Origin of the sequence: Bradyrhizobium hipponense (assembly GCF_008123965.1) — a bacterium.
Classification (GTDB): Bacteria; Pseudomonadota; Alphaproteobacteria; order Rhizobiales; family Xanthobacteraceae; genus Bradyrhizobium; species Bradyrhizobium hipponense.
Genome location: NZ_VSTH01000038.1, coordinates 57,672 through 112,498, shown reverse-complemented (window position 1 = coordinate 112,498; position 54,827 = coordinate 57,672). Strand labels below are relative to the sequence as shown.

Sequence of the window (54,827 nt, the reverse complement as noted above, 5' to 3'; positions counted from 1 at the left end):
ACCGGGCACGGTGCCCTGGAATATCCAAAGATTGTGCAGCGGGATCCTGGAAAATGTTTCTGCCGGGACGCCGAAGTTCTTGGCCAGGATCTCGGGCGGTGTATGCGCGAACCAGTCCGTGACGAGCAGGGTATTGAATTCATCGGCATGCCCGTCATCGAAGCAGATCACGAATTCGCATCCATCCGGGCCCAAGCCCTGCAGTGAATGCGGCGCTCCCGGCGGGAAATACCAGAGATCACCCTCCTTGACGTCCGCAACATAGGGTCGGCCCTGCGCATCGAGAACCGTCACACGGCACGTGCCATAGGTCATGATGGCCCACTCGGCAGCCTGGTGCCAGTGCAACTCGCGGATGCCGCCGGCCGTCAAGCGCATGTTGACGCCGGAGATCTCCTTGGAAATGGCAAAATCGGCAACTGTGACCTGCCGCGCCCATCCTCCATTCTGGATCCGCTTCGGTGCGTTGTTAAACGATGCCCAGGGTGTCGGCATGTCGCCGACGTCCGTCGCCGGGGGAGATTGCGCGGAAGGAAATTGATTGCCTAGAACCTCACTCTGCGGGCCCGGATCGCTGAGATTTCCTGGGCCCTTCGCGTTGATGGCGCCTTGGGGTGGCTCGTCCGGATTGCCGAAGGATCCGGCCTTTGCTGCAGACACCGTCATTGCCGCGCCCATTGCCGACGCCGCCAGTAAGTTTCGCCTCGAAATCATGATCGCATCTCCAGGAGGATTGCACTGCAGAGCCGTCGACCGCGGCCTCTCTTTCGATGGAGTTAGGAAAGCGCGGACATGTACCAATCCGGAGAAGGCATCAGCTTTTCCGGAATGCACTGTGACGTCTTCGTGATCCCACCTTCCGGTCCGTCGCGCTGGCACGAACCGGCATTCTCGAAAGAAAGTCAGCGGCCGGAATTGCAACTGTTCTGCATCGGTACCCGCAGAGGTTCTCGCGATGTCGGAACGGAAGGAAATTCACCCTTATCATCATCCGGCCGGTGGGTGGGGTGCGCTCAAGGCCCTCAGCGAGCACCTGATCGAGCAGCGGATTCCGATCAAGGGAGCGAAGACGCTCCGATGCATGAATCAGCCCGAAGGGTTCGACTGTCCCGGGTGCGCCTGGCCCGATCCGAAACACACCTCGTCATTCGAGTTCTGCGAGAACGGTGCCAAGGCCGTGGCGTGGGAAGCGACTGCCAGGCGTTGCACGCCGGAGTTCTTCGCCGAACACTCGGTGGCCGACCTTGCCACCTGGGGTGACTATGATCTCGAAATGGTGGGCCGTCTCACGCATCCGATGGCTTATGATGGAGCAACGGACAGCTACCTCCCGGTCAGCTGGAGCGAGGCATTCTCGATCATCGGTCGCCATCTGAAAGCGCTGCCCGACCCGAACATGGCGGAGTTCTATACCTCCGGCCGCACCTCGAACGAAGCCGCCTTTCTCTATCAGCTCTTCGTGCGGGAATACGGCACCAACAATTTCCCCGATTGCTCCAACATGTGTCACGAGGCAACGAGTGTCGGCTTGCCGCAGTCCATCGGCGTGGGCAAGGGGACGGTCCTGCTGGAGGATTTCGACAAGGCAGACTGCATCTTCATTTTTGGCCAGAACCCCGGTACCAACAGCCCGCGCATGATGACCAATTTGCGCGATGCCGCCCGTCGTGGTGCTTCGATCATCTCGTTCAATCCGTTCCGCGAGCGCGCGCTGGAACGGTTTCAGGCCCCGCAGAGCCCGGTCGAGATGGCGACATTGAGCTCGACGCAGATCAGCTCGCGCCTCCACCAGGTGCGAGTCGGCGGTGACGTCGCCGTGATCAAGGGCCTCATGAAGGTTCTGGTCGATGAAGACGCAGCGGCGCGGGCGAGAGGCGAGCAGGCCGTTCTGGACTGGGATTTCATCCGTGAGCACACCCAAGGCCTTGATGAACTGGAAACTGACCTGAGGGCCACGCAATGGACTGATATCGAGCGTTACTCGGGACTCAGCCGCGAAGAGATCGAATATGCCGCGCAAGTCTACATGAAAGCCCAGCGCGCGATCATCGTCTACGGCATGGGCATCACCCAGCATCGGCGTGGCGCACAAAACGTTCAGCAATTGGCCAATCTCGCCCTGCTGCGCGGCCACATCGGCCGTGAAGGCGCAGGCATCTGCCCGGTTCGCGGCCATTCGAACGTGCAGGGAGATCGTACGGTCGGCATCACCGAGACGCCGTCCGCAGATTTTCTCGATCGGCTGGAATCCCGCTTTGGTTTCAAGGCGCCTCGTGGGCACGGTCACAACGTCGTCACGGCGCTTGAAGCGATGATACGTGGTGACGCCAAGGTATTTATCGCGATGGGTGGCAACTTTGCCGCCGCTATTCCGGATTGGCAGCTGACGCAAGATGCGCTCAAGCGACTCGATCTCACGGTCCACATCTCGACCAAACTCAACCGCAGTCACCTCATCCACGGGCGCGATGCCCTGATCCTGCCGTGCCTCGGCCGTACAGAGATCGACGTCCAGGCGACCGGGCCGCAGTCCATCACCGTGGAGGACTCCATGTCGATGGTGCACGCGTCGACCGGTCGCAACCAGCCCGCGTCCGAGCACCTTTTGAGCGAGCCCGCGATCGTTGCCGGGATGGCCCGGGCGACTCTAGGGCAGTCCTCCGTCGTCGATTGGGACGGCTTCGTCGCCGACTACGATCGTATTCGCGAGGCTATCGAGGCCGTATTGCCGATATTCGAGGCCTACAACACACGAATTCGCGTGCCCGGCGGCTTCCATCTCGTCTCGACCGCGCGCGAGCGCGTCTGGGCGACGCCGAGCGGCAAGGCCAATTTTCTGGTCTTCGGGGGCCTCGGCGAGGATCCGAACGACGATGATCCGGAGACACTCTGGCTGAGCACAATTCGCAGCCATGATCAGTACAATACCACGCTCTATTCGCTGTCCGATCGCTACCGGGGCGTCTATGGCCAGCGCGACATCGTGTTCCTCAATCAGTTCGAGATGGAGAAGCGCGGTCTTGCGGACGGCGACCGCATTGACCTGGTGACCGCGTCGACGGACGGACTGGAACGGCGGGTGCGCAACTTCCGCGTGGTCGGATACTCGTTTCCGAACGGTTGCTGCGCGGCCTACTACCCGGAGACCAATCCGCTGGTGCCGCTCTATGCGCACGATCCCCTCAGCTTCACGCCGTCCTCCAAGGGCATCCCGGTCCGGATCGAGCGCACCGGCGCCAACGTCACGGACGAGTCCTCGCATCAGGACCAGTGCAATCAGAGGAGTTGAGACAGATGAAGCCGAGCACGAACGTCACCATCGGCATGGCTGCGGCCGTGTCGATTGTGGTCACCCCCGACATGACGGTCGGGCATTTCGTTCCGGGCATGCCGCAGGTCTATGCAACCCCGATGATGATCCTGCACATGGAAATGGCCGCTGGCCTCGCAGTCGCGGCCGCCCTGCCGCCTGGTTACGTCAGTGTCGGCATGTCGGTCGATATCCGGCATCTGGCGGCCACGCCCATCGGCGGTCGCGTACGCGCGCTCGCGCGTGTCAAAAGCGTCGAGTCAAAGAGCCTGCTTTTTGAGATCGAGGCGTGGAATGACCTCGGAAGAATCGGTGCCGGGACCCATCGCCGGGGGATCGTGAATGTCCCCGAGTTCGAGAAACGGTTCGGCGTTCACAAGGCCGTTGCCTGACGCCTCAGCGCATTGCTCGACGCGCCAAGCGGCCATCCCACAGCGCAAGCAGTCTTGATATCGACGGCCTCGCTTCCCGCAGAAGATCGGGCGTGCCGTCACAGAAGCTCTGCGGCGACGTGCTCGAGCTCGGACCGCGGGAGCATGTGATTGCCGACGCGCCAGTTCCGGGGCGTGCATCCCGTGAACTTCTTGAAGACGGTCGTAAAGTGCGCTTGGGTCTGGAAGCCGACCGACAGCGCGATCTCCATGATCGGCATCGTCGTGTCCCTGATTAACTCCGCCGCTCGCCGAATACGCCGCTGCAGCAGGAATTCGTGCGGACGCAGGCCTGTGGCCACGCGGAATTGAGAGGCGAAGTGCATGCGGCTAAGTCCTGCGACCGCAGCCAGATCGCGCGAGTTAATCTTCGACGACATGTCGGCATCGATGTAGTCGACGACGCGTTTGAGTCGCCATTTCTGCAACCCCTGGACATGGCGGCCGCGAACAGAGACTCGATCGGTTCTGGCCGATCCCTCCACGGCAGTCCGTAGACCAAACTGCCTGACCGCAATCGCGAGCCGAAGCGATTCCATGCATTGACGATCATTATTGTGCGTCGCGACCTTTAGGGCTTCAAACAGCGACTGAACGACTTCATCTCCGGACCCGATCTCAGCGGGGGTCGACGGCACGGCCGACAGGTGACCACTTGCAATGGAAGCTGAACGTCCTGGCTCGTGCCCGCTTGGGGCGGAATGCGCGAACAACTGCCGAAGGGGATCGTGGGTCTGGACGGACATCTTGAGTCGCTCCGGGATAAAGAATGCTGTCAGGTCTTCACGATGTGGCGAGATGCCGTCAATTCGGTGCGTGCGAGGCGATCTCGGTGCCGGTCGACGGCATCAAACTGGTGGCCGCCGGCAGCGCGTGACGCAGGGAGGAGATTTCCTCCTCCTGCTGGCTCACCATTCGCCTTGCGAGTTGCCGAAGTTCGTCGTTGCGGCCCCACTTGATCTCCGGACGCGCCATGTCGATCGCGCCCTGGTGGTGAGGGACCATCACATTGACGAAATCGCGGTCGATGTCGTCGGTCGACGTCATCAGCATGCTGCGATTCATGTTGCTCATCGCAAGATCGATATCGAGCAGAAATTGCTGCTCGTCCGCATCCGTCACCCTACGGGCTTCAGAACCGTGCTTTGGATCCTGTGCGAGGGCGAATGATGTCGCCATGACCGATAGGCTGGTTGCCAGCGAGATAGCGCGTCTGCGTACGAATCCACGGGAAAACAAGGGCACATCGAACTCCATGGCAAGCTAATGTGATCGGTGTCACGCGGACGAGTGCGTGTTGCTGGCTTGAAGATGCCAAGGGGGATCGATCAGCTCAATTAAAACTGGATTTAAGGTTCGGCGAGCGAGACGCGCGCCGGCGCCGGCTAAATCCAAATTCAGATTTCTTAAGCCCAATTTAGTGGCCGCCCCATCCGCGGTCTTCCTACAGTTGAGGTGCCGGACTCAACGTAGGAGCAGGAAATGCAGCCTCAAAAGGCCACCGCCAATGTCACCGGAGTGCCAGCTCTGCAATCAGCTGGCATTCTCGCCTATTCGGCAGCCATCAAGCGCTTCGATCTGCTTGAGCCTAGCCGAGAGCAGCAGCTCGCACGGCGTTGGCAGGAGCGGCGCGACCAAAGCGCGACTGACGAGCTGGTCACGAGCCATCTTCGCCTCGCCGCCAAGGTGGCAAGGGGCTACAAGGGATACGGCCTTCCGATCGCCGACCTGATCGCGGAAGCCAATCTGGGACTCGTGATTGCAGCCTCCCGTTTCGAACCCGGACACGGCGCGCGATTTTCGAGCTATGCTATGTGGTGGATCAAGGCGACCGTCCACGAATACATCTTGCGCTCATGGTCTCTGGTCAAGATCGGCACGGCGGCTGCGCAAAAGAAGCTCTTCTTCCGGCTGCGCGGCGAAATAAGGAAGCTCGCGGGCGAGACGACAGCCCTGACTCCTGAAATGGCGCAGGTCATTGCAGGAAAGCTTGAAGTGACGGTACGCGACGTGACTGAGATGGATAGCCGGCTCTGTGGTGATCTTTCCCTGCATACCCGGGTTGGTGACGGCGATGGATCGGCGGAATGGGAAGCGACGCTGGTCGATGAGTCTCCGGACGCAGAGGAGATCGTCGCGGAGCACGACGAGGTGACACGCAGGTCAAGAGCCCTGCGCACTGCGCTGGAGGTCTTGACCGAGCGTGAGCGGCGCGTGTTCGAAGCGAGACGGCTTGCAGAGCAACCGTTGACGCTCGAGCAGCTCAGCTGCGAGCTATCGATTTCGAGCGAACGGGTGCGGCAGATCGAGACAAGTGCGTTCGCCAAGGTCAAGCGCGCGACGATACTAGCGGCCAGGGCGGGCAGCGAAGCCATGGCTGCGTGAAGCGCGCGGACATCGCGTGCCGAGCTTTGGTGTGCGCATGCTCATCTCGAAGTGAATAGGAACCGGCAGCCGATCACGGCTGCTCGAAGCCTGACCAAAAAGTGAAGTCGCGCGATGGCTTCGTCATTTCATGTTGCGGCGCCCGAATCCCAACTTGGTTGAGCGGGCTGCCTGGCGACTTCATGTCTCGTCGCGTTTTCAGAACCGGCAGCGGCGCAGGGATCCAGAATGGGAATTGTTCGATTTGCACTGAGGTTCCCGCACACCTTCTACGTGGTGGCGGTACTGATCCTGTTTCTGGGCGGTGCGGCGCTGTGGTCGATGCCGACCGACATCTTCCCGGAAATACGAATCCCTGTGGTGACTGTCATCTGGCAGTACACTGGTCTATCCACGCCGGAGATGGAGCAGCGCGTCAGCACCTATAGCCAGTATTCGATCAGTGCCAACGTCAACGGCATCAAGAACATGGAGTCTCAGACCCTAAACGGTCTATCGGTGCAGAAGATCTATTTCCAACCCGACGTCAATCTCGACCTGGCTATCGCGCAGATCGTCTCCGCAGCGAACTCGATTCGTGCGTTGATGCCGCCGGGCATCCAGCCGCCGATCGTGGTGCAGTTCAATGCGTCGAGCGTTCCCGTGCTGCAGCTCAGCCTGAATTCGGACAATCTCAACGAGCAGCAACTCTATGACTTCGGCATCTATCGTGTCCGGCAGCAGCTTGCGCCCGTTCCTGGCGTCACCCTGCCCACGCCGGCCGGCGGAAAGTACCGCCAGATCATGGTGGACATCGATCCCGACAAGCTCCTGTCCCGAGGGCTGACGCCGCTCGACATCGTCAACGCGGTCAATACTCAGAATCTCACGCTTCCCTCCGGCACCGCGAAGATGGGAGATATACAGTACACGGTACGCACCAACGCGACGCCGGCGACCATCGACGATCTCAACAAGATTCCGGTCAAGTTCACGAACGGCGCGACCATCCTGCTGAAGGACGTTGCCCAGGTACGCGACGGTTCGATGGTGCAGCAGAACATCGTTCGCGAGGACGGTCGTCGCTCGGTCCTTCTCAGCATCATCAAGAACGGCAACGCCTCGACACTGGCAGTTGTCAACGGCGTGAAGAAGGCGCTGACCGCCGTTCGCGCTGCCGCGCCTCCCGGACTCAAGATCACGGAACTATTCGACCAGTCGGTCTTCGTGACGAATTCGGTGAATGGCGTGCTTCGGGAGGGGGCGATCGCGGCGGGGTTGACCGCCATGATGATTCTCCTGTTCCTGGGGTCGTGGCGCTCGACCCTGGTGGTGATGATTTCGATCCCGCTGGCGATCCTGTCGTCGCTTGTCGTGCTCTATTTTCTCGGGGAGACGCTGAACACGATGACGCTGGGCGGCCTCGCCCTGGCGGTCGGCATCCTGGTCGACGATTCGACCGTCACGATCGAGAACACCCATCGGCTGTGGACAGAGGAGGGGATGTCGCTCGCGGATGCGACCTTGCACGGAGCGGCCGAGATCGCGGTGCCCACACTGGTGTCTACCCTTGCCATCAGCTGCGTGTTCACGTCGGTGGTGTTCCTCGAGGGGCCAGCCAAATACCTGTTTACGCCGTTGGGGCTCGCCGTCGTATTTGCGATGCTTGCGTCCTACGGATTATCGCGGACGCTGACGCCGATCACGATTGGGCTGCTGCTGAAGGGCGAACGCCGGCATGTCCACGGCGAAGTCTCCGCCGGGCTATTCTCGGGCCTGTCCGCCGCCTTCGAGCGCAGCTTCGAGCGGCTGCGTGACGGCTATTCCCGGCTTCTCGGCTTGCTGCTTCGGCACCGCGCCGTTGTGCCGATTGTTGCGATCCTGATACTCGGTCTGGGTGTGGTGATGCTGAGCCTCGTGGGAAGGGATTTCTTCCCCTTGATCGACGGAGGCCAGATCCAGCTCCATGTCCGCGCGCCGGCTGGAACGCGTATCGAGAGTACCGAAGCCATATTCCAGAAGGTCGAAGACAAGATCCGCGAAGTCATTCCTGAGAAGGATCGCTCGCTCATCGTGGACAATATCGGGCTGCCCGCGCGGGCGTATAACCTAGCCTTTGCCGACGGCTCAACCATCGGCATCAACGACGGAGTCATCCTGGTCTCGCTCCGGGACGGCCACAGGCCGACTGCGGAGTATATCAAGAAGCTGCGTCAGGTCCTGCCGGCGTCGTTCCCCGAGGACACTTTCTATTTCCAGGCCGCCGACATCGTCACGCAGATCCTGAACTTCGGACTGCCGGCGCAGATCGACGTTCGAACCGTCGGCTATGGAACGGACAATCTGGCGGTTGCCAAGAAACTCCAGAAGCGGCTGGCCGCCATTCCGGGCATCGTGGATGCCCATCTCCAGCAGGAGATCGACGGTCCGGCGTTCTATGCGGATATCGACAGGACCCGTGCCGCCCAGCTCGGGCTGAACGCCAGCACGGTCGCGACCAACATCAATGTCAGCCTCAGCTCGTCGGTGCAGGTCTCGCCGAATTTCTGGACCGATCTGAGCTCCGGCATTCCCTACTATCTCGCCGTGCAGACGCCGGAATACAAGATCAATTCGCTGAATGCGCTGGCCAATACGCCCGTGTCCACGTCACTCGCTGCGAGTGGCGAGACGGTGCCGGGCATGCTCGGCAACATCGCGACCTTTAAGCGCGATACGGTGCCGACCAACGCCAATCAGAGCAATGTCCAGCCGGTTTACGAGGTCTATGCCAGCGTGCAGGGCCGCGATCTCGGCGGCGTCGCAGCCGATATCGGCAAGGTTACCGCCGATCTTCAAAAGCAACTCAAGCCCGGCAATTCCATCCAGGTCCTGGGCCAGATCCAGAGCATGAACGACTCGTTCCGGGATCTCGGCATCGGCCTCGTGTTCGCGGCAGTGTTCGTCTATCTGCTGATGGTCGTCAACTACCAGAGCTTTGGTGAGCCTTTCGTGGTTATCCTGGCCTTGCCCGCGACGCTGTGCGGCATCGTGACCATGCTGTTCATCACCGGGACCACGCTCAATGTCCCGTCGCTGATGGGCGCGATCATGTCCGTGGGCGTCGCATCGGCGAACTCCATCCTGCTGGTGACGTTTGCGCGCGAGCAGCAGTTGAAGGGCCATTCCGCCTTTGAGGCGGCATTGAGCGCCGGTCGCACCCGCATCCGGCCAGTGCTGATGACGGCTGCCGCGATGATCGTCGGCATGATCCCGATGGCGATCGGCGGTGCCGGCGAGGAGCAGAACGCGGCACTCGCGCGCGCCGTGATCGGCGGACTGCTGTTTGCAACGCCGACGACCCTGCTCATCGTCCCCTATCTGTTTGCCATGCTGCGCAAGGGCAATGACGGAAAGCCGCAGCATGGCGTGTTCGAGGAAATGCAGGCATGACTGAGATAGATGTGTGGCCCGATCGGCCGCTCCATAACCTCGATTTTCCGGACGATGCGGATAGGCCTCTGCTGCGGACCGAAGGCCGGCTCAAGCGGCGGTCCGGAGCAGCCGTGTTCGGGTCAGCGGCGCTGTTCTTGCTTGCCGGAGGGCTCGCTGTGGGTGGCTGGCGCCACTATGAGGCCGAGCGCGCGCTGGCGGCGACGTCCGAACAAGCGCGTATGCTTGTGCCGGAAGTCCGCGTCGCAACCGTCCGCGCCGGTGACAGCAAGATAAATGTCACCTTGCCGGCGACAACGGCAGCCTTCGAAGCTGCCAACATATTTGCCAGGACCAGCGGTTACATCGAAAAGCGCTATGTCGATATCGGCGATCGGGTGAAGGCAGGAGCGTTGCTGGCCGAGATCGCCGCGCCCGAGCTGGACCACCAGATCGCGCAGGCCCAAGCCACCCTGGCGCAGACCCAGGGGACTCTTCAGCAGACGCAGGCGAGCCGTGAACTCGCCGAGATCACCAACGCGCGCGATAGCGGTCTCGTCAAACAGGGATGGCTGACCGCCCAGCAGGGCGACAATGACCGTCTGACACTGCGCGCACAGCAGGCGGCCGAGGCCGTGGCGAAGTCGAACATCGCTGCTCAGCAAGCTCAGATCAAGGTTCTGGAGCAGGACAAGGCCTATCAGCGCGTAGTGGCTCCCTTCGACGGCGTGATCACCCAGCGCAGTATCGACAATGGCAGCCTCGTGCAGGCCGGTTCGACATTCATGTTCACGTTGATGCATGCAAATGTCATCCGCACGCAGGTGTTTGTTCCGCAGGACGAGGCGGTCGGAGTTCAGCCGGGTGTCGATGCGGTCATCCGGGTCCCGGAACTGCCTGACCAGGCGTTTCCGGGAAAGGTCACGCGGATTGCCACCGCGCTCCAGCCCGGGAGCCGTACATTGCTGACGGAGATCGACGTCTCCAATCCGAATGGAGCGCTTCAGCCGGGTATCTATTGTACCGTCGAGCTGTACATTCCGCGCAAGACGCCGTCGTTGATCGTACCGGCCGACGCCGTTGTCTTCGATGAGAACGGCCTGCATGTTGCGGTCGTGGAAAATGGCGTCGTTCACATGCAGAAGATCGCGATCGCACGCGATTTCGGCACGCAGGTCGAGGTGCACGACGGTGTCAAGCCGGGCGATCAGGTGATCCTCAATCCGATGCTGAGCCTGACGGAGGGTAGCCGGGTTTCTGCCCACAGGCCGCAGACGAGCTAACGCGCGGCCAAACCCGACGAGGCGCCGATCGAAAGCACGGATTGCTGGATCGTAGCCTCATATTCCAGTCCGCGAGCATGCTTCTCCGAACCGTCAATGGTGACCGCCAGATGATCCGGCGCGAGTGCCTCCGTATTCAATGTCCGCGAGGCACTGCGTGCCTTGGCTCCTCCTGGTTCGCGGGATTAAAGACTCGTAAGCGCCTCACAGCTCATTGAGCGCCTGTGAGCAAGTCTTGCATTCGCCTCCGCTGCATCGATCCGCACCTCGCTCATAGGGCAACACGTTCGTTGCATTTGAATGGAGAAGGTCGATGACGATGTTGAAGATCTTGTCGGCGGGACTGATCGCGACCGCGATGTTCACGACGGCCGCCAGTGCACGCGAGACTTACGCGAACCAACGGCACATCACGGAGCGCGCTCATCACGCGGGTGTCCTTCCGTTTGCAGAACCTTTCGGCGCCTACTCCGCAGCGCCCTCGGAGCAGCCGGACGGCATTTGCGATCACGGTGACAATCCGGAGATTTGCTGAGGCAGAAGGAGGCGCGGCGGCATAAGCCCACTGCGCAGTAGGATGCCGGCGCCTCCTGCCCACCTCCACATGTTCGGGTCGCCCCCGACTGTCGTCTTCGACCATGAGACATTACCCGCCACATCCTAGACTGACGGACTCACTCCGCGCGACCGGGCACGGCGCAGCGTCCCGGACCGCGCCAGCGAGCCCGACCATTGGGCTCAGTCGACCGAGTTGTCGATGATTGCAGGCGTTGCGCTTAGCAGCCAGCAGGCGGGGATGCGCCCGCCGTCGCAGCAGTGCCGTTGGTGAGGGGACTAGCCGGAGCCGGATTAGTGAGGTCCATCGAAATGCTTTCGGGACATGCGCTCGTGTTCGGGGTGGGCATCACGCTCGGCACGGGGCTGATGCTGGTGTCGGCGTTGATCGCCGGCGGCTGAATGGTGCCGGGGGCAGGGGTTGACGGAATATCAGGCGTTGACGCCGGCAGAGCCGCAGCATTGGTCAGGGTGCTTCCGGGTGCCGATGTGCACGAGTTTCCGGGAGTGGAGCTGCCGAGTGCGGGCGCCGGCGCCACAGTGCCTGTCGTGCTGCCAGTGACAGTGCCGACGATGGTCACGGGCATGGCCGCCGGCAAGGTCGGCGGCAGGCTTGTAACGGTCATCGGCGCAGCCAGCACCGACATGCCAGTGATGGTTCCCATTGCGCCCATCGGGCTCGTTGTACTCATCGCCACGGCGGGGCTCGCAGAAACGCCGCTGCTTGTGGCGGTGACGCTTGCTACGGAAGGCGAAAGCTCCACCTCGGTCGGCGCGCAATTCACGCTCGTTCCTGGAAGCGTGGGATCTTGTGTCAGCGGGGGCGAAGTCAGGGTTGTTGCTGGCGCGCCGGGAACAGTCGCGGCCGAGAAAAGGCTCGTGAACGGGCTTGGCCCTGCCAGCGGGGACGACACAATCGCTCCCGGTGTTGTCGGAATAGCCATGGCGGTCGTTCCCATGGTCGAGACCTGTGCCAGGCAGCCGCTACCGCTCAACAGGAGGGCAGCTGTCGCGCAGATGAGCGTACGCATTCAAAATCCCAGGCGTTCTATTGTCGAGATCAGACGTAAGCATTGGGGCCGGTAGATCCAATTCACGTTCGAGAGCGGAGATTGATGGCTCCAGGCAATCGGGTGCCGGCAGCGCCCGTGACGCGGGATACACGTTAAGCTCAGTAACTTCGCACGAACTCTCGATCAGAGAGTTTCAATTCGCCGTCATGATCCTTGCCGGAGCGCGTCTATCGCCTAGTCTTTATCCAGGACGATCCAATCGTCGGTGATGCGCTCCCGAAAGAGCCGCTGTTTGCGAAGGTGCTGCATGCAACGAATTCCTTTCATACTGATCTGTATGACAATCTCGGTGTGGTGGGCGCCGGCTTATGCGGTGCCGGTCGTCCCCCCTGATCCACCAATGAGCGCCGAGAGGATCGCTCAGCTTCCGTCCGAAATCAGGAGGATTGTTTTGTCCAGATGCGGCTCCGACGCTGAGGCTGGACACTACTTCGCGACATATGACGACAACTCAAACGTCGTTCGGCTCGACTACTCGCTCCTCCAATGTCCGAAGGCCCCTGAACATTGCGCAGGCTCCAGCTGTGTGCAGACGTTTGTTCGGCGCGGTGGCCAATATGTGCTGTCCAGGCCCAGCGGCACTCACTTTCGATGACCGCGTCCGGGACGTTGTCTGCGGTGGGGATCCCTTCGCAGATCTACCTGACAGGGCAGCCAGGATTGGCTGTTGTCGAAAGGTGGCTGTGAGGTGAATCTCAAGGCCGAGCTGGAAATCCGTCATTTGTACGGGAGCTCGATCACCGATGTCCGAGAAAAGTTGCGACGGCTGGCCGGGAGACAGCAAACCCAATCGAGTGGCTACGCAGGATCGCGAGTGCCCCAGGATCCTATGCGGGAACTTCCAATAGCAAACAGGGTGCGCCGCAGGTTGCGGCAGCACCCCGTATGACGCTTCGCGACGCCCTGCGCTCAGCGGTATCTCGGCCCGATATGGACGTTGCGGCCGGCGAACACGGGAGCCGCGCCGCCGGCGCGCTCGAGACCCATCCTGCCTGCCGGCGTCAGGGCGCCGCCGTTCAGGACGTCCCGGTTCGGATACATCGACGCATACGCCGCAGGCTCCTGGTCGGCGAAGGACCACGCCGCAAATGCGGATGGGATTGACGCCGTTGAGATCAACGCCGCAGCAATCAGTGTCTTGAACACAGTCATCATCATTCTCCATTGTCTCATTCGTGCGGAGAATTAGCGGCTCGCGATTACTGCTACTCTCCTTGTTGCGTTTCCCGAACCGAATCTTCTTGATGTGTCTGAAGTAGGCATTTCCGCGGGCGATCGTGCATCGTCGCAGGTCACTCTTCCGAGAAGGCGCAATACGCTTGGAGCTGTGAACAAGCCGATGTCGAATCTGTATTCTTTGTCATGATCGCTCTCGCCATCGTGCTCGGTGCCGGACGTGCCTGATGCCTACTTCGAGCTCAGGTCATCTCAACGCCGGGAGTATAAATCATGAGGCTGTTGTCCTTGCTTTGCTTCGCACTTTGTCTCGTCCTCTCCGCCACCGCAGCATTCGCCCGCGGCGGCATGGGATCGATGGGCTCGCACATGTCGATGGGTGGCGGCGCGCTCGGCACGAGTGCTGCGGCGCCGGGAACGAATTCCCTGGGCACCGCGCTGCCCTCATCCGGTACAGCAGGTCATGCCATGAAAGGCCCACCGCTCGGTACGAACGCTGCGATCGACAAGGAGGATGCGCGGGTTGAAAAGATGCTGGAGGGGTCGATCTGTCGCGGATGTTGAGCGCGGGCATGTCGCCAGGCCAAATGATGATACCCGCTCTTCTCGTGCTGCCTGCGTGTGAGCTCGCCGGCAACGCGCTGCACTAAATTGTTGGGACTTCTGTTCGTGCCGGCGGATTTGTCGGCCTGGTCGCGGAGATCAGCGTGTTGTGAGGCTCACACGCGGTTGCCCTTTCCAGGGCGCCGAAGGCCGCGACCACTCCTAATGAGCACTTGGAGAAAAGTTCGATGCGCTCTCTTGACTGCTGGCTTTCTGATTTCGCTGATCCCCTGTGCAAGCGCAGCTCCCAGACAACGCCAGCTCGTCCTGGTCGCAGGCCTGACGCTATTTCGTTCCCTTTGTGCTGGCCAGATAATCGACAATCGCGGGCACGTCGCCCTCGTCGATGGGCGCTCTGTAAGCCTTGATCATCTTGTGGACCTCGGAGTCCCAGGCGGACCTGGAGAGAGCAGGTTGGTTCAGCACCATGTCTGCGGAGTGACAGGCCAGACAGTTGTTGTTGATGGCGTCCGCGCTGGATCCGCCCGGAAATAGCGCATCGCCCGGTGGAAGCTCGACGTTCGTCGATTTGATCGCCGGAGCGGGCTGAACCTGGGCGGCGGCGGGCGTCAGGAGGGCTGCGAATGCGGTGCCCAGAGCAATGATGGAGTGTCGCATGAAATCGCTCCTAGATGGCGGTGATGTGAGCTGTCTCGACGGCATTGAGCATGAAACCGCTATTGTTCCAGTTGGGCATCGAGGGCTGAACCTCGCCACTCAGATTGGTGCAGCGGACCAGGAGTGAATTAACGCCCTTCATCAGCTGGGGAATGTTCACTTGCCAGCGGCGAAAGCTGTACTTTCCAAAGTCATCAGCCAGTGTCGCGAGTTGCCAGGTCCGGCCGGTATCCATCGAAAGCTCGACCTTGGCGACGCCCGTGTCGCCTCCGAAGGCGATCCCGCGGATTGCCGCGCTGCCACCAGCCGGAAGCGACGCACCTTCCGTAACATTGGTGAAGAAGGATCGCGGCACCATCCGGCTGATGGGAATCATTTTCACACCGGTCTGGCCAGGCGTGACGTTGGCGTGCGGCGTGTCCGGGATGGTGTATGCGGTCGCCATCCAGTAGTTGTCGTCCGAGCGATCGAGGACCTCGATGTCGCTGAGCATCTTGACCCAATAGGTCGAGTACCATCCCGGCACGATCAGGCGCAGCGGAAAGCCGTTCAGCAGCGGCATCTGCTCGCCGTTCATCGCGAAGGCGATCATGACTTCGCCATCGCGAGCATGATCGAGGTCGAGCGACTTGCGGAAATCAGGTGCTTCGGGCACTACGGGCTCGTCCAGTCCGCTGAAGCGGACCTGTATCGCGCCGGACTTGATGCCCGCGCGGTCCAGCACATCCTTGAGCCGCACTCCCGTCCATCGCGCATTGCCCATCGCGCCATGCGCCCACTGCGCGCCGGGGACACGAGGCGAGAAGAAGCCCCGGGAATTGCCCGAGCACTGGTTGACGGCAGCGAGCTCGACGCGAGGCATCTTGAGCAGATCGCCGATGGACAAGGACAGCACCTGGTTGACGTGGCCGCGCACGGCGAGCCGGAAGGCGTCCACATCGACCGACGTCGGGATCACAGCCCAGTGCCATCGAACATAGAACTGGTCGTTCGGCGTGAACACGCTGCGATCGAACACCTCCATCGGGGTTTCCAACAACGGCGGTCGGGTGCGTTGCAGGATCATGGGTCCCTTCTGCGGGAAGTCAGGCGTGATCGGCCGCTGCTGCGGGCCGCTGGCGAACAGAAGGCGCACCGACTGATCGGCCCAGGCCGGTGAGCCGGCGAGCGCCATGCCGGCGACGCCGAAGGTCTTGAGCACGGCGCGGCGGGTCAGAGCTCGAACGTGTCGATCGTTGCGATGTAGTGGCATCGAGATCCTCATGCTAAAATGGGTTCGCGTTCGATGCAGGGCCGGTCATCCGAGGTTGATGTCCGCGAGGGGATCTTCGACCTGCCGGCGGGGTGGCGCCTGGCGAATGCATGGAAGGTGTCCTGTCGTAAAACGAAGGTGCTCCTGCGAGTGAATGTTGCTCCTGTTGCCCGAAAAATGCATCGTGCTGCCGGCATGCGCGAGCGGCGAACCGAGTAGCGAAGCGGGGGTGGCCAGCAAGACGATGGCGAGATAAGCGCGGGGCGAAGCGATCATGGTGAATCTCCATTTCGATGTTTTGGCAAGCAGAGTGTTCGATGTGCCTGCCGCTTCTCAAGGAGGTAGACCGCAATACGGCAGCAATCCAACGGGATGATCAGATCGTTCCGATCGCCGGCCACGATCGAATGCCCAAAGACGCTACCTTGCGCTGACGACGCCCGCGACATTGCTGACGAGGCATCAGTTCAATTGTTGCATGGAATAAAGGTGCGGACCCGCGGGTGCACGTCGTGCCTACGCAGCAGGGCCCGCTGTGATGCTGGACATCAACGCAGCTTCAGCCTTGCTCACATGCCGCTCCTTGTGACGCAAGGCGTAGAACGAACGCTTCGCCATTTCGCCTTCCAACTGGACCAGCCGCTTTGCCGCGATCGCGTTTTCGACCACCAGATCGGAGATGGCGGCGGCGCAACGGCCCGTCTCAACGGCGGTTCGAATGGCCTCGTTCGAAGCGAGCTCGAGCTGCACCGTGAGGCCGGAAAGGTGTACTCCGCGCTTCTTCAGAGCCCGTTCGAACATGGCACGCGTTCCGGACCCCTTCTCGCGAAGGATCCACGGTGTCGTGGCAATCCAGTCTGGAGGCAGCTTTCTCTGGTTCGCCAGAGGGTGTTGTGGGCCTACGACGGCGACCAGCGCATCGCCGTCGACACGTCGGGCCGATAATGCGGCGTCGTCAATATCGCCTTCGATAAAGCCGAGATCCGCCATGCCCTCGCGAACGTCGGTCGCGACGTGCTCGGTGTTGGCGATCTTCACGTCAAGTTCGATGCCGGGATAGGTGGCCTGGAAAGCCAATAGCCGCGCGGGCAGCCAATAGCTGCCGACCGTCTGGCTTGCGGCGATCACAAGCTTTCCGGCCTTGAGCCCGGCGAAGTCCCGCAGAACCTGCTCGGCCGCATGGGCGCGCGCCAGCACGGCACGGGCTTCTCCGAGAAACGAGCGGCCCATATGCGTGAGCACGATGCCGCGACCGACCCGATCGAATAACTTGACACCATAACGGCCTTCGAGCGCGGCGATCGCTGCGCTCGTGGCTGATTGGGTCAGATTCAGTTCGCGGGCGGCCTGCGTCACGTGCTGCTTGTCGGCGACCGCGGCGAAGATCCGGAGCTGTTCGAGCGTCATGGTCACCCCATGAGTTTGATGAGAGCCAGGCTGAAGATTGCAATGAACAGGAAGGCAAGTGCGCCCAATATAGCCGGACGCAGGCCCTGCGCGTAGAGTTTCGAGATATCGGTCTCTAGGCCCATGGCGGCAAGAGCTATCGTGAGCAGGAAGGTGGACAGGGTGATCGTTGCGTCCCTCATTTCCGACGGAATGGTCACGACACTGTTGACGGCAGTCACCGCGACAAAGCCAATTGCGAACCAGGGCAGGGGTGCCCGTGCCAAGCTGCCGGGCGCGCCTCGGGCCGCAAGCCGTGACCCGACGCTCAGGGCCAGCACCACAGGCGCAAGCAGCATGACTCGCGCAAGCTTGGCGACCGTCGCGATTTCGCCGGCGCGCTGGCTGTTCTGAAAAGAAGCGGCGGCCACCTGCGCAATCTCATGGATGGATGCCCCGCTCCAGAGGCCGTAGGCCCCGCCGTCGAGATGCAGAAGATGCGGCAGCACAGGATAGACGAACATCGCGATCGAGCCGAAGATTGTGACGCAGGCGATCGCATAGGCGACGTCCTCGTCGGACGCCCCGGTGACGCTGTTGGTCGCGACAACGGCCGAAGCCCCGCAGATCGAGGTGCCCGCGGCGATCAGCTCGGTGAGCTTTCGGTCGACGCCCAGGGCGCGGCCGGTTGCGAGGGTAAAAGCGAAGGTGGCAACGAGCGTCCCGACGACGATCAAGAGTCCCTTTGCACCCACGGCTGCAAGTTGAGTCAGCGTGATCTGAAAGCCGAGGAGAACGATCGCGGCACGAAGCAGACGGCGCACGCTGAAAGAAATTCCCGGGGCGGCGAAGGATGGCGTTCCGACCAGATTGCGCACGAATATCCCGATCGAGATGGCGAGGATCATGGGGCTGAACGTGGCAATCCCTGGAACGCCGTGAAGCAATTTGGCGACGAGAGCGATAGCTCCTGCCAGCGCCACCCCGGGGATGACGGCGCGGGCTGATTTCACCCGCGATACGATGGTCTCGCGGATGACGGGTTTGACTGGAGAAGTGCGGAAGTCGATGGCAGAGGTCATTGGCGTTACTCCGGGTTACGCCAAAATTGGTCCGCGGTAATAAATTTATCAAACAGATTGATATTTAAGGTATGATCGAAAAAATCGATCAATTCTCACTAGAGCATATCCCTTAAGTGGACGCTAACGCGTCTGTGATCGGGCCGAAGATCGTGCCCTAGTCATTGTCGCCGTTGGTTTATTTTCAGCCGCGTGCCCGCGAGTGAAGAAACCTTTGCGGCCGTTTGGAATAGAACGCGCGCCGCTTCGTCAAACTCCCATGCGATCAACATGGGAGTTCAGGATGCATCAGCAGTCCCGCAGATTCATTGCGACCCTTGCAAGCAGGTGTCGTTTCCGAAGACCAGGGCTCGCCGCGATCCTGTTGGGCGGGCGGGTCCTGATCGCTTGCGCGATCCCGCCGCTCGCGTTCGCGCATGAAGCCCATCCGGCCGATCCCGCGGCAGGGCTGACCGCCGAGGAATCTGCGTTCCTGAAAGAAAACGACGCGGCGATGACCAAGATGATGAACGACATGGCGGCGAAGCCCAGCGGCGATATCGATCGCGACTTCGTTGCCATGATGAACCCGCATCATCAGGGCGCCATCGACATGGCCGTAATCGAGCTGCGCTACGGCAAGAACGAGCAGCTTCGGCGGATCGCGCAGGAAATCATCGTCGACCAGATGCAGGAGATCGCCGCGATGAAGCTCGCAATCGGCGAGCCGGCGACCGACACGACGCCCGCGCCGACGCAACCGCAGGCCCTCCCTGCCGCGCACGATCACCATCACTCGGGCATGCAGATGGATATGTCCGCCGGAATGAAGCACTAAGGAGCGAAACATGAAAACGTGGAAAACTATCTTGCTGGCGGCAACGATGCTCGCAACCGGGTCCGCTGCGTGGGCCGGGCAAGCGCCCGGTGCGCTGTCCTCGCCCGACATCCCGATCAGCCATCACGACCGGATTTATGCGGCCGAGCAGTTCTCGAACACGGTCTCGGTGACCGATCCCGTCGACAACAAGCTGCTCGGCGTGATCCGGCTGGGCGATCCGCAGCCGCTCAATTTCAGCCCGCTCTACAAGGGGCAGGTGCTCGTCCACGGTATGGGCTATTCGCCCGATCACCACACGCTCGCGGTGGTGTCGATCGGCTCGAATTCGGTCACCTTCATCGACACCGCGACCAACGCGGTCAAACATATGACCTATGTCGGTCGTTCGCCGCATGAGGCATTCTATACGCCGGACGGCAAGGAGGTTTGGGTGACCGTGCGCGGCGAGAACTACATCTCCGTGATCGATGCCAAGAGCTTTGAAGAGAAGACGCGCATCACGACTCCGAGCGGACCTGGCATGCAGATTTTCTCGCCCGACGGCAAGTACGGCTACATTTGCTCGTCGTTCAATCCGGAAACCGATGTCGTCACGGTTGCCGACCACAAGATCGTCGCCAAAGTAAAGCAGGATAGCCCGTTCTGCCCGAACATCGCCGCGACGCCCGACGGCAAGCAGGTCTGGTTCACGCTTAAGGACGTCGGCAAGACGCAGGTATTCGACGCACGTCCTCCGTTCAGCCTCATCAAGACGATCGACACCGGTCCGATCACGAACCATGTCAACTTCGCACACACTTCGAAGGGATCGTTCGCCTATGTCACGATCGGTGGCCTGAATGAAGTCAAGGTGTTCCGCACCGATGATTTCTCGCAGGTCGCGACCATCCCGGTCGGCAATTTGCCGCACGGCGTCTGGCCATCGGGCGATGGATCGCGCGTCTATGTTGGCCTCGAGAACGCCGACGCGCTGGCGGCGATCGATACCGCGACCAACAAGGTGATTGCGAACATTCCGATCGGTCAGGCCCCCCAGGCGATCGCCTATGTCCCCAATGCCGCGCCCAATCCCGACAACCGCGAGAACCTGCAGCCGCTCGGCGTTGCCGGCCAGGTTGCCCATCTCGCCCTTGCACCCAAGCAGCGGACGGGCGACAGCAAGGTGCCGACCAGCGTGTCGCTGTTCGACCAGGGTCTGATCCAGATCCTGCAAGCCTCGGTGACGGGTCTCCAGCCCAAGCAGAAATACGTGCTGGCGCTTTCCGAGCATGAGGACGGCAGCGGCCCGTTGCAGCCGCTCGCAGCGTTCATGACGAACCCGGCAGGATCGGCTATCGTCAACGCTGCTGGCCCGATCCGGCAGATCGTCGATCAGAGGGCAAACGCCGACAGGCGATACCTTGTGATTGCGTCCGGCGAACCGGCCATGCCTGGCGAGGCGATCCAGATTGAGACCCGTTGACGTTCGAGAAGGAACGCAGGCGGAGGGCGAGATGAAGGACATGTTGGTTCAGGTCGAGCCGCTGATCCCCGCCCTCCGCCGCTATGCGCGCGCCCTCTTGCGCAACCGCGCGAACGCGGACGATCTTGTGCAGGACTGCCTGGAGCGCGCTGTCAGCCGCTGGCATCAGAGGCGGGACGGGAGCGTGCGCGCCTGGCTGTTCACGATCCTGCACAACCTCGCGGCGGATCAATTCCGTCAGGCGTCATCGCGCGGCAGGCATGTGCCGATCGAGGAAGCGGGTGAGGGCGAGTTTCGCGGGGCTGCCGCGCAGGAGCATCGGCTCATGTATCAAGACGTACTAGACAAGCTTGCGAAACTGCCGGGGGAGCAGCGAACCGTACTGCTGCTGGTTGCGGTCGAGGATCTCTCTTATGCGGAGGCCGCGAAAGTATTGAATGTCCCGATTGGCACCGTAATGTCGCGCCTGTCGCGGGCACGCGAGAGGTTGCAGCAGGAGCTCGACGGCGTCGCCGATGCGCCAGGGAACGTGGTGACGATGCGGAGGCTGACATGAACAACCGGCCGATCACGGAAGACGACCTCCATGCCTATGTGGATGATGTGCTCGAGCCGGAGCGTCGAGCGGAAGTCGGCTCCTACCTTGCCGATCATCCGGACGTCGCCAAGCGCGTCGCCGGCTTTGCCGATCAACGCGAGCTGTTGCGCGCGGCGCTGGCGCCGATTGCTGACGAGCCGTTGCCACCCGAGCTGAATCTCTCACGCATTGTCGAGGGTCGGAGGCGTCGTTCTCCGCCGGCATGGTGGGCGATCGCGGCGATGCTGCTGCTGAGTGTGGGCGGGTTTGGCGGCTGGGTGATGCGCGGCTCGTTGGAGGCGCCACCTGGCGGTCTGGCGGCGCTCGCGCAGGAAGCGGCCTATTCCTACAATGTCTACGCACCGGATCGGATCCGCCCCGTCGAGGTGCGAGCATCCGACACCACGCAGTTCGTCCAATGGATCTCGAGTCGGCTGAACCGGCCTGTCAAGGTGCCGGACCTGGCGAGTTCAGGCTACCGTCTGATGGGTGGACGCCTGGTCGCGACCCAGCACGGGCCAGCCGCAATGTTCATGTATGACGATGACCACGGCAGCCGGGTCGTCGTGCTGACGCGGCCGATGAGCAGCGCCGACCAGAACGCACCAATGACAGCACAGTCAAATGGCGGCGCCACCGGCTTTGCCTGGGCGGACGACGGCATTGGCTATAGCCTTGTAGGCCCGGCGCCGCTGAACTCGCTGAAGGCTATTGCGAACGAGGTTCGCAGGCAGGCGCGCGCAATCTGAATTGGCGGCCTTAAGTGTGGCGGATCGCATCCCCATGCGATCACCGTCATTGAATAAGAATTTAGGATGTCGAGCCGTGTAGAACAAGGGTTGTCGCCTATCTCTCACGAGAGAGGATCGATTATGATGACAACCAAATTTGTGAGTGCCGCCTTCGTAACTGTGGGGCTGGCGGTCGCGCCCCTTGCTGCGGAAGGGAAGAGCTACACGTATTTGAGGCACGATGTCTCGACGATGCAATCTGCCGCCTATGGGACGTCCGGACTGTCGACACCGCCATCCGGGACCTATGGGACGTCCGGAACGTCTGTCGGAACCCGTCACCGCACCCTCGGTGGGGTCGTACAACTGGCCTTCGGTAGGCGTGACAAACGCTGTGCCCACTTGGCGCAACACCAATCCTCGTGTTCGCAGATAGCGAGAAGTGCCGCCGTCTCGAAGCTCGTTGCGGAGGCGGCGCCACCGTCGATGAGCCCGGTTGGCATTGAGCGATTGTCTGGCCGAGACGCGACGCCTTGCATGCCGTGTGGTGTCATTGTCGTGAGCTGAATCCTCCCGCGAGTTCGCCGTGCCAGGGAATGAATTCGTATTTAATCGAAATCTGAGCGCGGACTCATACTTCCACTCTATCGACAACGTTGCGCGCGGTTCCGAACCACGTTGTCCGGTCCGTGAATGATTGTCGAGCGCCCGCCAAGAGTCGGTCGTCGGAAGTATCGCGCCCCGTGATGTAAGCAGCCCAGGAGTCCTGGCAATGTGCTCTCTTCATCAATTCAGTGCCTTCGCGGCGTCGCGCGGCGAAGGTCTTCACCCGAAATTGCGCGCAGTGCTCGAGCGGGCGGCCGCATCGCCGTTTTCGGAGGTCTCGCTGCGCCACGATGGTCTGGTTCAGGCCGGGCCGGATCCGGATTCGGAAATCGTATCGTCGCGCGCCAAGGTAGTTTTGCTCTCGCGACAGCCGCCAATGAGTAAGCGCGCCTAAATGGAGTTTTAGTGGTGACGGGTTGACCGCGCCCTACTTCTAGATCGTGCGTACAAAGTAAGGAGACGATCATGAACGCCACCACATCGACATCTGCGTTCGCGACCAACCACGACGAATGGATCAGTTGTTCTCACTGGGGCATGTTTGCATTGCCCCCAAAGGCGCGCTGACTTCGCGATCGCGCCAGTTCAAAGCCGGTTCCGGCGAACAGATCATCAGCATGTCTCGACCCAAGTTCCTGCCTGAGAATTTCACCCTGGCGTTGATCGCGACCGTCGTCGCGGCGAGCGAGCTGCCATGCCGCGGCACGGCGGCGCTGGTGGTGGATCACCTCACCGACCTCGCCATTGCCTTGCTGTTCTTCCTGCATGGAGCAAAGCTGTCGCGCGAAGCCGTGATCGCTGCGGCAGGTCACTGGCGGTTGCATTCCCTGGTGCTGCTGACGACATTCGTGCTGTTTCCGCTGTTCGGTCTGGCTTTCAAGCCGATCCTGTCTCCGCTTGCGACGCCGACGCTGTACGCCGGCATCCTGTTCCTCTGCGCCCTGCCATCCACGGTGCAATCCTCGATCGCGTTCACCGCCATCGCCAAGGGTAACGTTCCGGCGGCGATTTGCAGTGCCTCGGCCTCAAGCATCATCGGCATCTTCGTGACGCCGCTCGTGGCAGGTCTCGTACTCTCAAATCACGGCGAAGCTGCCTCAGGCTGGGACGCTATCGGACAGATCACGTTGCAGTTGTTCGTGCCGTTTGTCTGCGGACAACTGCTCCAGCCGTTCATCGGCGGATGGATTGGACGTCATGATGGCATTGTCGGCGCGGTCGACCAGGGATCAATCTTGCTCATCGTCTATTCCGCCTTCAGCGCGGCCGTCAGCGAGGGCTTGTGGCATCAGGTTCCGCCAGCTGCGCTCGCGGGGCTGGTCGTCGCCGACGGCATCCTTCTTGGCGCCGCCCTGATCACGACCGGACTTCTCGGCAAATGGTTGGGCTTCAATCGTGCCGATCGCGTGGCCATTATCTTCTGTGGCTCGAAGAAGAGCCTGTCCCAGGGCGTTACCATGGCCAAAGTTATCTTTGCTTCCCACGGGGCGGGTGCAGTGATCCTCCCACTGATGGTCTTCCATCAGATTCAATTGATGGTCTGCGCGGCGCTGGCCCAGCGATGGGGTCGTCGTGCAGAGCTCTCTGCACCCGCCTCGGCCGGCGCCAGGTCCGTTGTGATGCGCTGACGAAAGCCGTCCCGACGGTTTTCACCTGCCCATGAAAGGGACAGGCTGATCGGCGCCTTTGGCCTCTTGCACGGATTCGGGCAAATTGAAAAGGAGGCCGCCACCCGTGCCTTATCTCTTTAGGCGGTGGTCACAATCGAAAATTCCGGCAGGGACGATTGCTGGTGTGGCCGATCAATGCAGCGCGATGGAGATCGTATGATGTCTGCAGTCCCGACCCGCCTCGTTGGGCTACCTGGTAGTCTCCGCAAGGAATCGTTTTCGCGCGCAACCCTCGCCAGTTTGCGCGGTAGCCTTCCAAGCAGGACAAGCCTCGAGATATTGAGCCCGGAGCTTCCACTCTACAATGAGGATGAGGATGGAAATCATGCTTCCCTCAAGGTGCGGCAGTTTCGGAATGCGGTGGCGAACAGCGCCGGCTTGATCATCGTCACACCGGAATACAACCACGGCATGCCGGGGGTCCTGAAAAATGCGCTGGACTGGGCGTCCCGCCCATATGGGAAGTCCGTTCTGATCGACAAGCCAGTCTTAGTGATATCTGTGTCTCCAGCCTTCACCGGTGGTGTTCGCGCCCACGCGCAGGTCAACGAGACGCTGCTTTCAATCCCCGCTCGCCTCGTTGGCGGAGCGCAGGTCGTCATCGGGAACGTCACGAAAAAGGTGTCGGACGGGGTGCTGGATCAATCGTTCCTCAGCTTTGCAATGCAGTCCGTCAATCGATTGATCGAGCTTTCACGGAGCGCCTCGGCACTGGCCGCAATCGGGGCGCTTCAGTAGACGTCTGGGTCGCCAAGGCTATATGGAAGATGTTTGGGTTGAAGAAGGGCGAATCTGACTTTTGCTTTCGGGGCAAACGCCTACGCTTCCTGTCACGGACAACGCGAAGCCGCGCTATGGCTCCTTCATGATCTCGATCGCGAAGATGACGGGCCATTCGCGGAGTAAGCTTTTATCGGAGGCGAAACCTATTTTCCGGCCGAAGCTCGACCGGTAGATTTAGGTCCGAATAGGTCGAAAACGCCTTTTGTTTCAATGGGGATTGACTGACACTCTCTGCCGCACTGCTTCTCCACTGTGTCCGGCTGTGCGAACTTAGATTTCGCTGGCTTTGATTGGCTGGACCTGGCTCAAACTTTCCCATGATGGATTGGACCTACTGAGGATTGAAGCAGCGTTCTTCATAACGCGCGGGGCTTCCGAAATGATCCCCTCGTCATTCACGCAACTGAGCGCATTAAGACCGGTCTCCCAGCGGAGTTAGTTCCGTCGGGGCGGGCGCGGGATCGCGCACGCCCGAGCCAATCCTGCAGCGCATGATCTTGGTTATCCCTTACGCGCGTTTTCCCATCGGCCCCACGTTTCCATTCCTCCGCGGCACCAGGGACACGACTGCCGCCCTTGCGAGGTCTTCCAAGGCGGTCGCAATGTATTTCGCGTAGTGCCGCTCGATCATTTTGACTGAGGTGTTGTGCAGTTTGGCGACCTGTTGGATGGGCAAGCCCTTTCGCAGACCGCGCACGATGCTCGAGTGCCGCAAAGCATAGGGAATCACCTCCGGCATACCGGCGTGCTCGCGAATGGCCTTCCAGGGACGTGCAAGTTCGCCCCTTTTCCACGGACCGCGTTCAGACTTCTTCCATGCGATGCCCCCCGGCTCCTGTTCATGGATCCATCGCTCGAAAAGAGGGGCATCGCTTGGCCGCCCGGCGATTGCGGGCAAAAGCACCTCAATCACATCGTCGCCCACTGGGATCGGGTCTGAGCCGCCATTGCCGCCGCGTCCCTTGTAGGAGCCCGGCACCATCAAACGTCGAGCAGAAACCTGTACGTCGCCCACGCGCATTCGCCTGACCTGGGCATACCGCGCGCCGGTCGCGGCCAGACATACGACGATCCGATATAGGTCGCCATCAAATCCTTGCTCCTGATCGACTTCACACGCAGCTTGAAGGATGCCGCCAACCTCCTCATCCGTGAGAATCTGGTTATCCCGAGCAACGGACGCATCATCGTCATCATCGATCCGCTCGGCTTTGAAGCCGGCCTTCACAATGGCGAGGAACGTCGGGTTTAGTTTCTTCCGATCTGCGGAAAGCCGCGGCCACGCGGCATTTAGTGCGGCCTTGAGGTCATTCGCGAACCGCTGCTTGGTCGTGACCTTTAGGTCCTCCGGCAAACCCTCACGCCACGTTATCAAGTCGTCTTCTGTCAAGGCATGCAGAGGCACCGATGCGAGAGGAGCCGATCCCACAGCTTCCTGATTGCCGCGCTTTTCTTGACCAAGAACGTAGCGCCGCAGCTTGGTACCGGCATCGGATCGGACGTCGCGACCTGTTCGGCGTCTTTCTCGAGCGTCGCGTTCCTTGACATATGATTCAACGGCCGATCGTACGGTAGGAGCCGGACCCGCCGCCTGCGACGCGGCTTCTGTTCTGGCTCGAGCTACGGCCTCCCGTGCCGTTCTCACGGCCTGTGCGAAGGTCAGAATCCCGGCGGCGGGCTTGTCATTGATGTCGTTGGCGACGCCGACTGGCAGCTGCTTGTAGTTGCCGCCTTCGTGGTGATTACGCCAGCGGACAAACCAAACGCCGCTTTGTTTTCCTTTGCGATAGCCCAGATGCGCTTCCGCATCGAGGCGACGCCAATGCACGCCAGGTCCCAGCCTGGAGCGCGCATTAGCCGTCGTGACCTGAGCCTCGGTGAGTGTCTTCGACCATAGCGTTCGTTGCACTGTTATACGTCGAATATCTGTCGAATATAAGACGTGTACGTCGGCGGACAATACCGGACTTTGTACATTGAATTTATTGAAATAATCGGACATCGGCGAACGCTGGCGGATGGAGAGGGACCCATTATTTGGCTCTCTCAAGGCTGAAACAGGGTTCGATTCCCCTAGGGAGCGCCGCAACGGGCGAAGATGAGAACTACGTCTACGCTATACCACTCTGAATGCAGGGTGCTGTCGGACACTTGCTGACCGGCGGCCCACTGCCGGATATTGATGATCACCACGTTTTCCGCTCGTCGGCGGAAACGCGGGTCCTCAGAAGTACCGACATATCGAGGCCGGTTTTGCAGCCATCGCTTTCGCCGACCATAGAGCCGCCGGCTTCTTGCCGGCTCGGCTCAATCGGGCGCGAGGCGGGCCGCTATGAAGTGGGTCACCTTAGGGGCGCCCGCAGCGCCGAACTCGCGGATGGCATCCTGCACGACCTTGTCGGTGTTCGTCACGCGCTGGTGCTGTCGGAGATGCTCAAGCCAAGACGCCACCATGAACGTTTCCAAGAAGCGTCCGCTCTCCGCGGCATCCTCAAAGACGTCCCATGAATAGGCGCCGTCCCGCTGGCGTTGCTGGCCCAGGTCTCGGATTGCGGCGAGGAAACCGTCACGCTTCTCCGGATTGATCTGATATTCGACCGTGACCAGTACCGGCCCGCGGTCGGCATTCGCGTCGACCGCGAGCACGGGGGCTGGCCAATGCATGGAGGGCGCGAGGTCCACCCCCTGGCCGCCCTGCAGCTTCCAGCGCCAAGTCAGCGCGATGCCCGCTACCGCTCCGGCGGCCGCGATGAAGTGCGCCGCGGGCAGGCCGAACGCCGAGGCAAGCTGCCCCCACAGCGCACTGCCGGCTGTCATCGCGCCGAAGAACACGGTCACGAACATGGCCAGCCCACGCCCGCGCACCCAATCGGGCAGGGACATCTGGACCGAGACGTTCAGGCTCGCGAGAACGGCGATCCATGACATGCCTGCGAGGAGGCAGGCCGCGAAGCCGAGCGCGGAATAACGTGCGACACCGAGCAGGACCAGGCAGGCCGCCGTGCCGAGCGTGCCGGCCGCGACGAGCCGGTCGGGTCCCAGAGCCGCCTTCAGCCATGGCAGCGTAAATGCGCCGCCGACGGCACCGATGCCGATCGCGCCGAGCAGAATGCCGTAGAGTTCGGGACCGCCCGCGATCTGATTGCGCGCGACGAGCGGGAGTAGGGCCCAATATGCGCTGGCGAAGAAGAAGAACGCCACCGCTCGTATGAGAGTCGCGCGCAGAACGGAGTTGTATCGCGCGTGCCGAAAGCCGATCACGAGGGCACCGGTCAGGCGCTCCGGCGGAAGTCTGCTTCCTTGCGATGTCGGTGGGCGCCACCAGAGCAGGGCGCCGATCACGGCGAAGTTGCTCAATGCGTTGATCCAGAACGGCGCCGCGATGCCTAGTACGCCGATCACGACGCCACCGAGCGCCGGTCCGATTGCCCTGCTGATATTGACACCGACGCCGTTGGTCGCCACCGCCGCAGCCAGGTCTTGCTTCGGGACAAGCTGAGGCACGATTGATTGCCATGCGGGAGCGGTGAAAGCCGAACCCGCACCGAGGAGGAATGTGAGCAACAGCAGGATCGACGGATTGATCAGGTCGAGCCAGACCAGAACCGCGCTCACCGCCGCGACGACGGTGAGTAGGATTTCCGATCCGATGAGAAAGCGGCGCCTGTCGACGATATCGGCCAGAGCGCCGGCGGGCAGCGCGAAAAGGAACATGGGAAGGCTGCTCGCGACCTGGACCAGGGAGACCGTGAGTGGATCCGGATTGAGGCTCGTCATTAGCCATCCGGATGCCGCGTTGTACATCCAGGTGCCGACATTGGCGACGACGGTCGCGATCCAAACAACCGCAAACGCCTTGTGTCGGAACGCGATCCAGGGCGACGCGCTCCGCGTTAGATCTTCGTCAATCTTTGTCATGTGCTTTGCTGTGGCAAATCGCACCCTTTCGCTCTGGCGCAACGAAGGATCGAAAGGTGCAAGGGATCGGCTAGAAGCGAGGCTACACCACCTAGGGCGAAGGGTGGATCATGTCGCGAGCATATGCGAGGCCGATTCCGTACCCGCCGCCGTGGGTTTCCACGATAGATCGAGCTCCGTCGTAAGTTTCCCGACGCGTCCAGTCCCGCTGAAATTCCAGAAGAACCTGGATCCATGATGTCATATGTGCGCCTGCGTCACTCATGCGTCGCAAGGCGAGATCATGACTCACGGGAGTGAGACCACCGCACGCGTCGCCAACCACAAAAACGTCAAGGCCCTCGTGAAGCGCTGAAAGTACCGGAAACGAGACGCAGGCTTCTGTCAGAAGGCCAGAAACGATCAGGCTTCGCTTGCCTGTTTGAACTACCGCTGTTCGAGCCGCGTCATCTTCCCACAAATTCATGTTCCGGCGTTCGATGGGTTGGATATCGGGAAGAATCTCCCGAATCGCCGGCATCAGCGGACCGCTGTAGACCTTGGAGGCCGACGTTGATGCGACAATCGGTAGCCCAAACACCTTAGCGGTTCGTGTGAGCGCAATCGTGTTGTTGAGAAGCACCTGACGGTCAATCGATCCGACCCCGAATGCGAGGCCAGCCTGCTGATCGATCAGAACTAGAGCACAATCGCTGGGTTGCAGCAGAGTCTTACTGTCGTTCATGACGTGAACCTCTCTCCGAAGTGCGCTGTTGAGTTCTCGGGGATTCCAAGTTCGTTCAAACAGACGGCAGTCGAGCAGCCTATATGAACCGGTCCCCCGGCTCTTGAACAATTGGACTGCGCGGTTCGGGCAGGAAGCTCTTCCCTTGTGTTGGCCAGCAGTTGGGGCCGGCGACCACGGTTCAGACGCGCGGGTCTGGCCTGCGAGCCGAAGGACGCGCCTCCTCCGGAGAGGCTACTCGTCGCAATTCGTCGAGCAGAGTCTTGGCGCGCCGGAATGGTACGGCCTCAAGGCCCTCTGCGAATTTTCCGAGCGTTCGATCCAGTACCGCCGAAGCTTCTTCGTCTTGGTGCTTTCGACGCAAGAAATTTGCAAGACTCTCGGCCGATCTAAGCTCCCATCCAAGGGCCCCCTGCCGTACGGAAACTTCGATCGATTCACGCAAATTGACCTCGGCCGACTGCGAGTCGGGACCCTCCAATGCGGCCAGGACGTCTCCGTGAATCCTCAGGGCATCCGGTAGCAACCAGAGAGCATCGGTCGCCTTTGTTCGCTCCAGGCACTCCGCCGACGCCAACAGTCCCTCTTCGGGGCGACGATCAACCACCAGGAGCTCCGCCAAGCGCCCGAGGAATGGAATGGACACATTGTCGTATTGGGCGCCGCTTAGCTTCGAGAGCGCCTCCCGCAACAACCTTTCGGCGGGCTCGATCTCGCCTCTCAGGAAAAGCAACCTGCCTTCGAAACCGATCGAGGCAAACACATAGCTCTTGATGTTGTTGTCCTGAGCCACTTGCTTGAACCTCTGTATAGCGCCGGCCGCCCGGTCCAGGTCCTCCAGGCTCAGGAACAGAGAAGCCCCGCACCAACTTAACGCCTGACAGATCGACGTCGGATTGCCGGTCTCTTCTGCCTCGGAATGCGCCGAAAGGCAGGCCCGAACGGTTCGATCGAAACGTCCAAGATTCCAATAGGCCCGCGCCATCACGCATTGCGCATAGATCGAGTGGTTCAGACCCCAGCGGCCTATATGCGAGGCGTCGCTGTGAGTTCGGAAATATTCGTGCGCCTCGCGCGCAAGGTTCAGGGCCGTCGCATACTCCGCTCGGAAAAAGAGCGAGGCGCTCTTCACGCTCTTCGTCATCGCGACGGCCGCGGGCTCGCCGGCGTCCGCCACGAGCCTTTCGATCCTTTTCGTTCCTTCCAACGCCCCCTTGAAGTCGCCGCGCCGGTGCAGGAAGAGCACGAGGCCCAGCCGGGCCCGAAGCTCCCATTGCCGATCACCGAGCTGCCCCGCCAGCTCGATCGATCTGTTCAGAGCTTCTCGCGACCGACTCGTCATCCCCTCGGTGAACATCACGGCGAGTCCGAAAGCGGCCTTCAGAATCATTTCGCTTCGTTCGCTTTCGGCGGTGGCTTCGAGAGCCTCGATCGCTTTCGTCGTCCAGACGATGCACTCCGTCAGGAGCGAGTTCTCCAACCAAACAGGCACAGCGGCGGCCGTGAGCGCAACGCCCGCCTGCGGCCGGCAGCCGGGCGAGAACGCCCAGTTCAGGATCCCGCGCACGTTATCGAGTTCCTGGACCGCTTCCCTGAGCGTTTGCACCCGCTTCGGTCCATCGGCGCACTTGCGCAGCATCTCGGTGAGGCAAGAGGCGAGGCGGACGGCGAGTTCGTCCCGCTCCGATTTCTCGATCAGCTTCGCAAGCACGAACGCTTTTGCGATTTCCAACAGCCGAAATCTGGCGCCCTCGGAGCCGACGTCGACGGCGAGCAGCGATTTGCAGACCAGATCCGCGAGGATCGATGCGGTATCGATCCGCTCTCTCGCTGGAATCACGGAGACGGCCGCATCGAGCGTGAAGCTGCCGGAAAAGATCCCGACGCAGCGGAGGACGTATTGTTCGTCCTCGCTTAGAAGTTGGTAGCTCCACTCGAGCGCCGCTGCGATGGTGCGGTGTCGTGCCGGGCTTCCGCGGTGGGAGTCCGCGAGCAGGTGCATGCGGTCCTCGATCCTCGCGGCTAACCCCTTGACGCCGAACGCATCGACGCGCGCGGAGGCGACCTCGATCGCGAGCGGGTTGCCGTCCAGTCCTCGGCATATCTGCGCCGCGAAGGCGGCGTTGGCATCGGTGAGCTCGAAACCATTGACGATCGCGGCCGCCCGCTCGACGAACAACTGAACCGCCGGGTAGCTCGAGACGTCCTTCGCGCCGAGGGTCGCTGCCATCGGAGGCACTTCCAGGGGAGGGAGCCGGAAGACCTGCTCGCCTTCGATGCGCAGCGGCTCCCTGCTTGTGATCAGCGCCTTGATGTCGCCGGAGCCGCGCAGCAGCTCACGGATCGCCGCCGCCGCCCCGTCGATCAGATGCTCGCAATTGTCGAATACCAGAAGCAGGTTCTTGTAGCGTAGCGCGGCGGCGATGCCGGACAGCATGTCGCTCGAGCGGACGTCGATCGGGAGCGCGGATGCAATCACGCTCGGAATCAGCGAGGCATCCGCGATCGATCCGAGGTCAATCAGCCAAACGCCATGCCGAAACTGCGACAACATCGTTTCCGCAAGTTGAAGCGCGATTGCGGTCTTTCCGACGCCCGGCGGCCCGACGATGCTCACGAGGCGGCCGTCGGTCAATTTTCGTTTCACCGCCTGAAGCGCTTCTGCGCGTCCGACCAACCGGGTCAACTGTGCCGGCAGGTTGTGGGCCTCAGGCGAGGCTGGCTGGTCGAAACCCGCGCGACCCTCTTCCAGCACCTTTAGGGGGGCGACGAAACGGTATCCACGTCCCGGGCTGTTCACGATGTACTGATTGGCGGTATCGTCCTCGCCAAGGGCGCGGCGAAGCGCCGCCACCTGCACGGTAAGGTTCGCTTCGACGACGAAGGTATCGGGCCAGGCGATCTCGACGAGTTCGCGCTTGCTCACCAGTTCCCCTGCGCGCTCGACGAGCGCGATCAGGATCTCGATGGCTTTGCCGCCAAGGCGAACGACGCGGTCGCCCTCAAGCAAGACCCGCTTGGAGGTGGAAAGGCGAAACGGCCCGAAGAGGAATGTGCGCTCTGGTCTGTTGTCGCGATCGGACATCCTTCAATCAGTCGTCGGCTTTTCGTAAGGGTCTTCCTTACGCCACCGGCGGGAGAGTGTCCATCCATCGAGGTCGCTCGAACAGACACATCAGAGGTCGCGCAGGACCTGCACGGCAACCGCTTTTCGGCGCGCGATGATCGCGGTCATCGTGATGCGTTCGGCTTCGACCGCGGACAGTGTCGCCAATTCCACTGCGACCGTGGCCAGTTGCTCGATCATGTCGGCGCGCGCGTGAAGCTGCGCCGTCTGTCGCCTGGCTACCCATCTGGACAGCGTTTCGGCCACGAGTGCGGCGTCGCGTTCAAGGCCGGCCTGCAGCATCTCGCGGAGCTCTGCTGCGCGCTCGGAAAACTCCTTCATGGGAGCGTGCATTCCTTCCAACCGGCCCGCGAGTTCCGCATCGTTGGCGATGGCGGCCCCCGCGAACAGTCCGTTGATGTTGTCAAGGCTTGCCTGCAGACGAAACAGATGGAGACGCAAATCTTCGCCAAATTGTGTCAGGTTGTTCATCGCATCCGCGTCCTTCGAGAACGCCACACTCTTTCGCGAGGACTGGTCGAAGCCAAGTAAAATGTTCCAAAAAAGCCAGCCCGGACTGCCGCTTTCTGGGGCAAATCCTGTCTCGGAAATTTTGGAACGATTTATTTCCCTAGCGACGGTCCGGCGAATAACACCAGAACCTGAAGATGAGAGGTCGAGGATGCCGACGATCAGGACGAAGGACAACGTCGAGATCTTTTACAAGGACTGGGGCTCTGGCCAGCCGATCGTGTTCAGCCATGGTTGGCCGCTGTCGTCGGACGACTGGGATGCCCAGATGCTGTTCTTCCTCGATCACGGGTATCGCGTCATCGCCCACGATCGCCGGGGTCACGGCCGCTCGACCCAGGTGGCGGAAGGCCACGACATGGACCACTACGCCGACGATCTCGCGGCTCTGACCGCTCACCTCGATCTGAAGAATGCGATCCACGTCGGGCATTCCACCGGCGGCGGCGAAGTTGTGCACTATCTGGCGCGCCACGGCGAGAGTAGGGCCGCCAAGGCGGTGATAATCGCGGCCGTGCCGCCGCTGATGGTGCGAACTGCGTCCAATCCCGGCGGCCTGCCCAAGGAAGTATTCGACGATTTCCAGAAACAAGTCGCCGACAACCGCTCGCAGTTCTACCGGGAGGTCGCGGCCGGCCCGTTCTACGGCTACAACCGCCCCGACGCGAAGCCGTCGGAAGCGGTGATCCAGAACTGGTGGCGCCAAGGCATGATGGGCGGAGCAAAGGCCCACTACGACGGCATCGTCGCGTTCTCGCAGACCGACTTCACTGAAGATCTCAAGAAAATCTCCGTTCCCGTGCTGGTGATGCACGGCGACGACGACCAGATCGTGCCCTATGCCGACTCCGGACCGTTGTCGGCGAAGCTTCTGAAGAACGGCACTCTCAAGACCTACAAGGGTTTCCCGCATGGCATGCCGACGACACAAGCCGCCATCATCAACGCTGACTTGCTCGCTTTCATTAGAAGCTGAACTGCGGAACCGACCATTTGCGTGGGCTTTCTTCATGAGCGCACGGATCCGCCCGAGGACTTCACTCGCTCGATGCCCGTCCCCAACGATGCGAGCGAGCGCCTGTCCGACGATGGCCATCTTCAGCGGAAGCGGCCCCTTCGGTCGTCCTGTCGAGTTCGGGCCACGCCCGTCGGTTTACATACCAAGGCATACTTCCAAGGGCCGATCCTTACTACCATTACCGGTGCCGCATCGTTCGCCCGGAGAACTGTGTCGCTCATGACCGCCCCGCACGACCAGGCTCAGGCGCAGTCCGCTTTGCGGGATCACGCAGACCCCTCGGTGTGGAAGCGTCCGTTCGTCCCGAAGCGGGAAGGCACGACGGTGAAAAGTCTCCATTCTCGATCCTGGAGCGGGCTTACCGCCAGCGTGACCGAACTTGTCTGCACCAGGTCATACTGCGCAGAGCTGTGTTACGATTGCGCCCGGTTGTCGATAATGCTCGACCTTGTCGGCAACCTTCCGGAATTGCGTAGCGAAAAGCGGCGGCGCGGCCCGGATCCGGCAAATGCGATCCACAACATGAATTTTGCGCCTGCCAAGATGGAGACGTGGGCGCTGGGCAACGAGACGCGCTACATGCGTCACATCTCCTTCACGTTCGCAGAGGACGCGTTCAAGCAGTTGGGGGCCGAGGAAATCGGCCCCTCCGCATTCGCCCCGCGTCTGTTGTTCCACGATCCTGCACTTTTCCATATCGCAAGGCTGTTCGAAGCCGAGTGCAGTCGGGAAGACGATTCTCCGCGGCTGTACGGCGACAGTTTGTCGGTAGCGCTGCTCCTGCGCCTCGCGGCCTTCGGGAAGGCGTCCCGAATGCCGGCCAGGGGCGGGCTGCGGCCCCGCCGCCTGCGGATGGTCACCGACTATCTGCGAGACCATCTTGCGGATAACGTTGGTTTGCTCGAACTCGCGAACATCGCTCAGTTGTCACGATCGCATTTCTGCCGGGCTTTTCGAGCGTCCACCGGTCTGTCGCCCCATCAATGGCTGCTCATTGCGCGCATAGAGAAGGCGAAGGAGCTGCTGGTATCAGATATGCTTCCGATCTCGGAAATAGCGCTCCTCACGGGATTCGCCGACCAGGCCCATCTGAGCAGGCATTTCAGCCGGACAGTCGGTTCTAGCCCTGGTGCGTGGCGCCGCCAAGCAGCCTCTTAAGTCCAGATCGTTGGAGCAAGCTCTTCCCCCACTGCCAATCCGATCCCTTCGAGCTCAAGAGCACATCAGCGGAAGAGGGCCGAAAGGAAAATCCGGGCCATGAGTTCGTCCCGCTTGCGGGCAACTCGGCTGCGCGGCACACGCTCGCAAATCACGCGAGCCCCCGCTTCGGTCAGGCATTTCTCGATCTGTAGCGCGGTTTCGTCTGCTGATCCAACGCCCTCTAGCGTGGTCAGCAGCACGTCCATTCCACCGAGGTTCGTAGCCGGCGAACGCATGGTGTGTGTAGGGTTGATGATGACTGCAGCGCTTATCGCATCTGCATGGCAAGCGATCAGAGCGAGCGCAGCGTCCGCTCCTTCGGCGTGGCCGACCACGACCACGGGGACCAGCGTGAGTTCGTGGGTATGCATTGCACTCCGAATCGACAGAGCTAGACCATTGGCAAAATCTCTCGATACGGTCCGGCCGTTAGCGGCGGAGCGCGGGGTCGACACCGCCAGAATTCCCGAGCCGGCGCTGACAGATCTGCAGAAGTGCAAGAAGCCAAAGGGGCTATCCGCCCAACCTGGGATAGCCAGCAACAAAGGCGCACTTTCGTCGCTGCCAGGATGAAACCTGCAGATTGTTTCCAATCGCTCCAAAGGGAGGCCTCTTGCGTAATTCGACGTCGTCTAGTGCCGGGACGGTCGCCTGCGTCCCGCACAAATAGCCTCATCCATGTGCGGTATTTCGTGATGGCTGTATCGCGGAAATTGCGCAAGACAGGCAGAACGTGAGCCGTTTGTTCAAAATGCGCTTCGTTCGTTAGCGACCGCCGGACGCATCCGTAATATCACTTGGCTCCAAGAGCATACGCCCTCGTTCTGCCGAGGCGATTGCAGCGGAGTTACACATGTGTTCCCGACAGCAAGCATACGCCGGTCGCGGCGATCTGCATGGACTCGGGCGCACCTGGTTTCGTCGCTGCGCATCGCACTCAGTTTCCACCAGCCCGCTCACATGAGCGATTCATCACATGAAGGAGATCAAAATGTCGAAACTCGATATGCTCACCCCCGACAACAGCGCCATCGCACTAATCGACTATCAGCCGGCGATGTTCCAGGGCGTTCAGTCGCATGACCGTCTGGTCACGATCAATAACGTCCAGATCCTCGCAAAGGCCGCCAAACTGTTCAAAATCCCGACCGTGCTGACCACGGTGGCCAGGGATTCGTTTTCCGGACCGTTCATTCCGGAAGTCACCTCGCTGTTTCCGAAGCACGACGTCATCGACCGCACGTCCATGAATTCCTGGCTCGATGCGAACTTCCGAAAGGCGGTGGCTGCCACCGGTCGCAAGAAATTCGTGCTGGCCGGTCTCTGGACTGAGGCCTGCGTGATCTTTCCGACCTTGGACATGCTGAAGGAAGGTTATGAGATCTACATTGCCACCGATGCTTGCGGCGACCTTTCGCTCGAAGCCCATAACCGGGCAGTGGAGCGCGCGATCCAGGCGGGAGCGATCCCCATCACCTCATCGCAGTACGCCTACGAGCTTCAGCAGGACTGGGCGCGCACCGAGACTTACGAAGGCATGATGGACATCCAGCGTGCGCATTCGCCGTACGGAATTCAGATCCGGTTCTCGAAGTGGGCGCTGGGCGAGCACGCATCGGAGGCGGGACCCAAGTAAGGGCCCGGCTTGCTCATGAAGATTTATCTCCTGTCGCTTGGCGCGGGCGTTCTCGTCGGGGTGATCTACAGTCTCCTCAACGTGCGCTCGCCCGCGCCCCCTCTGGTGGCTTTGGTCGGCCTGCTCGGCATTCTCGCCGGCGAGCAGATTGCCCCGGTCGCCAAGCAGATGATTGCGGGTCATGGCCTGGCCGCCGCATGGCGGCAGGCGAAGTGCGCGCCTCACATGTTCGGCATGCTGCCCGGGCGGCATGCCGACGAGGCCAAGGAAACCACTAACGTCGCGGAGAAAGCATCATGAACGCTCCCGATACTATCTTCCACCGTGGCCTCTTCACCACGCTCGACCGTTCCAACCCGACTGCAAGCGCGGTCGCCATCAAGGATGGCGTCTTCACGGCGGTCGGCCACGACAGCGAGGTCATGAGGCTGGCCGGACCTTCGACCAAGGTCGTCGATTTGAAGGGGCGCCGCGTCCTGCCGGGGCTGATCGACAACCACCTGCACATCATCCGCGGCGGTCTGAACTTCAACATGGAGCTCCGCTGGGACGGGGTGCGCTCGCTGGCCGACGCGATGGACATGTTAAAGCGGCAGGTCGCCGTCACGCCGCCGCCGCAGTGGGTGAGGGTGGTCGGCGGATTCACCGAACACCAGTTCGCGGAGAAGCGGCTTCCGACGATCGACGAACTCAATGCCGTCGCGCCCGACACGCCGGTCTTCCTGCTGCACCTCTATGATAGGGCCATACTGAACGGCGCCGCCCTTCGTGCGGTTGGCTATGCGAAGGATACGCCTGAACCGCCGGGCGGCGAGATCATGCGAGACGCCAAGGGCAATCCGACGGGCTTGCTGCTGGCCAAACCGAACGCCAACATTCTCTACGCGACCCTTGCCAAGGGACCTAAACTTCCCTTCGATTATCAGGTCAATTCGACCCGTCATTTCATGCGCGAATTGAACCGGCTGGGCGTCACCGGTGCGATCGACGCCGGCGGAGGATTCCAGAACTATCCGGAGGACTACGCTGTCATCCAGAAGCTGAACGAAGAAGGCCTCCTGACGATACGGCTGGCCTATAATCTCTTCACCCAGAAGCCCAAGGGCGAGAAGGAGGACTTCCTCAACTGGACGAAGACCTCGAAGTACAAGCAGGGCGACGACTATTTCCGGCACAATGGCGCCGGCGAGATGCTGGTGTTTTCGGCGGCCGACTTCGAGGACTTCCGGGTCGCCCGTCCGGACATGCCTCCGGAGATGGAGGGCGAGCTCGAGGAGGTCGTCCGGGTTCTCGTTCAGAACAAATGGCCCTGGCGGCTCCACGCGACCTACGACGAGACGATCTCGCGGGCGCTGGATGTGTTCGAGCGCGTCGATCAGGACATGCCCCTGGAAGGGCTGCATTGGTTCTTCGATCACGCCGAGACGATCTCGGACCAGTCGATCGACCGCATCGCGGCGCTCGGCGGCGGCATCGCCGTGCAGCACCGGATGGCATATCAAGGCGAATACTTCGTCGAGCGGTACGGGGCCGGGGCCGCCGAGGCGACGCCGCCGGTCAAGAAGATCATCGACAAGGGCGTTAAGATCTCCGCCGGTACCGACGCCACGCGCGTGGCTTCCTACAACCCGTGGGTCTCTTTGTCCTGGCTCGTCACCGGCCGAACCGTCGGCGGATTGCGGATTACGCCCCAGCGCAACTGTCTGGATCGCGAGACGGCGCTGCGGATGTGGACCGAGAACGTGACGTGGTTCTCGAACGAAGAGGGTAGCAAGGGCCGGATCCAGGTCGGCCAACTCGCCGACCTCGTCGTTCCGGACCGCGACTACTTCTCCTGCAGCGAGGCCGAGATCGCCGACACCACGTCGGTATTGACCATGGTCGGCGGGCGGATCGTCTTCGGCGCGGGCGATTTTTCGAGACTGGAGAGCGTTACGCCGCCTCCCGCCATGCCCGATTGGTCGCCAGTGCGGCGTTTCGGCGGTTACGCGGCTTGGGCCGACGACAAGGCCAAAGCAAAGGAAGGCAACCTCGCCATGAAGGCCATGCAGATGTGCGGCTGCGCCAACTCCTGCGGCGTGCATGGACACGATCACGCTGCGGCCTTGTCGAGCCGGCTCCCTGTCTCCGACCTGAGGAGCTTCTGGGGCGCTCTCGGGTGCGCCTGCTGGGCGGTCTGACATGGGGTCCAAAACGTCACCGAAATGGATCTCGGCGATCCTTCGCTGGCCGCTTCTCTGGCATGCGGCCAGGCTGGCTTTGGTGTCGGCCTATATCCTAGGCGGCTTTACCAAACTGCTCGACCTCGCGGGTGCAGCGGCCGAGCAGGAGCACTTCGGCCTGCATCCGGGATTGCTGTGGGCGTCAGCCGCCATCGTGGTCGAACTCTGCGGGTCTCTGCTCGTCGTCGTCAACCGCTTGGTTTGGCTTGGCGCTGGCGGCCTCGGCGTCCTCACGTTCGTGGCGATGCTTACCGCGAACGCGTTCTGGACCATGGGTGGTCATGAGAGATTCATGGCCACGAATGCCTTCTTCGAACATCTCGGATTGATCGCAGGCCTCGTCATAGTAACGATTCTTTCCGAGGAAGCCGTCTTTCGCCCGAAGCCCGCAGCGGGATCTCAAGCTATTCAAGGAGTCTCTCGATGAAACCGACAAGAATATTGGCTCTGCTTGCGCTCGCAGCGGCTGTCGCGGCGACTACGCCGGTCATCGCAAAGGACGCAACGAAGTCCAGGGACGCGGCGGTTGCCGTTGCCCCTCAGTACGACACGACCCACGTCTACGTGGCGCCCGACGATGTGGACAAGTTCGCCGCGAGTTTTTTGGCGACCTTCGGCGGCAAAAGCACAAAGCAGGTGGTGGCGACCGTCACGCCCACGCCGAGCAGCACTACGTCGCAACTGTTGCAGACGCCCGTCGGCACCGTCTCGGTGTTCGGCTTCAAGACGCCGATCCCGTACCCGTTCGGCGCCGAGCGGAACGGCTATCTGGTCGGAGACATGGACGAGGCGATCAAGGCGGCACGCGGGGCGGGCGCTGACGTGATCGTCTCCACCTTCCCGGATCCCATCGGGCGCGATGCCGTGGTCCAGTGGCCCGGCGGCGTCAACCTGCAAATCTATTGGCACACGACGAAACCCGACTACGCTCCGTTCGAGCGGATTCCGGAGAATCGCGTGTACGTCTCGCCCGACAAGGCCGCCGCCTTCACCCGGAGTTTTCTTGCGTTCTCGCGCGGGAAGATTGTCTCGGATGACGCGAAGGCGCCGGGCGTCGAGATCGGCCGGACTGACGCGACCTACAAGCGCATCCGGATCGAGTCCGCGTTCGGGAAGATGGTCGTACTGGTCACGGATGGTCATCTGCCGTATCCCTATGGGCGGGAGACGACGGGCTATGAAGTCGCCGATCTTGCCGCCACGCTTGCCAAGGCGAAGGAGACGGGCGCTACGGTACTCGTCGAACCCTACACGTCAGACGGCCGCTCCGCGGCATTCGTCATGTTCCCGGGCGGCTACATCGCCGAGATCCACTCGCTCGCGGAGAAGAGCGCCGCGCGGGCAGCGGGGAAGTAAGGGGTGATGAGCTTGACGCCAGATTGGGCCCGTCTGCGCGGATTCTGGATCGTCCTGTCGATCGCGGCCTTCAGCGCCGGCGCCGACAGCGCGTTCGCGGATGATGGGGACGCCACGCTCCCGAAACGGCCCGCGATTCTGGCGAACCGTTGGGCGGAGGATTGGTCGGTTCTCGCCGATCCGAGACTGCGGACCGAGCCGTTCGACGAGCTCAAGTACATTCCGCTTTGGGCCACCGACCCGAAAAGTTACATCTCGCTGGGCGCTACGCTGCGCGAGCGTTTCGAGTACAACAACGCAGCGGGCTTCGGCACCGGCAATACGCCGGCGGACAGTTACCTCTTACAGCGTCTGCAGGTCCATGCTGATGTTCACTTCAACGAGAATTGGCGCACCTTCATTCAACTCGAGGACGATCGTTCCTTCCATAAGTTCAACGTCACATCCGTCGACCAGGACCGACTAGACCTTCGTCTTGCCTTCCTCGAGTACGTCAACACGTTTTCGGGCGGGACCTTGAAGGCGCGCATAGGACGACAGGACTTCGCCTTCGATCTTCAGCGCTTCGTATCGTCGCGGGACGGGCCCAATGTCCGACAGTCGTTCGATGCGCTCTGGGCCGACTGGGAAACGGGAGCCTGGCGTTTCATCGGTTTCGTCAGCCGTCCGGTGCAATACTTTGATGGGCGTCCCTTCGACGATACATCGAACGACAACTTCCGATTCAGCACGTTGAGGGTCGAGCGCAAGGTGCTCGGCGATAACGAGCTGTCCGGCTACTATTCTCTCTACGAACGGAGCAATGCCAGATATCTGGATGCCCTTGGCGAAGAGCACCGGCACGTCTTCGATGTCCGCTTTGCGGGCAACGCCCAACACTTCGATTGGGACCTCGAGGCCATGGGGCAGGTGGGCCAGGTCGGTACGACGGACATTCGCGCTTGGGCCGTAGGTGCGCGGACAGGATATACGTTCGCGAACGCGCCATGGCAGCCTCGCCTGGGTGTCCAGTTCGATGCTGCCTCCGGAGACCGCCGTCCCGCGGACGGAACGCTGGGTACGTTCAACCCGCTCTTCCCGAACGGTTACTACTTCACCCTCGCCGGTTACACGGGGTACGTGAACCTGGTGCACCTCAAACCCTCCATAACCGTCAGTCCGGCGGAGCGGCTGAAGGTGATGGGGGCGATCGGCTTGCAATGGCGCGAAACGACGGCCGATGCAATCTACGTCCAGCCCAACGTGCCGATAGCGGGCACCGCTGGCGTTGGCAGCAATTGGACGGGAGCCTACGGTCAACTCCGCCTCGACTACGCGTTCAATGATCATCTCACGGGCGCCATCGAGGCCGTCCATTTCGAGGTCGGTGATACGATCATCCGCGCCGGCGGGCACACCAGCAACTATCTGGGTGTCCAGCTTCAATACGGTTGGTGACATGCCACGCAATATACTTCTGCTTCCGCTCCTGATGAGCCTGAATGCAGGTTTGGTCGATACCGCCGGCTTTCTCGCGCTCCAGGGGCTGTTCACTGCGCACGTCACCGGCAATTTCGTCACCTTCGGTGCGGCCATGGTGTTGGGGACATCCGGTGCCTTGGCCAAGCTGCTCGCGCTCCCGGTCTTTTGCCTGGTGGTGATCACCACTCGGATATTCAGCTTCGTCCTGCCTGCAATCGGGTTGCCGATCTTTCGTTCGATGCTGGCCATCAAGATCATACTTTTGGCGGTGGGCGGTGCCTGTGCCGTCTACTTCGGGCCGTTCGTCCAAGGAGATGGCTGGCAGGCGATCTGCACTGGCATGATTTTGGTCGCCGCCATGGCGATTCAGAATGCCGCGCATCGCATCCATATGGGCACCGAGCCCCCCACCACCTTGATGACGGGCACGACCACCCAGATCATGATCGACGTTGCGGACGTCTTGCGCGGCGCGCCAGCTTCGGTATTGACCGTCGCCAAGCCGCGGCTCGGCAAGATGGCGGCGAGCGTGGCTGCCTTCGCACTGGGATGCGCCGCCGGCGCCTGTCTCTACGCGAAGTTCGGGACGTGGTGTTTCGTCCTCCCGCCGCTGATCGCTTTCCCAGCCGTGTTCTTGGCTGCCGCCGAGCCGAAGTGACGCGGCAGGAGTGATCGGGATTGAAGGACCTGGCAAAAGTGTGGCCCGGTCGACGTACGTCCACCGGGCACTTGCAGTGTCGGAGGTCGCTCGTCAGGAGGCCGTCGCATGATGCTTCGCTTCAGTCAGCCACGCGCGGGCGAGCGCGGCATCGATATGCGAAAGCGATGGCCCGCGGGCTCCCGCTGTCGACAGCATGGCAGCCAGCGCATCTGTGTTGTCGGCAGTAAACGCGAGGGAACAGAAATGGCTTCCGAGACTTCCGATCCTTCGCCTCGATCCTATCCCCCGTCGGTCTCGTTCGTGCGAAGAGCCGGCCCGATCGTCGTCGCCCCCGGCATCGCGGACACTTTCGCCCAGATCGAAAAATGGCTGCTGGAAGAGGCCTCCGCCGAGCGGCAGATGATTGACCTCCTCGCGAAGCTGATCCGACAGATGAAGGCCGCCGGGTCTTCGGTCGATCGACTTACCCTGCACATAGGCACACTCCATCCCCAGCTTGTCGGATTCGCATGGGTCTGGAACGCCGACGATGGCTTCTGCGACGAGGTGCGGGTAGCTGACGCCGCGGTCGATTCCGACGCCTACAGACTCAATCCGCTGCAGCGTATCGTCGAAACCGGCGAGACGATCCGGCGAGAGCCGACTGAGCCGTCGTCGCAGGCGGAATTTCCCATCATGATCGAGCTCGCGGCCGCCGGCATGACCGACTACGTGGCGATTCCCTTGTCCGGTCTGGACACCCGTAACGTGATCACCATCGCGACGAAAGAGGCCGGCGGCTTCGCCGAGGCGGAGATAGATTCCTTGGCCCGTCTCTTCAAGCTATTCGCGCTGCATGTGCAACGGCACAGCGAGCTGAAGATCTCCGAAAACGCCTTGGGTGCCTACCTTGGTTACGGCGCCGCCGCCAAGGTCCTCGAAGGTGCAATCAAGCGCGGCGCGGGAGACTCGATCCGCGCCGTGATTTGGGTCTCGGATCTCAGAAATTTCACGAAGATGTCGGATGTTCTCGCCCCGGCCGACATGCTGGTGCTGCTGAACGCCTACTTCGAAGCGATGGCGAGCGCCGTGGCCGCTCACGGCGGCGAGATTCTCAAGTTCATCGGCGACGGCATGCTCGCGGTCTTTCCGGAGACGGTCGGCGTCGCCGAAGCGTCGCGCGCGGCCGTCTCGGAGGCAAGGGAGGCGATTGCCAGACTCGAAGCCTCCAATCGGACCATCCGTGTCGCGTCCGACGCCGAAGACCGCACCTCGCTGCGGGCGGGCATCGTCCTTCACGAAGGTGAGGTCTTCTTCGGCAACATCGGCGCCCCGGATCGCTTGGACTTCACGGTCATCGGCGCGGCCGTCAACGAGGCCTGCCGCGTGGAAGCGCTCACCAAGACGATAGGCAGAGACCTCCTCCTGACGGAAGCCGTTGCCCGACATCTCTCTCATGATGTCGAGCATCTCGGTAAGCACCAGTTGCGGGGCGTTTCCGCTCGAATGTCTGTGTACGGAATGGCGGGATGAGGACCAATGCGCGTGAGCAGGAGTTCGGCCGAGGCAGTCGAGACGCCGGCCCGCTGCAGCATCCGGATCTCACGCTCCTGGGCGCGGAGTTGGCCGCGCACGACACTCGGGCTAAACCACGTCTCCTCCTATGTTAAGCACTTTGGGTCACTACGGAAAGCCTATGCGATGATCGGATATGTAGCGCCCCGCGACCGCGACTGGTTAGATACCAGGAAATTCTGGGGCGCCGAACAAGTGAGGCACGCCACTGAACTCGCGGAGGTCCTGAGCGCTGACCTTGGTCTTGAGGCTGAACTTGTTCAGGGTGGGATCAGTCTTGATATTGGCGGCGTACGCCAAGTTTCGTTTCTCGTTGCACGACGACTCGCGCAGCGTGGAGCGGACCATGCACCGCAGTGGAAAGCCTATCGAAGGCAAATTTCATCCGGACTGCTCGCAGTGATGCGGTTGGACGCGACGAACAGAGCAATCGAGGACTATGTGCTGTTGTCTTCCCCGTTAAGGGCTGGACGCTATGTCTGGCTTTCATCCGATTCTCTCCGCCGTCATCACGGAGTCCCCTGCGCCGGGAAGGAGGAATTGATTAAAGCGATCAAGGCGAGGTTAGCGAAATCCAACCATGCCGCCCGAGCCAGCTCAGCGCCGCTGAACAAGCGAACGAAGCTAAGCCGGTCCAAAACCAAGGGCTCCGGCGAACGGCGTTTATAGTGCGGAGATACAGGAACGCTCCGATGAACCCGCCGTAGTTCTTCCGGAAGTCTCCATTTAGCTTCGCGAGCTTGAACAATTCCGAGGATGTGTCGACTTCATCGGCCATCGGGCTGGCTCCTCCGGTTTGCTAGGACCAGCACCCTATGAACCACTGTTTTGCCCGACGGAGCAAGAAGAATTCGCATTATCAGAATGCTCTAGATGGCGGAACTTGCCCGGGTCGCACGTCTGTAGTCTGCAGCGAAAAAGCCGCTTCGGACGGAGGCGTTAAGCGCTGCCTCCGCTGTCTTCTTTCTCACCGGTCGCCACTATCTTCAGTGACCCGTCCTGAAGCGGCCGCTGCAGCGCCTTGGCCTCGTCCCAGGGGGCGCGCATCCACACGTCCACCTCGGCGGATGTCGTCAGGATGACGGGCATCGCCTTGGGATGGATCTCGCCGACCTCGGCATTCGCGTCGGTGGTCAGGAAGGCGAACAGGTCGTTCGTGGTCTCGCCTTCCTTGACCTTGCGGACCGATGTCCAGTTCGTCCAGAGGCCAGCGAAGCAGGCGAGGGGACGAGTCCCGTCCAGGGCAAACCAGATGTCACCCCCAGCGGCCTTGTTAAACTCGCTGAACGACGTGAACGGTACGATGCAGCGATACTCCGTGCCATACCACCGGCTCCAGTGTTTGCTGTTCAACCGACGGATGTTTGTCGTGCCGCCATCCGGCTCCATCCGGAGCAGCTCCTTGAAGTCGACGGTCTTGCCCTTGGCTTCCAACTTCTGCGCGCGCTTCTTGGTTGCTTCCAAGAGGGCGCTCTGCGACGACGGCATGCCCCAGCGTGCCATCGCGACTTCGCGCCCGTCGACCCCGTTGCGTACTATCGGCGCGGAGTAGTCCGGGAAGATGCCCGGCATCGACGGCAGGTTTCCGACGCGGCTGTTCAGCGCCCCGAACAAGCGGCGGATCGCATCTACGTTTTTGGTCATCGAATAGAGATTGCACACGATCAGGTCTCCGGTGCGGCCTGGCGGGAGCGCGATGCCAGCTGCAGAAGGGTAGCTGAGGGCCGGCGGCCTGCCTTGCCACATTTGCTGCAGCGGAGGCGGCTGGCCAGGTCATGGACGAATGTGGTCGGTGGATGGCGCAGCGCCGCCAGGTCGACGTCTCGCCGGGTCTTGCACCGCGAGCACTCGATCTCAAGCCAGGCGTAACCGCCGTTGATGGCCTGATCGACAGTCGGCGATGGGTCGATCGGTCCTCCGTCGGCCCACATCCTCTCATTCCACGATTCGCAGAGCAGCTTGTCTGCCTCTCGGATGAGGGTCTCGCCCTTAACGCGGGCTTCGGCAGACTGGCCAGCGAGAATCGTCGTCATCGTGCGCGCCCTCCCCAATTCCTTGGTGAGCGCCTTGCGGTCGCCCCCGCTGAGGGGCGTCGGGTGATGTTTCGGTGCCATGGCAGCATCCAGTTCCGCCCGCGCCGGCGACTACTCGAACGCAGGCCAGCAGCCGTCTTCCTCGTGGCGCCCGGTTCGCTGCGCGCACGTATTGTCCAAGAGTCGCCGCCCGACATCCTTCCAGAGCGCCTCCCGACCATAGAGGCGGACGGCATCGACCTTCTGAATTTCGACGACCCTGGCGCACCGTCGGCAGCCTACCCTCAGGATATGTTGAGGAATCTGGCTAAGCCGCAGCGCCCCTCCGGCGGGGCCCGACCTGCTCTCCGCGCGCGGGTCGTCCAAGAGCGCTTGCCAGTACTCTGCGGGCAAATCCGCCTCGGGGGCTAATCCGGGCTGCTGCAGTACGTTTCTGCCAGCGAGAGCGGCAATTTTATCCATCTGCTTGGGTGTCGGCATGCGCCAGCTCGAGGGTCGGTCTGTCATGGTCAATAGAACATAACAAGAACAAAGGAGTCGAGAGCCGGCGTAAAAAATATCCGCTAGTCAGCCCGTCCTCTGTGTCGGAACCATGCGCTGCCGTTCGTCTTGAATCCGTCCGAACTGGAGTTCTGCGTACCATGGCCCCCAGAGCTAACTGGAAGGCTTCTTGCGTCTGTCGCTCGTCACCTGCCCGGTGGCTCTCTACCCGGCGACATCGGAATCCGAAAAGATCTCGTTCAATCAGCTCAATCGAGCGACCGGTCACCGGATCAAGTATGTCAAGGTCGACGCCGATACCGGTGACGAGGTCGCGAACGAGGACATAGTCAAGGGCTACGAACTCGACAAAGGACAGTACATCGAGGTCACCAAGGAGGAGCTCGAGGAGCTGGCGCTGGAGTCGACGCGGACCATCGAGATCGACGAGTTCGTCGACAAGGCAGACATCGATCCGCGCTATCTGATCCGTCCGTACTACCTGCGTCCCGACGGCAAGGTCGGTCACGACGCCTTCGCGGTGATCAGGGAGACCATCCGGGATATGGACAAGGTGGCGATCGGCCGCGTGGTTCTCACCAACCGCGAGCACATTATCGCGCTCGAGCCGTTGGAGAAGGGTCTCGTCGGTACGCTGCTGCGCTACCCCTACGAGGTCCGGTCCGAGCAGGAGTACTTCGACGAGATCCAGGACGTCAAAGTCACCAAGGACATGCTCGACCTCGCAAGGCACATCGTCAACCAGAGGACGGGCACGTTCGACCCCGAAAAGTTCGAGGATCACTACGAGACCGCGCTGGTCGACCTGATCAACCAGAAGCGCGCAGGCAAGACCATCCGCCCGAAGGAGCGGCCCAAAGGCGAAAACGTGGTCGATCTGATGGAGGCTCTGCGGCAGAGCGTCGGTCGGGAGGCTGCGCCGGCGAAGGCAGCAAAGCCCGGCAAGAAGCCGCGCAAGGCGGCGGCGGGCCAGAAAGAGATGTTGATGCCGATCCAAGGCAAGAAGCCGGCGAAGGAAGCAGCGGCGAAGAAACCCGCGACGGGCCAGCGGCGGAAGTCGGCTTAGGCGGTTGATGACCGGGGCACCGCGGTGCATCAGGAAGCCGCGGCCCAACGCGCGATAAAGTGCTTCAACCGGACGCTTCGATGACCTTCACCATCGGCATCATCTCGGATACGCACGGCCTTCTCAGACCGGAGGCGCTGCGGGCGCTGGCCCATGTCGACCACATCATTCACGGCGGCGACATCGGCGATCCTGAGATCATCACCGCGCTGCGGAGAATTGCCCCCGTCACGGCAATCAGAGGAAACGTGGATACTGGCGAGTGGGCTACCGAATTTGCCGAGACTGAGTTCGTACGGCTCGCCGGACGGCAGTTCTACGTTCTGCACGACCTCAACACCATGCAGGTCGATCCCGTAGCTGAGGGCATCGATGTCATTGTTTCCGGCCACTCCCATGTGCCGAAGATCAACACCGTAGACGGCTTGCTTTATGTGAACCCAGGAAGTGCAGGGCGCCGACGCTTCAAGCTACCGATCACGCTTGCGACCCTCGAAATCACGCTCGACGGACTGAAACCGATCATCCACGATCTTGAAGTCGGATAGGCCGCGCCGCGGCACGTCCAGTCAGGCGAAACTTTCGGCGCCGTTTCGGCCGCCTGGGCGTCGAGCCAATCGCGGACCGATGGATGCGGATAGATGCCGGGCAAAGTACGCCCCCTATCGAAAGTCATGGTCCCGATTGACCTAAGCCGCAACACTTCCGCTCGCGGAAATCAGCAAATCCGCCGGAATATGGAAACGTTCGCGCAGACGCTTCACCATCGTCATGCTCAATTCGCGCTTGCCGGACATGACCTGACTGACGCGACTCGCAGTGCCCAGAAGCGGCACAAGATCAGCGCGCGTCAAACCATGTTGCTCCACCAGATAGGTCAGCAAATCGGGCAACGGCGGCGCTTTGCGCGGCCAGCGCGCGCGTTCATACGCCTCGATCAGGCGAGCCTGCGCTACCATGCGCGCTCGATCAACAGCCTCGTTAGATTTCATCAGCTTGCCGACAAGCGCCTTGGCCGCCTCATGATCGGCCTGGTTCTGAATAATTATCAATGTTGCCTTCATCACACCGTCTCCGCGTCCACCTTGTCATAGTCTTCATAACTGCCGAAAAAGCGGATCATCAACACGCCATCACGATATTGAACCATGGCGATCAGGCGGTAGTCATTGGCCTTGATAATGGCCTCAGATCGGCAGATCCAGCTGCGGCTCGGCTAGATCACTAGCCTGCAGCGATGAAAGCGAGACCCCCAGTAGCCGCACGGACTTAGGCATCGGCATCTCGGCCTGCAGCAGGCCGACGGCTAGGCTTTCGAGATCGTCCCGGCTCGGAACCGGCGTCACGACGGACCTGCTGCGGGTGATGATCTCGAAATCGAAGAACTTGACCTTGAGCGTCACGGTCCGTCCCCGGTTGCCGGTGCTCTCACAGTGGCGCCAGACCTTGTCGATCAGTGGCCGGAGCTCGGCCGCCATCGCGTCGAATGTCGTGAGGTCCACCGAGAACGTGTTCTCGGCGCCGATGGACTTGCGGATGCGGTTGGCGCGGACGGGACGATCGTCGACGCCGCGCGAGATCCAGTAGTAATAGGCGCCGGACTTGCCGAAGTTTGCGTTCATGAATTCGAGCGTCTGGTTGCGGATGTCCATTCCGGTGAAGATGCCGAGGCCGTTCATCTTCGCGCTCGTCGCCGGTCCGATGCCGTGGAATTTGTCGACCGGCAGCGACTCCACGAATGCGGCCCCCGTCTCCGGAGAGATGACGTACTGGCCGTTCGGCTTCCTGTGATCCGAAGCGCGCTTCGCCAGAAACTTGTTGTAGCTGATGCCGGCCGAAGCGTTGAGGCCCGTCTCGGCCTTGATCTTCTCGCGGATCCGCAGGGCGAAGTCGCGGGCGAGGGGGATGCCCTGCAGGTTTTCGGTGACGTCGAGATAGGCCTCGTCCAGCGACAGCGGTTCGATGATCGGCGTGTGCTCCGCGAAGATGTCGCGGATTTGCCGGCTGATCGCCTTGTAGACCTCGAAGCGCGGTTTCACGAAGATCAGGTCCGGACACTGCCTCTTGGCGGTGACGGACGCCATCGCAGAGCGGACTCCGAACTTGCGGGCCTCGTAGCTTGCCGCCGCTACCACGCCGCGTTCCGCCGAGCCGCCGACCGCGACCGGCTTGCCCCGCAAGTCCGGATTGTCCCGCTGCTCGACCGACGCGTAGAAGGCGTCCATGTCGATGTGGATGATCTTGCGGTGGGAAAGGCCGGCGTCGGGGCGGCCTTGGGCCGGTGCGTCCATCTCTACGGGTCCGTCCTTCGCCGCTCCGCCTTGACAAATAGAGCTATCAGAACAAAAAAGGAACGATAAAACCGTATGCGGCTGGTCGTTGAGGACAGATTCGTTGACCCAAACAGTTGGGAACCCGGCGCGCGTCAAATGAAGCCTACCACGTTGCCGGTCTACTATTATCTCGACCATTTCGTCGAAATGCTCGACTTCGTCGAGAGGACGTATGGCGAGATCCTCACCGACGAGCACCGCTCGTTCACCTCGCGCTTTCGCGTCCTTTCGAAGGACACGCAGTGTCTGCTCATCCGAATGGTCAACCGGCGAGGGGCGATCTTCAATCGCGCACTCTTCAAATATCCCGAGATCACCGACCTCGAAGCTGCGGCGCGTGACTTGATCGACTGTGGCCAGGCGCGCGGGCTGCGCGCTGAGGACTACTCCGCTTTCGTCCTTTGCTTGCCGAAGACCGCACTTCTCGACGGCGCCCGTGCTGCGGGGTTCGGCCGTGACATCCGTACTTCGTGGTCGAAGCCGGTGCTGGCCGACTTCTTCGTCGCCGCGATCCCGTTCGATCTTGCCGCGAGGCATTGCGGCGCCGGCGGCTTCATAGCGCTCGACAACACGCGGCCGATCGAATTCCTGCTGTATCTCTACTTCGGGAAGACGGCCGACGACCTCAAGAACTTCGCTCTGCGCGATCTCGGCGTCCTGCGCACGAACAGGGAGACGTCGTTCAGCGCGCGCTTTGCCGACGCCGACGAAGCGTATGCGTGCTTTCACTACAGTCGGGTGCTGGACCGTATCGAGGTCCGCTCCGCCGACATCTACCAAGCGGCGGCTGCGGCGATCCTGGACGGACCCTCGCGGACAACCGAATACGCCGCCGACCTTGCGGCCCGCGCCGCGTGCCAGGTCGGCCAGTTCTTCGAGAAGCAAGGCGACGAGGATCTGGCCGAAAGGCTCTATCGTTTCGGCGGCTCGGGCGATTGCCGCGAGCGCCTCGTCCGGTTGCTCTACGCGAACGGCGATAAGGAGACGGCTGAGAGCCTGCTGCGGGACATGATCGACGATCCCGAAGGCGACGACGAGCACCTCTTCGCGACGGATTTCTACGCGCGCAAGTTTGGCGGCCGGAGGACGGGTCTGTGCACCGAGTTGCTGCGATCGGGACGGACGATCGTCGTCGACGACCTACATCGCGGGAATCTCGAGGCGGGCGTCGCCGGCATACTGCGGCGCCAGGGCGGGCAGGTCTACTTCGCCGAGAACACGCTGTGGCACACGCTGTTCGGGCTGCTGTTCTGGGATGAGCTCTTCGAATCCGGTCAGCTTCACAGCGGTTTCGACTGGGTCCCTCATTGCCTTCGCGACCGGACCTTCTATCGGCGGTTCGCCTCGCAGATCGACGGCAAGCTCGCGGAGGTCAGATCCGGTAATGCGCTTCCGATTGTCTTGCGCACTGTGACCGCCAGATGGGGCCGGCCCAACGGAATCTTCGCTTGGGACCACGTGCAGATGGACGCATTGCGTGCCTTGCTCGAAGGCGCCGGCGCGGACGGCTTGGCTGAGATTGTTCGGGCGATGTGCGACGATTTCCGCGGCATGCGGGACGGCTTCCCCGACCTGATGCACGTGCGCGACGGCAAGGTGTCATTCGTCGAGGTCAAGACGGAAGGCGACGCCATACGCCGTAACCAACTAACCCGTCTAGGCCAACTGGAGAACGCCGGCATCCCGGCCCAGATCGGTCGCGTGGACTATCGGTTCGACCCTGAGCAGGACTACGTAGTTGTCGACATCGAGACCACGGGAGCCTGGTCGTCCGGTGATCGCATCACTGAAATCGGAGCGGTCAAGGTGCGTAACCATCAGGTGGTCGACGAGTGGCACTCTCTCGTCAATCCGCAGCGGCCGATCCCCGCGAAGATCGTCGAACTGACCGGCATCACCAACGAGATGGTCCGGGACGCGCCTATGTTCCACGAAGTGGCCGACAGTTTTATGGCGTTCATGGGCGACGGCATCTTCGTCGCCCACAACGTGAACTTCGACTACGTTTTCCTGTCTTACGAATACGAACGGCTCGAACGGCGCTTCCGCTTTCCGAAGCTGTGCACTTGCGTGGGAATGCGGCGTCGATATCCCGGGCATAAATCGTACGGGCTCGGGAAATTATGCGCGATCTACGGGATCGAGCTCGAGAATCACCATCGAGCACTATCTGACGCGAGGGCAGCGGCCCATCTGTTGAATTTAATCAATAAGAAGCGCGAAGACAGCATAGACGCCGAGCAGGCACGATCACTGCTTCCTAACGGTTTTGCCGCAAAGTCGGTCTAAGAACGAATCCTTGAAAACGAGTTTTTTCTGGATGCAAACCTGCGAGACCGTGATGTTGCGTCTGCGGTCTGAATGCGGATTTCGACGCTCGGTGCTACTTCACGATCCAGACGGTCATGCCCGGCTCAAGGCCTGCCGCCTCCCCCTGCGGGTCGAGGCGCAGGCGCAGCGTGTTGCGGTCATGATCGCCAATCACCCGCTCTGCCTGCCAGGTGGCAAACACGCCGAGCGGCCGCAGCTCGGTGATGACCGCCTTGGTCGCGCTATTGGCGCCGTTCCGCATCACGGTCGCTGTTTCTCCCATCGCGAGACGATCGAGATGGTCCTCACGTACGTTGAATGAGAGCCATTGCCTGCCCGCAACCTCGACCATCAGGATCGGCTGGCCCGCGCGAACATTTTCGCCGACCTCGGCGGCGATGACGCTGACCACGCCGTCGGCCGACGCGCGCAACACCATCTTGTCGAGGCGGCGCTCGAGCACGGTGACAGCGGCGGCCGCGGCCTGCACCTGCGCGTCGGCGATCGCGCGCTCTTCCCGGGTCGGGCCCGCCACGGCCGCATCGTAATTGGCCTGGGCCTCGGCCACGTCGGCGCGCGCGCTGGCAACGTCGTTCTCGGCCTGGTCGAGCGACTGCTGGGATTCGAAGCTCTGGCGCGCCAGCGTACTGGTCCTGGTGAGTTGGGCCTGCACGAAGTCGAGGCGGGCGCTGGCCTTGTCGATGGCGGCTTTCAGCGAGTCGACCTGCTCGCGGCGGACGCCGGCATAGACGTTGTTGCGGTTTGCGACGGCGGACGCGAGTGCCGCACGCGCCTGGTCCGCCTGCGCCGTCAACTCGATCGCCGAGAGCCGCGCCACGACGTCGCTGGCCTTCACAGAGGCACCCTTCTCGACCGCGATCGAGACCAACTGGCCGTTGACCTCCGGCTCGACCCTGATCTCGGTCGCGCGCACGACGCCGACGATGGCTGCCGGCGGTGCCGAGTGGCGTATGACGTAGAGCAGCGCGCCCGCCGCGACCAGCGCGAGCGGAATCGCGACGAAGGCGGCCGGTCTAAGGTTGGGCATGTCCCTGTCTCCGCTTGACGGCAAATGCCGAGATCACCGCGAGCGCGAAGTAGCCAAGCACGAGGCACCACAATGCGAGCCAGTCATGCGCAACCTCCCAGATGCCGGCGCCGAGCTGGTTGATGCGCACGAGGCCGTCGATCGCGGAGTCGGCCGGGAATAGCCGGCCGAACGCAAGGGCCACCTCCGGAATCGCTTCGCGCGGCCACGCGAAGCCGGCCATGAAGAACTGCGGCAGGCTCGTCGCCAGCAGCAGGATGGTTGCGTTCTCCGGTCGTGTGAACCAGGCCCCGACGGCCTGACCCATGAAGCTGGTTGCCAGCAGAAAGACACTCGCGAGCGCGAGGATCTGCGGAAGATGGCCGAGTGCCGAAAAACCGTAGATGCGGGGCAGCACGATGGCGTAGAGCGCGAGCGCAGGAAGGTAGACGGTCAGATGCGCGATGCCGCGGCCGAGCACGCCGGCAAAGGCTGCGCCTCCGCTCGCCAGCGCGGTGCCGGTCAGCATGGCCGCGCCGATCAGCAGGGTCTGCTGCAGGATCAGGATGAAGGCCGCCGGAACGACGTAGCTCGCATAGCCGCCCACCGGGTTGAAGATCGGCTGCAGCAGCACGTCGGCCGGGCTCGACGTCGCGAGCTTCGCCTTGACGAGGCTCCCATCCGAGCGCGCGCCGCGCGAAACGAGCTCGGACGTCAAGGTTCCGATGGCGGTGGCGACCCCGCTGGCGCTCGATCTGAAGATGAACAGATAGGTTGCGTCCGCATAGACGGGTATGTGGGCGGTGATGCCCTTGAGCACGTCGCGTTCGGTGTCGGGCGGGATCTCGACGGCGGCAAAGGCCTGCCCGCGATCGATCGCGCTGCGCGCCTCGGCGAGCGTTCGGGCGCGAACCGTCACGCTCAATGCGCCGCTCGCATCCAGCGTCTCGACGATCTGTCGGCTGAGATCGCTGAGA

50 protein-coding genes and 3 pseudogenes (1 of these 53 only partly in view) are annotated in these 54,827 nt (G+C 61.7%); 30 read left to right on the top strand and 23 right to left on the bottom strand.

The window, feature by feature from the left end:
- A partial coding sequence (locus tag FXV83_RS12400; protein ID WP_148739452.1) for a cupin domain-containing protein occupies positions 1 to 714 on the bottom strand: 714 nt, incomplete at its 3' end.
- Between the two features lie 241 nt (positions 715 to 955).
- Between FXV83_RS12400 and FXV83_RS12395 the strand changes: the two genes are divergently transcribed.
- Both FXV83_RS12395 and FXV83_RS12390 read left to right on the top strand, forming a co-directional pair.
- Positions 956 to 3,289: an FdhF/YdeP family oxidoreductase gene (locus FXV83_RS12395; RefSeq protein WP_148739451.1), complete on the top strand. Its 2,334-nt coding sequence runs from the start codon at positions 956 to 958 to the stop codon at positions 3,287 to 3,289.
- 5 nt (positions 3,290 to 3,294) lie between these two features.
- A complete protein-coding gene (locus tag FXV83_RS12390) occupies positions 3,295 to 3,702 on the top strand; it encodes a thioesterase family protein (protein ID WP_148739450.1) in 408 nt (135 codons plus the stop codon).
- A gap of 98 nt (positions 3,703 to 3,800) precedes the next feature.
- On the opposite strand, the gene FXV83_RS12385 is transcribed toward FXV83_RS12390, so the two are convergent.
- Together FXV83_RS12385 and FXV83_RS12380 are read right to left on the bottom strand one after the other, a co-directional pair.
- On the bottom strand, positions 3,801 to 4,487 hold the full coding sequence (locus FXV83_RS12385) for a helix-turn-helix transcriptional regulator (protein WP_148739449.1): 687 nt from the start codon (positions 4,485 to 4,487) through the stop codon (positions 3,801 to 3,803).
- A gap of 58 nt (positions 4,488 to 4,545) precedes the next feature.
- Positions 4,546 to 4,863 carry a DUF305 domain-containing protein gene (locus tag FXV83_RS12380; protein ID WP_187435854.1) on the bottom strand — a complete coding sequence of 106 codons (318 nt, stop codon included), beginning with the start codon at positions 4,861 to 4,863 and terminating at the stop codon, positions 4,546 to 4,548.
- A gap of 360 nt (positions 4,864 to 5,223) precedes the next feature.
- Between FXV83_RS12380 and rpoH the strand changes: the two genes are divergently transcribed.
- The 5 genes from rpoH to FXV83_RS12355 all read left to right on the top strand — a co-directional run bounded on the left by rpoH (position 5,224) and on the right by FXV83_RS12355 (position 12,440).
- Positions 5,224 to 6,126: an RNA polymerase sigma factor RpoH gene (gene rpoH / locus FXV83_RS12375; protein WP_148739447.1), complete on the top strand. Its 903-nt coding sequence runs from the start codon at positions 5,224 to 5,226 to the stop codon at positions 6,124 to 6,126.
- A 228-nt stretch (positions 6,127 to 6,354) separates the two neighbouring features.
- The gene (locus FXV83_RS12370) at positions 6,355 to 9,537 is read left to right on the top strand and encodes an efflux RND transporter permease subunit (protein WP_148739446.1); all 3,183 of its coding nucleotides are present in this window, start codon (positions 6,355 to 6,357) and stop codon (positions 9,535 to 9,537) included.
- On the top strand, positions 9,534 to 10,799 hold the full coding sequence (locus FXV83_RS12365) for an efflux RND transporter periplasmic adaptor subunit (protein WP_148739445.1): 1,266 nt from the start codon (positions 9,534 to 9,536) through the stop codon (positions 10,797 to 10,799). Before FXV83_RS12370 ends, FXV83_RS12365 begins: the two co-directional genes overlap by 4 nt.
- Before the next feature lie 313 nt (positions 10,800 to 11,112).
- Positions 11,113 to 11,334, top strand: coding sequence for a hypothetical protein (locus tag FXV83_RS12360; RefSeq protein WP_148739444.1), 222 nt, complete (start codon positions 11,113 to 11,115; stop codon positions 11,332 to 11,334).
- A 605-nt stretch (positions 11,335 to 11,939) separates the two neighbouring features.
- Entirely contained in the window at positions 11,940 to 12,440 is a 501-nt protein-coding gene (locus FXV83_RS12355) for a hypothetical protein (RefSeq protein ID WP_148739443.1), read from the top strand.
- Between the two features lie 896 nt (positions 12,441 to 13,336).
- Here the strand turns inward: FXV83_RS12355 and FXV83_RS12350 are convergent.
- A complete protein-coding gene (locus FXV83_RS12350; RefSeq protein WP_129274358.1) occupies positions 13,337 to 13,579 on the bottom strand; it encodes a hypothetical protein in 243 nt (80 codons plus the stop codon).
- A 297-nt stretch (positions 13,580 to 13,876) separates the two neighbouring features.
- Between FXV83_RS12350 and FXV83_RS12345 the strand changes: the two genes are divergently transcribed.
- Positions 13,877 to 14,167 (top strand): hypothetical protein, encoded by a 291-nt coding sequence (locus tag FXV83_RS12345; RefSeq protein WP_148739442.1) that lies wholly within the window; start codon positions 13,877 to 13,879, stop codon positions 14,165 to 14,167.
- Between the two features lie 324 nt (positions 14,168 to 14,491).
- On the opposite strand, the gene FXV83_RS12340 is transcribed toward FXV83_RS12345, so the two are convergent.
- The 5 genes from FXV83_RS12340 to FXV83_RS12320 form a co-directional block, all read right to left on the bottom strand.
- Positions 14,492 to 14,824, bottom strand: a complete 333-nt coding sequence (locus FXV83_RS12340; RefSeq protein WP_148739441.1) for a cytochrome c — start codon at positions 14,822 to 14,824, stop codon at positions 14,492 to 14,494.
- A gap of 10 nt (positions 14,825 to 14,834) precedes the next feature.
- The gene (locus FXV83_RS12335) at positions 14,835 to 16,076 is read right to left on the bottom strand and encodes a molybdopterin-dependent oxidoreductase (protein ID WP_148739440.1); all 1,242 of its coding nucleotides are present in this window, start codon (positions 16,074 to 16,076) and stop codon (positions 14,835 to 14,837) included.
- A gap of 45 nt (positions 16,077 to 16,121) precedes the next feature.
- Entirely contained in the window at positions 16,122 to 16,352 is a 231-nt protein-coding gene (locus FXV83_RS12330; RefSeq protein WP_148739439.1) for a hypothetical protein, read from the bottom strand.
- Positions 16,353 to 16,592: 240 nt separating this feature from the next.
- Complete coding sequence (locus FXV83_RS12325; RefSeq protein ID WP_148739438.1) at positions 16,593 to 17,483, bottom strand: LysR family transcriptional regulator; 891 nt, start codon at positions 17,481 to 17,483, stop codon at positions 16,593 to 16,595.
- A 2-nt stretch (positions 17,484 to 17,485) separates the two neighbouring features.
- On the bottom strand, positions 17,486 to 18,544 hold the full coding sequence (locus tag FXV83_RS12320) for a YeiH family protein (protein WP_187435853.1): 1,059 nt from the start codon (positions 18,542 to 18,544) through the stop codon (positions 17,486 to 17,488).
- 283 nt (positions 18,545 to 18,827) lie between these two features.
- Between FXV83_RS12320 and FXV83_RS12315 the strand changes: the two genes are divergently transcribed.
- The 7 genes and pseudogenes from FXV83_RS12315 to FXV83_RS12285 all read left to right on the top strand — a co-directional run bounded on the left by FXV83_RS12315 (position 18,828) and on the right by FXV83_RS12285 (position 25,148).
- A complete protein-coding gene (locus tag FXV83_RS12315; RefSeq protein WP_187435852.1) occupies positions 18,828 to 19,361 on the top strand; it encodes a DUF305 domain-containing protein in 534 nt (177 codons plus the stop codon).
- 10 nt (positions 19,362 to 19,371) lie between these two features.
- Positions 19,372 to 20,826 carry a YncE family protein gene (locus FXV83_RS12310; RefSeq protein ID WP_148739436.1) on the top strand — a complete coding sequence of 485 codons (1,455 nt, stop codon included), beginning with the start codon at positions 19,372 to 19,374 and terminating at the stop codon, positions 20,824 to 20,826.
- A 31-nt stretch (positions 20,827 to 20,857) separates the two neighbouring features.
- Complete coding sequence (locus FXV83_RS12305) at positions 20,858 to 21,382, top strand: sigma-70 family RNA polymerase sigma factor (RefSeq protein ID WP_148739435.1); 525 nt, start codon at positions 20,858 to 20,860, stop codon at positions 21,380 to 21,382.
- Positions 21,379 to 22,152, top strand: a complete 774-nt coding sequence (locus FXV83_RS12300; RefSeq protein ID WP_148739434.1) for an anti-sigma factor family protein — start codon at positions 21,379 to 21,381, stop codon at positions 22,150 to 22,152. The genes FXV83_RS12305 and FXV83_RS12300 overlap by 4 nt, the downstream gene beginning before the upstream one ends.
- A gap of 123 nt (positions 22,153 to 22,275) precedes the next feature.
- Positions 22,276 to 22,570, top strand: a pseudogene (locus FXV83_RS45405) (hypothetical protein).
- A 787-nt stretch (positions 22,571 to 23,357) separates the two neighbouring features.
- Positions 23,358 to 24,368, top strand: coding sequence for a bile acid:sodium symporter family protein (locus FXV83_RS12290; RefSeq protein ID WP_148739433.1), 1,011 nt, complete (start codon positions 23,358 to 23,360; stop codon positions 24,366 to 24,368).
- 198 nt (positions 24,369 to 24,566) lie between these two features.
- Positions 24,567 to 25,148, top strand: a complete 582-nt coding sequence (locus FXV83_RS12285) for an NADPH-dependent FMN reductase (protein ID WP_148739432.1) — start codon at positions 24,567 to 24,569, stop codon at positions 25,146 to 25,148.
- Positions 25,149 to 25,701: 553 nt separating this feature from the next.
- Here the strand turns inward: FXV83_RS12285 and FXV83_RS12280 are convergent.
- The 5 genes from FXV83_RS12280 to FXV83_RS12260 all read right to left on the bottom strand — a co-directional run bounded on the left by FXV83_RS12280 (position 25,702) and on the right by FXV83_RS12260 (position 33,649).
- The gene (locus FXV83_RS12280) at positions 25,702 to 27,195 is read right to left on the bottom strand and encodes a tyrosine-type recombinase/integrase (RefSeq protein ID WP_235939458.1); all 1,494 of its coding nucleotides are present in this window, start codon (positions 27,193 to 27,195) and stop codon (positions 25,702 to 25,704) included.
- A gap of 305 nt (positions 27,196 to 27,500) precedes the next feature.
- The gene (locus tag FXV83_RS12275; protein ID WP_187435857.1) at positions 27,501 to 29,111 is read right to left on the bottom strand and encodes an MFS transporter; all 1,611 of its coding nucleotides are present in this window, start codon (positions 29,109 to 29,111) and stop codon (positions 27,501 to 27,503) included.
- Between the two features lie 91 nt (positions 29,112 to 29,202).
- The gene (locus FXV83_RS12270) at positions 29,203 to 29,835 is read right to left on the bottom strand and encodes a hydrolase (RefSeq protein ID WP_148739431.1); all 633 of its coding nucleotides are present in this window, start codon (positions 29,833 to 29,835) and stop codon (positions 29,203 to 29,205) included.
- 181 nt (positions 29,836 to 30,016) lie between these two features.
- Positions 30,017 to 32,920, bottom strand: a complete 2,904-nt coding sequence (locus FXV83_RS12265) for an ATP-binding protein (RefSeq protein WP_148739430.1) — start codon at positions 32,918 to 32,920, stop codon at positions 30,017 to 30,019.
- A gap of 90 nt (positions 32,921 to 33,010) precedes the next feature.
- On the bottom strand, positions 33,011 to 33,649 hold the full coding sequence (locus tag FXV83_RS12260; protein ID WP_148739429.1) for a hypothetical protein: 639 nt from the start codon (positions 33,647 to 33,649) through the stop codon (positions 33,011 to 33,013).
- Between FXV83_RS12260 and FXV83_RS12255 the strand changes: the two genes are divergently transcribed.
- A complete protein-coding gene (locus tag FXV83_RS12255; RefSeq protein WP_148739428.1) occupies positions 33,624 to 34,448 on the top strand; it encodes an alpha/beta fold hydrolase in 825 nt (274 codons plus the stop codon). The two genes, FXV83_RS12260 and FXV83_RS12255, sit on opposite strands and share 26 nt — an antisense overlap.
- Positions 34,449 to 34,928: 480 nt before the next feature.
- Positions 34,929 to 35,648 (top strand): AraC family transcriptional regulator, encoded by a 720-nt coding sequence (locus tag FXV83_RS12250; protein WP_187435851.1) that lies wholly within the window; start codon positions 34,929 to 34,931, stop codon positions 35,646 to 35,648.
- A gap of 65 nt (positions 35,649 to 35,713) precedes the next feature.
- On the opposite strand, the gene FXV83_RS42605 is transcribed toward FXV83_RS12250, so the two are convergent.
- Positions 35,714 to 36,061, bottom strand: a complete 348-nt coding sequence (locus FXV83_RS42605; RefSeq protein WP_187435850.1) for a hypothetical protein — start codon at positions 36,059 to 36,061, stop codon at positions 35,714 to 35,716.
- A gap of 620 nt (positions 36,062 to 36,681) precedes the next feature.
- On the opposite strand from FXV83_RS42605, the gene FXV83_RS12240 reads away from it, so the two are divergent.
- From FXV83_RS12240 to FXV83_RS12195, 9 genes are all read left to right on the top strand, one after another.
- Positions 36,682 to 37,326, top strand: coding sequence for a hydrolase (locus tag FXV83_RS12240; RefSeq protein WP_148739427.1), 645 nt, complete (start codon positions 36,682 to 36,684; stop codon positions 37,324 to 37,326).
- Between the two features lie 15 nt (positions 37,327 to 37,341).
- On the top strand, positions 37,342 to 37,626 hold the full coding sequence (locus tag FXV83_RS12235; RefSeq protein ID WP_148739426.1) for a XapX domain-containing protein: 285 nt from the start codon (positions 37,342 to 37,344) through the stop codon (positions 37,624 to 37,626).
- Positions 37,623 to 39,506, top strand: a complete 1,884-nt coding sequence (locus FXV83_RS12230) for an amidohydrolase (protein ID WP_148739425.1) — start codon at positions 37,623 to 37,625, stop codon at positions 39,504 to 39,506. Before FXV83_RS12235 ends, FXV83_RS12230 begins: the two co-directional genes overlap by 4 nt.
- Before the next feature lies 1 nt (position 39,507).
- Positions 39,508 to 39,975: a DoxX family protein gene (locus FXV83_RS12225; RefSeq protein WP_148739424.1), complete on the top strand. Its 468-nt coding sequence runs from the start codon at positions 39,508 to 39,510 to the stop codon at positions 39,973 to 39,975.
- Complete coding sequence (locus tag FXV83_RS12220) at positions 39,972 to 40,904, top strand: VOC family protein (RefSeq protein ID WP_148739423.1); 933 nt, start codon at positions 39,972 to 39,974, stop codon at positions 40,902 to 40,904. The genes FXV83_RS12225 and FXV83_RS12220 overlap by 4 nt, the downstream gene beginning before the upstream one ends.
- Before the next feature lie 6 nt (positions 40,905 to 40,910).
- Positions 40,911 to 42,341 (top strand): alginate export family protein, encoded by a 1,431-nt coding sequence (locus FXV83_RS12215; RefSeq protein ID WP_187435855.1) that lies wholly within the window; start codon positions 40,911 to 40,913, stop codon positions 42,339 to 42,341.
- A gap of 1 nt (position 42,342) precedes the next feature.
- The gene (locus FXV83_RS12210; RefSeq protein ID WP_148739458.1) at positions 42,343 to 43,023 is read left to right on the top strand and encodes a YoaK family protein; all 681 of its coding nucleotides are present in this window, start codon (positions 42,343 to 42,345) and stop codon (positions 43,021 to 43,023) included.
- A 108-nt stretch (positions 43,024 to 43,131) separates the two neighbouring features.
- Entirely contained in the window at positions 43,132 to 44,538 is a 1,407-nt protein-coding gene (locus FXV83_RS12205) for an adenylate/guanylate cyclase domain-containing protein (RefSeq protein ID WP_187435849.1), read from the top strand.
- 168 nt (positions 44,539 to 44,706) lie between these two features.
- Entirely contained in the window at positions 44,707 to 45,249 is a 543-nt protein-coding gene (locus FXV83_RS12195; protein WP_187435848.1) for a hypothetical protein, read from the top strand.
- 270 nt (positions 45,250 to 45,519) lie between these two features.
- On the opposite strand, the gene FXV83_RS12190 is transcribed toward FXV83_RS12195, so the two are convergent.
- The 3 genes from FXV83_RS12190 to FXV83_RS43995 are packed head-to-tail and all read right to left on the bottom strand — an operon-like array spanning position 45,520 to position 47,120.
- Positions 45,520 to 46,242 (bottom strand): SOS response-associated peptidase, encoded by a 723-nt coding sequence (locus FXV83_RS12190; protein WP_148739419.1) that lies wholly within the window; start codon positions 46,240 to 46,242, stop codon positions 45,520 to 45,522.
- A 2-nt stretch (positions 46,243 to 46,244) separates the two neighbouring features.
- Entirely contained in the window at positions 46,245 to 46,694 is a 450-nt protein-coding gene (locus FXV83_RS12185) for a hypothetical protein (RefSeq protein ID WP_148739418.1), read from the bottom strand.
- A gap of 30 nt (positions 46,695 to 46,724) precedes the next feature.
- Entirely contained in the window at positions 46,725 to 47,120 is a 396-nt protein-coding gene (locus FXV83_RS43995) for a hypothetical protein (protein ID WP_148739417.1), read from the bottom strand.
- A gap of 134 nt (positions 47,121 to 47,254) precedes the next feature.
- Between FXV83_RS43995 and ku the strand changes: the two are divergent.
- Both ku and FXV83_RS12170 read left to right on the top strand, forming a co-directional pair.
- A pseudogene (ku, locus tag FXV83_RS12175) lies at positions 47,255 to 48,180 on the top strand (non-homologous end joining protein Ku).
- 80 nt (positions 48,181 to 48,260) lie between these two features.
- Positions 48,261 to 48,728: a metallophosphoesterase family protein gene (locus FXV83_RS12170; RefSeq protein ID WP_148739416.1), complete on the top strand. Its 468-nt coding sequence runs from the start codon at positions 48,261 to 48,263 to the stop codon at positions 48,726 to 48,728.
- 141 nt (positions 48,729 to 48,869) lie between these two features.
- Here FXV83_RS12170 and FXV83_RS12165 read toward each other — a convergent pair whose 3' ends face one another.
- The 3 genes from FXV83_RS12165 to dinB are packed head-to-tail and all read right to left on the bottom strand — an operon-like array spanning position 48,870 to position 50,471.
- Positions 48,870 to 49,244 (bottom strand): helix-turn-helix domain-containing protein, encoded by a 375-nt coding sequence (locus FXV83_RS12165; RefSeq protein ID WP_148739415.1) that lies wholly within the window; start codon positions 49,242 to 49,244, stop codon positions 48,870 to 48,872.
- Positions 49,244 to 49,360, bottom strand: coding sequence for a type II toxin-antitoxin system HigB family toxin (locus FXV83_RS12160; protein WP_283811706.1), 117 nt, complete (start codon positions 49,358 to 49,360; stop codon positions 49,244 to 49,246). Before FXV83_RS12160 ends, FXV83_RS12165 begins: the two co-directional genes overlap by 1 nt.
- Positions 49,361 to 49,367: 7 nt before the next feature.
- Positions 49,368 to 50,471 (bottom strand): DNA polymerase IV, encoded by a 1,104-nt coding sequence (gene dinB, locus FXV83_RS12155; protein WP_148739414.1) that lies wholly within the window; start codon positions 50,469 to 50,471, stop codon positions 49,368 to 49,370.
- Positions 50,472 to 50,546: 75 nt separating this feature from the next.
- Here dinB and FXV83_RS45130 point away from each other — a divergent pair.
- Positions 50,547 to 50,810 (top strand): annotated as a pseudogene (locus FXV83_RS45130) (hypothetical protein); the annotation flags it as partial.
- 711 nt (positions 50,811 to 51,521) lie between these two features.
- Positions 51,522 to 52,802 (top strand): 3'-5' exonuclease, encoded by a 1,281-nt coding sequence (locus tag FXV83_RS43990; RefSeq protein ID WP_235939453.1) that lies wholly within the window; start codon positions 51,522 to 51,524, stop codon positions 52,800 to 52,802.
- A gap of 94 nt (positions 52,803 to 52,896) precedes the next feature.
- Here FXV83_RS43990 and FXV83_RS12145 read toward each other — a convergent pair whose 3' ends face one another.
- A complete protein-coding gene (locus FXV83_RS12145) occupies positions 52,897 to 53,871 on the bottom strand; it encodes an HlyD family secretion protein (protein ID WP_148739412.1) in 975 nt (324 codons plus the stop codon).
- Positions 53,858 to 54,827, bottom strand: the 3' end of a protein-coding gene (locus tag FXV83_RS12140; RefSeq protein ID WP_148739411.1) for an ABC transporter permease. Its footprint extends 1,361 nt past the window's final position; the window shows 970 of its 2,331 coding nt (coding positions 1,362-2,331); the start codon falls outside the window, past its right edge; the stop codon is at positions 53,858 to 53,860. Before FXV83_RS12140 ends, FXV83_RS12145 begins: the two co-directional genes overlap by 14 nt.

What these genes read in the sequence shown, in the direction of transcription:
- FXV83_RS12395 (WP_148739451.1), top strand. Translation starts at nt 956, where the DNA reads ATGTCGGAACGGAAGGAAATTCACCCTTATCATCATCCGGCCGGTGGG.
- FXV83_RS12390 (WP_148739450.1), top strand. Translation starts at nt 3,295, where the DNA reads ATGAAGCCGAGCACGAACGTCACCATCGGCATGGCTGCGGCCGTGTCG.
- FXV83_RS12385 (WP_148739449.1), bottom strand. Translation starts at nt 4,487, where the DNA reads ATGTCCGTCCAGACCCACGATCCCCTTCGGCAGTTGTTCGCGCATTCC.
- rpoH (WP_148739447.1), top strand. Translation starts at nt 5,224, where the DNA reads ATGCAGCCTCAAAAGGCCACCGCCAATGTCACCGGAGTGCCAGCTCTG.
- FXV83_RS12370 (WP_148739446.1), top strand. Translation starts at nt 6,355, where the DNA reads ATGGGAATTGTTCGATTTGCACTGAGGTTCCCGCACACCTTCTACGTG.
- FXV83_RS12365 (WP_148739445.1), top strand. Translation starts at nt 9,534, where the DNA reads ATGACTGAGATAGATGTGTGGCCCGATCGGCCGCTCCATAACCTCGAT.
- FXV83_RS12360 (WP_148739444.1), top strand. Translation starts at nt 11,113, where the DNA reads ATGACGATGTTGAAGATCTTGTCGGCGGGACTGATCGCGACCGCGATG.
- FXV83_RS12355 (WP_148739443.1), top strand. Translation starts at nt 11,940, where the DNA reads ATGGCCGCCGGCAAGGTCGGCGGCAGGCTTGTAACGGTCATCGGCGCA.
- FXV83_RS12350 (WP_129274358.1), bottom strand. Translation starts at nt 13,579, where the DNA reads ATGACTGTGTTCAAGACACTGATTGCTGCGGCGTTGATCTCAACGGCG.
- FXV83_RS12345 (WP_148739442.1), top strand. Translation starts at nt 13,877, where the DNA reads ATGAGGCTGTTGTCCTTGCTTTGCTTCGCACTTTGTCTCGTCCTCTCC.
- FXV83_RS12340 (WP_148739441.1), bottom strand. Translation starts at nt 14,824, where the DNA reads ATGCGACACTCCATCATTGCTCTGGGCACCGCATTCGCAGCCCTCCTG.
- FXV83_RS12335 (WP_148739440.1), bottom strand. Translation starts at nt 16,076, where the DNA reads ATGCCACTACATCGCAACGATCGACACGTTCGAGCTCTGACCCGCCGC.
- FXV83_RS12330 (WP_148739439.1), bottom strand. Translation starts at nt 16,352, where the DNA reads ATGATCGCTTCGCCCCGCGCTTATCTCGCCATCGTCTTGCTGGCCACC.
- FXV83_RS12325 (WP_148739438.1), bottom strand. Translation starts at nt 17,483, where the DNA reads ATGACGCTCGAACAGCTCCGGATCTTCGCCGCGGTCGCCGACAAGCAG.
- FXV83_RS12320 (WP_187435853.1), bottom strand. Translation starts at nt 18,544, where the DNA reads ATGACCTCTGCCATCGACTTCCGCACTTCTCCAGTCAAACCCGTCATC.
- FXV83_RS12315 (WP_187435852.1), top strand. Translation starts at nt 18,828, where the DNA reads ATGCATCAGCAGTCCCGCAGATTCATTGCGACCCTTGCAAGCAGGTGT.
- FXV83_RS12310 (WP_148739436.1), top strand. Translation starts at nt 19,372, where the DNA reads ATGAAAACGTGGAAAACTATCTTGCTGGCGGCAACGATGCTCGCAACC.
- FXV83_RS12305 (WP_148739435.1), top strand. Translation starts at nt 20,858, where the DNA reads ATGAAGGACATGTTGGTTCAGGTCGAGCCGCTGATCCCCGCCCTCCGC.
- FXV83_RS12300 (WP_148739434.1), top strand. Translation starts at nt 21,379, where the DNA reads ATGAACAACCGGCCGATCACGGAAGACGACCTCCATGCCTATGTGGAT.
- FXV83_RS12290 (WP_148739433.1), top strand. Translation starts at nt 23,358, where the DNA reads ATGTCTCGACCCAAGTTCCTGCCTGAGAATTTCACCCTGGCGTTGATC.
- FXV83_RS12285 (WP_148739432.1), top strand. Translation starts at nt 24,567, where the DNA reads ATGATGTCTGCAGTCCCGACCCGCCTCGTTGGGCTACCTGGTAGTCTC.
- FXV83_RS12280 (WP_235939458.1), bottom strand. Translation starts at nt 27,195, where the DNA reads ATGTCCGATTATTTCAATAAATTCAATGTACAAAGTCCGGTATTGTCC.
- FXV83_RS12275 (WP_187435857.1), bottom strand. Translation starts at nt 29,111, where the DNA reads ATGACAAAGATTGACGAAGATCTAACGCGGAGCGCGTCGCCCTGGATC.
- FXV83_RS12270 (WP_148739431.1), bottom strand. Translation starts at nt 29,835, where the DNA reads ATGAACGACAGTAAGACTCTGCTGCAACCCAGCGATTGTGCTCTAGTT.
- FXV83_RS12265 (WP_148739430.1), bottom strand. Translation starts at nt 32,920, where the DNA reads ATGTCCGATCGCGACAACAGACCAGAGCGCACATTCCTCTTCGGGCCG.
- FXV83_RS12255 (WP_148739428.1), top strand. Translation starts at nt 33,624, where the DNA reads ATGCCGACGATCAGGACGAAGGACAACGTCGAGATCTTTTACAAGGAC.
- FXV83_RS12250 (WP_187435851.1), top strand. Translation starts at nt 34,929, where the DNA reads ATGCTCGACCTTGTCGGCAACCTTCCGGAATTGCGTAGCGAAAAGCGG.
- FXV83_RS42605 (WP_187435850.1), bottom strand. Translation starts at nt 36,061, where the DNA reads ATGCATACCCACGAACTCACGCTGGTCCCCGTGGTCGTGGTCGGCCAC.
- FXV83_RS12240 (WP_148739427.1), top strand. Translation starts at nt 36,682, where the DNA reads ATGTCGAAACTCGATATGCTCACCCCCGACAACAGCGCCATCGCACTA.
- FXV83_RS12235 (WP_148739426.1), top strand. Translation starts at nt 37,342, where the DNA reads ATGAAGATTTATCTCCTGTCGCTTGGCGCGGGCGTTCTCGTCGGGGTG.
- FXV83_RS12230 (WP_148739425.1), top strand. Translation starts at nt 37,623, where the DNA reads ATGAACGCTCCCGATACTATCTTCCACCGTGGCCTCTTCACCACGCTC.
- FXV83_RS12225 (WP_148739424.1), top strand. Translation starts at nt 39,508, where the DNA reads ATGGGGTCCAAAACGTCACCGAAATGGATCTCGGCGATCCTTCGCTGG.
- FXV83_RS12220 (WP_148739423.1), top strand. Translation starts at nt 39,972, where the DNA reads ATGAAACCGACAAGAATATTGGCTCTGCTTGCGCTCGCAGCGGCTGTC.
- FXV83_RS12215 (WP_187435855.1), top strand. Translation starts at nt 40,911, where the DNA reads ATGAGCTTGACGCCAGATTGGGCCCGTCTGCGCGGATTCTGGATCGTC.
- FXV83_RS12210 (WP_148739458.1), top strand. Translation starts at nt 42,343, where the DNA reads ATGCCACGCAATATACTTCTGCTTCCGCTCCTGATGAGCCTGAATGCA.
- FXV83_RS12205 (WP_187435849.1), top strand. Translation starts at nt 43,132, where the DNA reads ATGATGCTTCGCTTCAGTCAGCCACGCGCGGGCGAGCGCGGCATCGAT.
- FXV83_RS12195 (WP_187435848.1), top strand. Translation starts at nt 44,707, where the DNA reads ATGATCGGATATGTAGCGCCCCGCGACCGCGACTGGTTAGATACCAGG.
- FXV83_RS12185 (WP_148739418.1), bottom strand. Translation starts at nt 46,694, where the DNA reads ATGGCACCGAAACATCACCCGACGCCCCTCAGCGGGGGCGACCGCAAG.
- FXV83_RS43995 (WP_148739417.1), bottom strand. Translation starts at nt 47,120, where the DNA reads ATGACAGACCGACCCTCGAGCTGGCGCATGCCGACACCCAAGCAGATG.
- FXV83_RS12170 (WP_148739416.1), top strand. Translation starts at nt 48,261, where the DNA reads ATGACCTTCACCATCGGCATCATCTCGGATACGCACGGCCTTCTCAGA.
- FXV83_RS12165 (WP_148739415.1), bottom strand. Translation starts at nt 49,244, where the DNA reads ATGAAGGCAACATTGATAATTATTCAGAACCAGGCCGATCATGAGGCG.
- dinB (WP_148739414.1), bottom strand. Translation starts at nt 50,471, where the DNA reads ATGGACGCACCGGCCCAAGGCCGCCCCGACGCCGGCCTTTCCCACCGC.
- FXV83_RS43990 (WP_235939453.1), top strand. Translation starts at nt 51,522, where the DNA reads ATGATCGACGATCCCGAAGGCGACGACGAGCACCTCTTCGCGACGGAT.
- FXV83_RS12145 (WP_148739412.1), bottom strand. Translation starts at nt 53,871, where the DNA reads ATGCCCAACCTTAGACCGGCCGCCTTCGTCGCGATTCCGCTCGCGCTG.